Raw genomic sequence first — 57,671 nt, forward strand, 5'->3', positions numbered from 1 at the left:
TCCTTCTCCAGCTCCCTGGTCCGTTTGGACGCCTCGGCGTTCTTCTCGGACCCGTACTGGTTCAGCCACCGGTACCAAGTGGCTTCGGTGACCTGGAGCTCCTTGACGACCTCGACCATCGGGCGCCCGTCATTGAGCATCTTCTGGCCCTGCCGGACCTTGGCGATGACCTGCTCGGGGGTGTGTCTGCGTGCCATGATTCGTGAATTTCCTCCTGCGTCCATTCTCGGACACGAAACTCACACAAACACTGGACTCCTACTCGGGGACCCAACCAGAGTGTCATGAGTGGCGCTTCCGATGCTCAGGCCGTGGTGGCACGTCGTCGCTGTGCCACCACGACGGATAGCGTGGCTCTGATTTACCTGCATTCAACGAACACAGAGACGGCACTCGAAGGCTAGGTCTCGCAAACCCCGTCTAGGTGTAGTCCGGCAAAAAATGAGTGTGAGGAATCATGAAAATAGGTGCAAAATCGGCCTTCACCTAGCCTTTCGGGGCCCTTTTGGACACGGCCTAGGTGTGTTCCGCAAAAAATCACGGCGAAAGAGTGCGGCAGTTATGCGCCGTCCCCTCGGCCCACCAACTCATCCGTGTACTGCAGCGCGATCCAAAGTTCTGCGCGCACCTGGGCCTGGTTCAAGTCGGTATCAAGAAGCTCGGCGAGCAGACCAATCTGACGGCGCACACTGTTGCGGTGCAGGCCCAACAGTTTGGCAGAGGCGTCCCAGCTGCCGTTCTCGCCTAGCCAGCCCCGGAGCACGGCCAACAGCGGATCCCGTCGTTCGGGCTCCAAGGCGAGTACCGGTTCAAGCAGCCGCGCGGCCAACATGGACCCGGCCTCACGCCCGAGGAGTCCGGTCACGGACCAGGTAACCTCGTCGACCCGGGCGCTCTTGCCACTCGATTGCACGCGGCTGCGGAGCGACGTCACCCGCTGGTGCGCTGTGGCGAGCCCGGTCAGTTCCGTCGGGTCTCCGATGACGAGGCGCCAACCGAGCTTTTCGACGTCCGCCAGGAGCGCGTCATCCACCTTCAAACGAGTAATCGCAGCGAATCCGTATTCGGTGACTTCAACCAGTTTGGTGTCGAAGAGGCGCCGCCACTGCAATAGCTCACGCACCGGGCTGTCGCCCGCGGGCCATTCGGGAGAGTCAACTCAATGTGGCCTACGCAAACCACAGCGGCCACGAGGACGGTTGTGATTTCCTTGGTGGAAGTGTGGTCGCCGGCCCAGACGGCTCGCTGCTGGCTGCCGCCGGTGACGGGGCCGCACTGCTGTTCGCTGAGATCTCCACGGAAAGCGTCAAGACGGCGCGGGAACAAGTGCCGTACCTGCGCGAACGCCGCCCGGAGCTTTACCGCGAGTGGGATTCGTAGCCCTATTTCTCTAGTGTTGGGGATTCGAGAGAGACGCGTCTTGCTGGGCGCCTGACGTCGGGTCCAACCTCAAAGACGGATATTTCAAAATAGAGGCTCATTGAGAAGCCCGCGTCCTCGTGAGTCTTCCTCACCCGGACGGCATGGATATCGGCATGGCAGAGACCGTTATTCCGAACCGTAGATATTCCCCGGCTGAGCGAATCTGTAATCTGCGAACCACACACCAAAGCCCGGGGACAACATGCCGGCTTTTCACGCAGCCCCATTTGGACAGGAGAGGCTTGCGGTTGGCGCGAGTTCATGACTTGGCCCTGCAGCCGGGGAACGTTGTGTTGAGATCATTTTTTACAATCGATGTTCTTAGTGGGCATGGGGTATTGACAGGGAGCCTGGTGGCGGAGGAGAGTCTGCTAACCGCGACGAGGATAGTCGTGGTTTCCAATGGATTTAGCGCATATTGGGGGAGTCATGGAACAGTGGCGTTTGAGTTTCCTAGCTAAGGGATCTCAGTCCAAATACCGTCTTGGAAGAGGACTTGATGCCGAGACAATCGGCACGGTCTCACGATGGCTAAGATCCCCGCTTCTCAGTCAGACACCCTCAATGTAAATTCTCGTCAAATCTACGTTGAGGGTGGAACGATGGCGAACATTCGCTGGTGGCAGAAGGCATTACCCATTCTGATCGCTTCTTTCGCGCTGGCGGCGTGTGGGGCAGCTCCCGGCCCGGGCACCGCTGCTCCGACCCCCTCACCGACGGAGACCTGCGCGTCGTTCCTGCCGACAGCTCCCTGCGGGACCTACGCGAGTGTTTCGGGCACGGAAGACGGCAAGGATCTTCCCTGGGCATCCTCCGGAGCTGTTACCGCGAAACTGCAGACCGTGGGCGGATCACTCCATTTGACCGTCACGACTACGTGTGGACCATTAGGCGGTCCCGCAACAAGGACAGGAACTGTTCTCACGGTCGGAGATATCGCCGTGGGTGCCGCCGCCTGCGCCGAACTCGCCGCCTCCCAGCAGCAGTGGGTCCTGGCCTTCCTTAAGAAGCCCATCGATATGGCATACAACAACGGCACTCTGACATGGACCAGCGGAACCGACTCGCTGGCCTTCAAGCCAAAGTAGCCATCCACCGCATCCCAGAGTCGAAGTCGTCCCCACGCACCGAATATTGAAGAAGGGGAAATCGTGAAGATCGCACTCGGTTCTATTCGCATGTGTTCTGCGCTGCTGTTGGCAGTCTCAAGTCTAGGAGCTGCTTCAGCTCAAGCCGACCCGAATCCGCCCACAGGTCCTGCCGGATCCAGTGAGATCGATCGCTACATGGCGGCCAAAGGGAATACATTTCTCGACACCCAGAAGGAGCTTTCGGACTTCAAACACTGGATCACCGAACAGCCCGGAATCGAACAGGCCGGTTACGTCGAGCAGGTGAACAATGCTGAGACCCGATCCTCAAAGATCCTTTGGAAAGGTCCTTCGGTCCTGCGTGACATTGTGAAAACCGAGGGCCAGGCCCGTGGGATATCAGTGACATTCTCAGAGCGCCCGTATTCGTTGCCTGAAATCCGTGCCGCCATCAAACGGATCGACGCCCAGAAGAAGGCAATAACGGCTTTGGGGTTCCAAATTGAGGGAATCGTCGGAGTTCGGGACGATGACGGAGCCATCGCAGTTGAAGGTCACGCGATTGGGGCCGCTGCCGTCGACACGGCAAGAGTAGCCGACGCCGCAAAACAAGCGGCAGGCACGGCGGTCAGATTGGTTGACGGGAAGCGAAGCACACCTGCAACACGTTCCAACGACTCCTCACCATTTAACTCGGGTGCCTACATGCAAACTGGCTCTTACTCCAAATGCACCACAGGATTCGCCCTCGCAGATGCGAATCGGACGTACACGATTACTGCCAGACACTGTGACCTCGGGCCTTGGTATGACCGCAACGATTGGGGTGTTTCCTTAGGAAGCGAATTCTGGGATTCTTCCGGGGGCCAATCATCGTTGATGACCGGGTACGGCAGCAAATGGATGTACGACGGCACGTGGGACAACAGCTGGGGCTACTCGAAGGCAACAGCCGGATTTCAAGACGTGTCTCTCGGGGATTGGATCTGCACAAGCGGCGGCAACTCCGGGGTCCACTGCGGAATCCAGGTCGAGGGCATGTGGTACTTGTGGGATGACGGCTACGGTAGCGCCTATAACATCGAGGCCTTCCAGATGACCTGGCCTCAGATCGCGGCCATTCAGGGCGACAGCGGCGGGCCCGTCCTCATGCCTTACTCAGACGGCACCGTAGGGGCCGTTGGGATGATCCAGGCCGTCCTAAATGCCCACTACGACAATTGCGGTTCAGTCCATGACCCCGGCTACCTGTGCTCGCAGGCAGTCCTCTTCACCTCAACCCGGACCATCGCAAATAACTATGGCCTGAGCCTAGTCACCTGGTAGCGTCACCGAAACCTGGCTTTACGCCCACGAAAGGCTGTGCGGGCCGGGATCCCGGCCCGCACAGCCTCTCTCGTCCGGGATGACTACCGCGGCCGCGATGGCGTGGGTCGTCGCTTTCTGGAAGCGGATGGCGAGCTGAAGATCACCGACCCTCGCCACGGCGGCCCTGGTCGCCCAATTCCAACGAACCAACCACAACGACGCCAGGATGCTGGCTAACCGCCGCCGTCCGCTCCACGCACCAACTCATCTGTGTACTGCAGCGCGATCCAAAGCTCTGCGCGCACCTGGGCCTGGTTCAAGTCGGTATCAAGAAGCTCGGCGAGCAGCCCGATCTGGCGGCGCACGCTGTTGCGGTGCAGGCCCAGCAGTTTGGCGGAGGCGTCCCAGCTGCCGTTCTCGCTCAACCAGCCCCGCAGCACGGCCAACAGCGGATCCCGTCGCTCGGGCTCCAAGGCGAGTACCGGTTCAAGTAGCCGCGCGGCCAGCATGGACCCGGCCTCGCGTCCCAGGAGTCCGGTGACGGACCAGGTAACCTCGTCGACCCGGGCGCTTCGTCCGCTGGACTGGACCCGTGAACGGAGCGACGTCACCCGCTGGTGCGCTGTGGCGAGCCCGGTCAGTTCCGTCGGGTCTCCGATGACGAGCCGCCAACCGAGCTTTTCGACGTCCGCCAGGAGCGCGTCATCCACCTTCAAACGGGTAATCGCAGCGAATCCGTAATCGGTGACTTCAACCAGTTTGGTGTCGAAGAGGCGCCGCCACTGCAATAGCTCACGCACCGGGCTGTCGCCGGCCGGCCATTCGGGAGAGTCCATTTTGATGCCCTGGACCACCCGCAGGGGAGCGGAGCGCGTGGAGGACAAGCTTTGCGCGAGGAGGTCCTTGAACCCGTTGATGTGCCGCGTACCGCCAGTAGCAAGGCTCTCCGGGTGCAGCAGCAATGCGGTGGCCAGCTGGCTCGGCGCGAGCGAACCGCTGGTCCGTTGCCGGACCAGCAACTCCAGCAGCCCCACCACGGACTGCACCACGCTGTTTTGGGCGGGAGCCAGCGCAACGTCCGAACCCAGAATCAGGGCGCCCAGGTTGGCATCCTTGGTGCTCCGCAGCGGGTGGCCGAAAACCATCGCGGAGCCCGGCTGCTCAAAGCCGTCCACCTCAACGCGCGGCCCTCTGCCCGAAAGGAGCCGCTCCAGCATTGGCTCCAGCAGTGAAAGCTCGACGCCGGTGCTGCCGCCGGCGGCGTGGGCGCGTGCACGGATCCGCCCGTCCGCGCCGACCAGCAGGGCCCAGACAGGCGCCTTTTGGACCAGCGCGGCGAGCAGTTCGTGTTCAGGTCGAGGCGAGAGGACAGCCCGCATGAGCTGCCTGTTGGTGTCCGCGAGTTGGCGGAAAACCTTCGCGTTGTCCGATTCCAGAAGCTGGGAGAACTCCAGTCCGATCGCGGCGAACGGGATGGATTCCGGGATCTCAATCAGAGTGAGTTTGTGCCGGCGGCAAGCCTTCAGCAGCTCGGACGGGACGGCGTCGAAATACGGCCTGATGCCGAACCCCAGCGCCGCCACCTTGGCCCCCACCAGCCGCTTCACGTAAGCGTCAACGTTCTCCTGGGAAGCGCCGTCGCCCAGGAAGGGGAGCCCTGCGGTCAGCAGGAACTCTCCCTCCGGGAGGTAGGGGGTGGGATCGTCCAGTTCGCTGGGCTCAACCCAACGCAGCAGTTCCTCGCCGCTGCCGCCGTCGTGGAGTATTTCCAACTCGGGCGGCAGCTGCTTGAGGAACTGATCGAGCGTGACAAAACTCAGGCGGCCCTGGCTCGGATCAGGCGACATCGCTCGGTGCCTTCCTGGCTGCGGGATCCTGGTAATCGGGGCACTCGTAAGCGCGGGACTCATACACGCGGGGGAGGCGCGGCGCAATCCGGTTGATGATCTCGTCCCCGTGGCTTCCGATTGCGGCGCCCCAATCGTCTGCGCTCGCAGCTCCTCCGGCCGGATCGCCGAACAGAACCGCCGTATCTCCGACCTCGATCCCGGATGCATCGGGACCCAGGTCCACCATGAACTGGTCCATGCATACCTTGCCGATCACGGGGACTTTTCGTCCGGCGATCTGGACCAGGCTGCGGCCGCTGATTCCCTTGGGGATGCCGTCGGCGTAGCCCAAGGGAATGAGACCGAGATGGCGCGGCTCATGCGTGATGGCTTGGTGTTCGTAGCTGACTCCGGTTCCCGCGGGGACTTTCTTGACCATGACCAGCGGTGCGGTGACGCTCAGTGCGGGGCGCAGTCCGAAGTCGGCGGGATTCAGGTGATCCGCGGGCGCCAGCCCGTAGATAGCCAGGCCTGCACGGACCATGTCGAAGTGGAATTCGGGCCGGTCCAGGATGTTGGCCGAGCTGGATACGTGCCGTAGTTGCGGGTCCAGTCCGGCGGCCCGCGCTTCGCGCACGGCATCCTCGAATTCCGCCACGGCGGCCGCGTTGCCCGGGTGCGCGGGAACATCGGCCCAGGCCAGATGGGTCCAGATGCCGCGGACCAGCACCGTGCCGTCTTGTTCGGCCTTGCGCGCGTGGGCCACCAGTTCTGGCCAGTCTTCCTTTCGTGCGCCGCCGCGGCTGAGGCCGCTGTCCAGTTCCAGGTGTACGACGGCGGGGCGCCCCAACTGCCTCGCGATACCCGCCAGGACCTCAAGCTGGCTGACGCTCCCAAGCGAAACGTCGACGTCGTACTCGAGTGCCTCTCGGATTGTTGCGCTGGTCTGGGATGCCAGATAAAGCCAGGACAAGACGGGCACGGTGATGCCCGCCTTGCGGAGCGCGATGGCTTCGCTGAGCTGCGCTGTTCCCAGCCAGTCAGCTCCTGCCTCCACTGCCGTGCGAGCTACATCCACCAGACCGTGCCCGTAGCCGTTACCTTTGACGACGGCCATGAAATACGGCGCGGCGGTGCGCTCCTTCAAGGCTTTGATGTTGTCTGAAATCGCAGACAGATCAACGCTGACCTGCCCGGAAAGCGCCGCTTCCGGCGTCGGTTCTGATTGTGCAATACGTCTCATGGTTGATCACTATAGGTCATTTTGCACCTCTATGAGAGCTGGCTCACAGGCTTACGGTGGACACGGGAAACCGCAAACTACTCTGAAGGGACGTCAACGGTGACTGTGCCTACCTCCACCCAGACCGAGCCAAGACAATCCACGAATACACAAGCCGGCACGGCCGCCCGCCGTCCGGGGCTCGGTGCGCAACTGCTGCGCCGGAAGCCCATCGGGCAGATGGTCAGCGAAGCCGGAAGCAGCGAAAGCGGAACGCCGCTGGTCCGCAGCTTCGGTGTCCTCCAGTTGACGATGATCAGTGTCGGCGCCACCCTGGGCACCGGGATCCTGGTGATCCTGGGCGAGTCCGTGCCGCTGGCCGGCCCCGCGGTCTGGATTTCCTTCGTGGTGGCCGGCCTTGCTGCCTTATTCTCCGCAGTGTCCTACGCGGAAATGGCGGGCCTGGTGCCCGTTGCCGGCTCCAGCTACTCCTACTCCTACGCCACCATGGGCGAAGGCATGGCCTGGATCTGTGGTTGGTGCCTCGTCCTCGAATACGCCGTCTCCGTGGCGGCCGTGGCCGTCGGCGCAGGGCAATACGTGAACGAAACCCTGGCAGCGTTCGGGCAATTCCTGCCGGACGCCATGTCCCAGCCGCCGGGCAGCGGCGGCGTGGTCAACGTCCCCGCCATGGCGATTGTGGTCCTCGCGATGATCCTGCTGGTGCGCGGCGCCAAGGAGAGCGCCTGGATCAACACTGTGATCGTGGCCATCAAGATTGTCATCCTGCTGTTCTTCTGCGCCGTTGCTTTCACGGCGTTCAATGCCGGGAACTTCGAACCCCTCATGCCGATGGGAGCCGCAGGCGTCTCGGCCGCCGCATCCCGAGTCTTCTTCTCCTATATCGGCTTCGACGCCGCTTCCACCGCCGGCGAAGAAGCCCGCAACCCCAAGCGCGACCTGCCCCGGGCAATCCTGCTTTCCATGGTGATCGTGACCAGCATTTACGTTCTGGTTGCCGTGGCCGCCATCGGCGCCCGCCCCTGGGAGTGGTTCGGCGGCACCGAGGCAGCCCTCGTCCAGATCCTCGAGGAAACCACCCACCAGCCATGGATCGCGCTCGTCTTCTCCATTGGAGCCGTGCTCGCGATCGCCAGCATTGTGCTGACGGTGCTCTATGGCCAGACCCGCATCCTGCTCTCCATGTCCCGCGACGGACTGGTCCCCGAAGTCTTCGGCCGCATCTCCCCGCGCACCGGCACCCCGGTGGCCGGAACGCTCATCGTAGGCACCGCCGTCGCACTCACCGCAGGGCTTGTCCCGCTCGGCGCGCTGGCCGATGCCACCAGCATCGGCACTCTCTTTGCGTTCGCGCTGGTGAACGTCGCCGTCATCTACCTGCGGCGCAACCGCCCTGAGCTCAAGCGCAGCTTCCGTGTCCCGCTCTACCCGATCACCCCCGTGCTCGGCACGCTGATGTGCGCCTACCTCATGGCCAACCTGGGCGCAGACACCTGGGTGGTGTTCAGCGGCTGGATGCTCGTGGGGATCGCACTCTACTTCGGCTACGGACGCCGGAACTCCAAGGTAGCGGCGCTGACCGAACAGGAATACCGTGAACTATCCGCAAGGGTCCCCGACCCGGAAACTGTGAAGGCAGAACTTTCATGACCACCGCCACCGAATTGCCCACGGAACCCACACCCCGCACGGGGAACACCGGGATTTCCCAAGCAACGCCGGCCGACGCTCCGATCACCATGCTGAACCCAGACTTCCCCTTCAGCTACGACCACTACCTGGCCCACCCCGACGGCCTGGCGGTTGTTCCGCCGGAACTGTACGGCACGCAGGTCGCCGTGATCGGCGCCGGCCTCTCGGGACTCGTCACGGCCTACGAGCTCATGAAACTCGGGCTGCGCCCCGTGGTCTACGAGGCTGACCAGATCGGCGGGCGGCTCCGCACCGCAAGCTTCCCCTCGGCTCCGGGAGTGGTGGCAGATCTCGGCGGCATGCGGTTCCCGGTGTCCGGCAAAGCGTTCTACCACTACATTGACCTCCTCGGCCTGGACACCCAGGAATTCCCCAACCCGCTCGCGCCCGCAACATCGAGCACGGTGATCGAGTTGGCCGGGCAGAAGCATTATGCGGCCACGTCCGCGGACCTGCCGGAGTTCTTCCACGAAGTTGCCGCAGCCTGGAAGACCGCAGTGAATGACGGTGCTGCCTTCCAGAAAATGCAGGAGGCCATCCGTGCCCGCGACACCAAGCGCATCAAGGAGCTATGGAACGAACTGCTGCCGCTCCTGGACGAACAGACCTTCTACGGCTTCATCGCCGCAAGCAAGTCGTTCAAGGAGGCCGGATTTGCGCACCGCGAGGCGTTCGGGCAGGTAGGTTTCGGCACGGGAGGCTGGGACACCGACTTCCCCAACTCCATCCTCGAGATCCTGCGCGTTGTCTACACCGACGCCGATGACCAGCACCGGCTCATCACTGGGGGAGCGCAGCGGCTCCCCGAGGCACTGTGGCACCACGCGCCGTCGGGCATGGCCCACTGGCCCGAGGGCAGCTCGCTGGCATCCTTGCACTCCGGTTCCCCGCGCGGAGCCGTAGACCGCATTGAGCGCGGCGGGAACGGCGATCTGTTGGTGCGCGAACGTTGGGGCCGCGAAACCGGCTACCCCGCCGTTGTGACCACGTGCCAGTCCTGGTTGCTGTCCACGCGCATCCACACCCAGGAATCGTTGTTTCCCTCGGAGCTGTGGACCGCGATAGAGCGTTCGCACTACATGCAGTCGTCCAAGACGTTCGTTATGGTGGACCGACCGTTCTGGAAGGACATCGACCCGGAAACGGGCCGCGAAGTATTGTCCATGACCCTGACCGACCGGCTCAACCGGGCAACGTACCTGCTCGACGACGGCCCGGACAAGCCTGCCGTCATCCTGCTTTCCTACACGTGGAACGACGACGCCTTGAAGTGGCTTTCGCTGAGCGCCGAGGAACGCGTCAAGCTCATGCTGCACTCGCTTGAGCAGATCTACCCGGGTGTGGACATCGCGAGCCACATTGTGGGCCAGCCCATCACGGTCTCCTGGGAGGCCGACCCCAACTTCATGGGTGCCTTCAAGGCGAACCTGCCCGGGCACTACCGCTACCAGCAGCGCCTGTTCACGCACTTCAAGCAGGACAAGCTGCCGGAGAGCCAGCGAGGCATCTTCCTGGCCGGCGACGACGTCTCGTTCACCGCTGGCTGGGCAGAGGGTGCGGTCACCACAGGCCTGAACGCTGTGTGGGGAGTGGTGAACCATCTGGGCGGTTCGTCCGTGGCTGGCAACCCCGGTCCCGGTGAACTGTTGGACGAACTGGGTCCGATCAGCCTGGACTAGCCCTCCGCGTGCATCTCGCGGTGCGCCGCGGCCAGCTCCCGGTAGTGGGCGGCGTTGCGCTTCACGCCGTCGAGTTCTTCCTCGCTCAGTTCGCGGCGCACTTTGGCGGGCACTCCGGCAACCAAGGAACGCGGCGGAATGACAGTTCCTTCGAGCACGACGGCGCCAGCGGCCACGAGCGAACCGGTACCGATCACGGCGCCGTTCAGGATGGTGGCGCTCATGCCGATGAGGCAGTCGTCCTCCACCGTGCAACCGTGCACGACTGCGCTGTGCCCGACGCTGACGCGCTCGCCTACGGTGCAGGGGAAACCGGGGTCGGCATGCAGGACCACGTTGTCCTGCAGGTTCGAGCCGGCACCGACGCTTATTGCGGCGGTGTCTGCCCGGACGGACACACCGTAGAAGGCGCTGGAGTCCTCGCCGAGGGTGGCCTTGCCGATGATCGACGCCGTGGGTGCCACGAAGGCGGTGTCATGGATGACCGGGGTGTCCCCGGCAAAGGTGTAAATGGGAGCCATGGGCCAAGCCTAGAACACGCCGTCTGGCCCGCCCATCCCAACTGACTCGCATTAGGTGTCGTTATGAGCCAGGAGAACGACAACAAATGCGACTCAGTTGGGTGAGGCCGCCGGCGTTCGGAGGACCAAGAACTGGTAGTGCTGAGTCCATTTCCCAGCGCCCGGCCCGGACTCGGCTCCCGTGCCCTCGGGCCAGGTCTCAAAGTGCTCCACGTCGCCGTGCGCCCCGAAGATCCGGCGCACGGCGTCGTCGCTCCGCCGGCTGAAGAACCGCCGCGGCTCGTCTTCGTCCTCGGGGTTTAGGACTTCTTCATCGTCACCGGACCAGAGTCCGACGGCGATTGGCGCGCCGGGTGCGGCGACCCGCACGAGTTCACCGACGACGTCGTGGATTCGAGTGTTGGGGACATGCAGGAGGGTACTCATGGTCCACACTGCGGGGAACGCGGCGTCGGCGAATGGCAAGTTGCGGCCGCTGGCCACACTCGCGTCCAAGCCCTTGGCCCGTGCCAGGTGGATGCTTTCCTCGGACAGGTCGACGCCGGTGTAGTGCAGGCCTGCTCGCACGAACTCCAGTCCTTCGACGCCGGTCCCGCAGCCCAGTTCGAACAGCGAATGCCTGTGTTCATCCTTGAGTAGACGGATGAACCAATCGCGGCATTCCGCCCGATGCGGCGTCAGGGCCCGGGTGTTCCCGGTGGGGGCCTGCCGGTCGTAATAAACGGCGAGGTCCGCCTCGTGGTCGACGCTTTCGTCGCTGGATGCCGTCGGGGTCCCGTCCATGCACCCAGCGTAGGACACCCAACTGACTAGCAGTAGGTGTCGCTATGAGGCGTCAAAACGACATTAAGTGCGAGTTAGTTGGGCGGGGAACGCTAGTTGAAGACCACCGTGCGGGTTCCGTCCAGAAGGACGCGGTGTTCGGCATGCCACTGCACCGCCTGCGCGAGGGTGCGGCCCTCGACGTCGCGGCCCATCTGCACGAATTGCTCTGCGGTGCGGGCGTGATCCACGCGGATGACTTCCTGCTCGATGATGGGACCCTCATCGAGGTCCGCCGTGACGTAGTGGGCAGTGGCGCCGATGATCTTCACTCCCCGTGCATGCGCCTGGTGATAAGGCTTGGCACCCTTGAAGGACGGCAAGAAGGAGTGGTGGATGTTGATGGCCTTGCCGCTGAGCTCGGTGCAGAGTTCGTTGGAGAGGACCTGCATGTAGCGCGCCAGGACAGTCAGCTCGATGCCGTGCTCATGAATGAGCGCAAGGAGTTTCGCCTCGGCTTGGGGCTTGGTGTCCGCGGTGACGGGGATGTGATGGAAGGGAATGCCATAGAACTCCGCCAGGCCTTCGAGATCCCGGTGGTTGGACACGATGGCCGGCACCTCGATGGGGAGCGTCCCGGAACGCTGTTGGAAGAGCAGATCGTTAAGGCAATGTGCGTCCTTTGAACCCAGGATCAAGGTCCGGACCTTCTGGCCCACAGGGTTGATCTGCCACTTCATCCCGAATGCCTCGGCCACCGGGGCAAGCGCCGAACTCAGTTCAGATTGGGTCGAGGACGTGGTGGCTTCCACCCGCATGAAGAAATTTCCCGTGCTGGGGCTGCCGTATTGCTGGGAATCGGCGATGTTGCAGCCAGCCTCTAACAATGCGCCTGCAACGGCGTGCACAATTCCGGGCCGGTCCGGGCAGGACAGGGTTACAACAAAAGACGTGGGCAGGGTGGATTCAGTCACACAGTCAAGCCTACCGTTGCGCACCTGTTGTACTGTTTAAGTCGTCGCGACTGGCGTTGGGTGGTGTACCACCAGGGAGCGGCATTGATGAAGACCACGGATCGTACGCCTGGGCCGAGGGTCACGTTTTACTGTCGCTGTGCCATGCCCCGTAATCAAACGGCATGGAAAAAACCCAGCCGGTAGCCTGACCTGTAGAAATACCCGTTGCCTATCCAGGAGATCTTCGTGACCACCACCATCACCTCCGCGACCATCAGCAACCAGCCGCTTTCCGAACTCGACCCCGAGATCGCAGCGGTTCTGGAACAGGAACTCGGCCGCCAGCGCGGCACCCTGGAAATGATCGCTTCCGAGAACTTTGCGCCCCGCGCCGTCATGGAGGCCCAGGGTTCTGTCCTGACCAACAAATACGCCGAAGGCTACCCGGGCAAGCGCTACTACGGTGGCTGCGAATACGTGGACATCGCCGAGCAACTGGCCATCGACCGCGTGAAGGCCCTCTTCGATGCAGAGTACGCCAACGTGCAGCCGCACTCGGGTGCGCAGGCCAACGCCGCTGCCCTCTCCGCCCTGATCAACCCGGGCGACAAGATCCTGGGCCTGTCCCTCGCCCACGGTGGCCACCTGACCCACGGCATGAAGCTGAACTTCTCCGGCAAGCTGTACAAGGTTGCCGCCTACCAGGTTGAAGCAGACACCTTCCGCGTGGACATGGACAAGCTCCGCGAGCAGGCCATTGCCGAGAAGCCGCAGGTGATCATCGCGGGTTGGTCCGCTTACCCGCGCCACCTCGACTTTGAGGCCTTCCGCTCCATCGCCGACGAGGTTGGCGCGCTTCTCTGGACGGACATGGCCCACTTCGCCGGCCTTGTGGCAGCAGGCCTGCACCCGAGCCCGGTGCCGCACTCCGACGTCGTCACCTCCACGGTGCACAAGACGCTGTCCGGTCCCCGTTCCGGGGTGATCCTCGCCAAGGAAGAATGGGCGAAGAAGCTCAACTCCAACGTTTTCCCGGGCCAGCAGGGCGGTCCGCTCATGCACGTGATCGCCGCCAAGGCCGTTGCCTTCAAGATCGCCGCGGGCGAGGAATTCAAGGAGCGCCAGGAACGAGTCATCGAAGGCGCCAAGATCATCGCGGACCGCCTGAACCAGGCCGATGTTGCCGGAGCCGGCATTTCCGTCCTGACTGGCGGCACCGATGTCCACTTGGTCCTCGTGGACCTGCGCAACTCGCAGCTGGACGGCCAGCAGGCCGAGGACCTCCTGCACTCGGTGGGCATCACCGTCAACCGCAACGCCGTTCCGTTCGACCCCCGCCCGCCGATGGTCACGTCCGGCCTGCGGATCGGTACTCCGGCTTTGGCCACCCGCGGATTCGGTGCTGCTGAGTTCACCGAGGTTGCCGAGATCATCGCTTCGGCGTTGAAGGCCGGTTCCGCCACCGACGTTGAAGCCCTGCAGGCCCGGGTCGACAAGCTCGCCGCCGACTTCCCGCTGTACCCGCAGCACGAGCAGTGGTGAACCCGTCCATGGCGCAGACCGCGAAGATCCTCGACGGCAGGGCCGCCGCCGCCGCCATCAAATCTGAGCTCACTGAGCGCGTCGCTGCCCTGAAGGCCCACGGCGTAACTCCGGGCATTGCCACTGTGCTCGTTGGCGCGGACCCTGCTTCGCAGCTTTACGTGTCCATGAAGCACAAGCAGTCTGTGGAGATCGGGATGAACTCGATCCAGCGTGAGCTTCCGGCGGATGCCACCCAGGCCCAGGTTGAGGCCCTCATTGACGAACTCAATGCGGACCCCGCCTGCCACGGCTACATCGTGCAGCTGCCGCTGCCCAAGCACCTAGACACCGACGCGATCCTCGAGCGGATCGACCCCGCCAAGGATGCTGACGGCCTGCACCCGACCAACCTGGGCCGGCTGGTGCTCAACGTCAACGGAGAGATCACCTCGCCGCTGCCGTGCACGCCCCGCGGCGTCATCGAGCTCCTGGAGCGCAACGGCTACAGCCTCGCCGGCAAGCACGTTGTGGTGGTCGGCCGCGGCGTCACGATCGGCCGCTCGATCGGCCTGCTGCTCACCCGGCGGGCCGTGAACGCCACCGTGACGCTGACGCACACCGGAACCAAGAACCTCTCGGAGCTGCTGCGGCAGGCGGACGTGATTGTGGGCGCGGCGGGTGCCAAGCACATCGTCAAGGCTGCGGACGTGAAGCCGGGTGCGGCGGTGCTCGACGTCGGTGTAACCCGTGAAACCGACCCCGAGACGGGCAAGAGCAAGGTCCACGGCGACATCGATCCCGCCGTTGCCGATGTAGCCGGCTGGATTTCGCCGAACCCCGGCGGCGTCGGTCCCATGACCGTGGCGCTGCTCATGACCAACGTGGTCGAAGCCGCGGAACGCCAATTGGCAGCGGGAAGCGTCTCCGGCGTCGTCTGATTTTGCTCCCCACCGCCATGTAGGACGCCTACTCCCTCGGGAGTAGGCGTCCTACACCGTTAACCCGACGACGCCGGAGCCCACCGCGGCTAGGCTCGGAGCATGCAGCGGCGTTTCCAGGGTCCCCCTACGAGTTTCATCGTGATCGCGGTGGCCTTGATCCAAGTCCTGGGGACCGTCTTTTCGGCGGGACACCAGGCTGCGCTGCGCCCCTTGGACCCCCTGGCATTCATCCTGTTGCTGGCGGGACCCGCGGCCCTGGCTTTCCGGTCCAGCAGGCCCGTGGTTATGCTTCCGGTCACCTTGGCGGCCACTTTCAGCTATGTGATCCTTGGTTACGCCTGGGGCCCGATCGTGCTGTCCCTGGCGTTGTCGATCATCCTGACCGCGGCCGCGGGGCTGCGCTGGCAGGCCTGGCTTGGGGCAGGGATCTGCGCCGTCGCCGTCGTCTTGTTCTCCGTCCTGACGGGAGGTGAGACCGGGCTTGTCCGGGCATCCGCCGGCATCGCGTGGGTGGCGATCCTTGTCCTGATCGGTGAAGGCTTCAGGCGGCGGGGCGAGCGGATGGCAGAATACCGACGCCGGCGCGAAGCCGCGAAACAGGCCGAACGTGATGAATACCGGCTCACGCTTGCCCGCGATATCCACGATGTTGTGGCCCACTCCCTGTCGATGATCAACGTCCAGGCCTCCGTGGCGCTTCACCTGGGCACCAACGATCCCGAGAAGCTCCGCCCGGCACTGGAGGCCATCAAAGCGGCGAGCAAGGAGTCTTTGGCCGAGGTCCGTCAGCTCCTTGGCGTACTGCGCGACGACGCTCCGTTGAGTCCTGCCGCACCGCCAAGTTTGGCGCGGATCCCGGAACTCGTGGAGGACGCCCGGCGCGGCGGCCTGGAGGTGCGATTCGAGAACTCCGTAGACCCGGAGCGAGTGGGCCCGGAACACCTGGGCGCGGTACACCTGGGCGCGGCACAGCAGGAAACGGCCTACCGGATTGTCCAGGAAGCGCTGAGCAACGTCCGCAGGCACTCAGGGGCTGCGTCCGCCGTCGTACTTCTGGAATTGGCGGGGAACGCACTCAAGGTGAGGATCGACGACGACGGTGCAGGCATGCGGGGAGCGGCAGCCGGCAACGGGCTGACAGGTATGCACGAGCGTGTCCAGGCTCTGGGCGGCACGCTTGGCTTGACGTCGCTGGAACCGGGGTTGCGCGTTGAAGCGATGCTCCCGCTGAACCTTACCCAAGGAGAACACCGGCCATGATCCGCTTGCTGCTTGCCGACGACCAGACCCTCATCCGGGCGGGATTCCGGGCGCTCCTGGATGCTGAACCGGATATGGAAGTGGTGGCGGAAGCGGGTACCGGCAAGGACACGGTCAGGCTGGCCGAGCGTGAGGCGCCCGACGTCATCCTCATGGACATCCGCATGCCCGATGGCGACGGGCTGGCCGCCACCCGGCAGATCCTGGCTGACCCTCGCCTCGCGCACACCCGCATCATCATCCTCACCACGTTCGAACTGGACGAATACATCGCCGAGGCTGTGCGCGCCGGTGCGGCCGGCTTCCTCGTCAAGGACACCGAACCGGAGGAGCTGATCCGCGCTGTGCGGGTGGTCCACGACGGCGATGCCCTCCTTTCGCCGTCGGTTACCCGCCGCATCATGGCCCAGCTGGCCCTGCACAGCAAGGCGGCGTCCAAGACAGTTCCCTTGGACCAGATCACTGAGCGCGAAAGGGAAGTCCTTGCGCTGGTCGGCGAAGGCTTGAACAACGCCGAGATCGCCGAGCGGCTGTTCATCACCCCTCTGACGGCCAAGACGCACGTTTCCCGCATCATGACGAAATTGCTGGTGCGGGACCGGGCGCAATTGGTGGTTCTGGCGTACGAATCCGGTTTGGTCCGGCCCGGCTGGAGCAGCTAGCCGTTCCGCGCAGTCTCCCGGGGGAGTAGGCGGCCGGACGCAAGTGACTCCCGGTGGCCGACGCATTTGGGTGGGCCGAAAACCCAGACTGGAAACAGAGCCGAGATACGGCCTGTTGAGAGTTTGGACTGGACATGTTGACATCACTGAGCACCACCATCGGCGCGGCGGCCGCGCAGCTTCCCGCCGACGTCGTCCATGGACCGGGGGACGGATTCGTCTTCTGGCCGTTTTTCCTGCTGATCCCGCTGTTTTGGTTCCTGGTTATCGGATTCTTCATCTTCTTTGGCCGCCGCATGTGGCGGCGGAACCACTACTGGGCCGCAACCCAGGGCGCCGAAAGCGTGCTGAGGGAGCGCTACGCACGCGGCGAAATCGATGAGACCGAGTACCGCCAACGCCTGGAAGTGCTGCGGACGCATCCGACGAAGTGAGGGACTGGCGGATTCTGCTGGATCAGCCGCATTGATAGACCATCAGGCCCTGGAATCATGCGATTCCAGGGCCTGATGCTTGGAGTGATCCAGCAGAATGTCGCGCAGGCTGGCTTCCGCGGCGAGTTGGGCCCCGGGTTAATCCAGAAAATTGCGGAATACCTCTTTCACGTATTCCTTGGCTCTACTAGTCTGCTGGGGTGCACAATGAAGCCACCCGCTCTTTCTCCACGTCAGCCAGCTTCCAGATGAACCCACCCGCAGTCATCACAGCCGAGAATCTCACCAAGAGCTACGGCGAGCTCACAGCCGTCGACGGTATCTCCTTCGAAGTTTCGGCAGGGGAGTCCTTCGGCCTGCTTGGCCCGAACGGCGCCGGCAAATCGACCACCATGAAAATGATTGGCGGAGTCTCCCATCGCACGTCCGGGAAGCTCAGCATCATGGGCCTGGACCCGGAAACCCACGGGCCGGAAGTCCGCGCGCACCTGGGCGTGGTGCCCCAGCAGGACAACCTGGACGAGGAACTGAAGGTCCGCGAAAACCTGATTGTCTATGGACGCTACTTCGGCCTGCCTTTGAGCTACTTGCGTCCCAAGGCCGATGAGCTGCTCGAGTTCGCCCAACTGACAGACAAAGCCAAGTCCAGGGTCGATGCCCTCTCGGGCGGCATGAAACGGCGCCTCACGATCGCCCGCTCACTGATCAACGAGCCCAAGATCCTGCTCTTGGATGAGCCCACCACGGGACTGGATCCCCAGGCCCGGCACATCCTCTGGGACCGGCTGTTCAGGCTCAAGGAACAAGGAGTCACGTTGATCCTCACCACGCATTACATGGATGAGGCCGAACAGCTTTGCGACCGGCTGATCGTGGTGGACAAAGGCAGGATCATGGCCGAAGGCTCGCCGGCCAGCCTGATCCGCGAATATTCCACTCGCGAGGTCGTTGAACTCCGCTTCGGCTCGGAACGCAATACTACGATCGGCGTCGAACTCGAAGGCGTCGGAGAACGGGTGGAGACGCTGCCGGATCGTGTGCTCATCTACGCGGACGACGGCGAATCGGCCTTGGAGCAGGTCTCGGCGCGCCGGCTCCGTCCGCTGACCTCGCTGGTGCGGCGTTCTTCGCTGGAGGACGTCTTCCTCCGCCTGACCGGGCGGAGTCTTGTTGATTAGAGGACAGTTGACTAGCGGACAGCAGTTGAGTGGGAGGACGCATGACTGACGCGCAGCTCCCGACGGCGGACCATCCCTTGCGCGCTCACTCGCCGGCCGTCTCGGCCAGCCGCGCGCGGCGCTGGGGATCGTTCTTCTACGCCGAGCAGGTCCTTCGTGTGATGCGTGGTTACGGCTGGTCCGTGTTCCTCTACAGCGTGGGGCAGCCGGTGGCATACCTGTTCGCCATGGGCATCGGGCTCGCCAGCCTGGTGAATGCGAACAGTACGTCGGTGTTCGGCGGTGTGAACTACCTGACCTTCATCGCGCCGGCACTGCTGGTCTCATCCGCGGTCATGACGGCGTCGGGGGACTTCTCCTACCCGATCATGGACGGCTTCAAATGGCGCCGCGTGTTCTATGGCCCGCACGCCTCGCCGCTCGTACCGCAGCAGATCGCCGCGGGCCACATCATGGCCAGTGCCTTGAAGTTCCTCGTGCAATCGGTGGTCTACTTCGTCATCGTGGCCATGTTCGGCGCCTCGCCGAGCCCGTGGGGCTGGGTGTCGGCGATAGTTGCCACGGTGGCCGGACTGTCCTTCGGGCTGCCGCTCATGGCTTATGCCTCGACCATCACCAAAGACTCCGGCCAGTTCGCCTTGGTGCAGCGGTTCATCGTTGTGCCGTTGTTCCTGTTTTCGGGGACCTTCTTCCCGCTGGACTCGCTGCCGCTGGGGGTGCGCTGGATCGGCTGGATCTCGCCGGTGTGGCACGGTACGCAGTTGGGACGCGTCTTCACCTACGGACTTGAGGAGAGCCCTGTGCTGACACTGACCCACGTCGTGTTCCTTGTGGGCGCGGCCGCTGCAGGTTGGACGCTGACGCGGCGCCAGTTCGTCAGGAGGATGGGGGCATGAGCGTTCTGACTGGGGGCCATAGCGCCACTGAGGCAGCCCGCGAACGTACGTTCGGCCCGCTGTACTCCCGGAACGCGCTCGCCGTTGTGGCCCGGGGCCTCATGGCGGCGAAAAGCAGTACCTGGCTGATCCTGGTGTCCGGGTTCTTCGAGCCGGTGCTGTACCTGATCTCCATGGGAGTGGGGCTGGGCCCGATTGTAGGCACCGTGGCCGGACCTGGTGGCCAGGAAATCAGTTACGCGGCCTACATTGCGCCGGCGCTCCTAGCCGTGTCCGCCATGAACGGCGCAGTCTACGACTCCACGTGGAACGTCTTCTTCAAGATGAACTTCGCCAAGCTGTACCAAGGCATGCTCTACACCTCCCTTGGGCCTTTGGATGTGGCCATCGGGGAGATTTTCCTCGCTTTGCTTCGTGGGCTCCTGTACGCGACGGGCTTCACCGCGGTCATGGCCGTCATGGGCCTCATCACGACGCCGTGGGCCATCCTGGTCATCCCGGCGTCCGTGCTGATTGCTTTCGGCTTTGCAAGCTTCGGCATGGGCATCACGAGCTTCATGAAGACTTTCCAGCAGATGGACTGGATCAACTTCTTCATGCTGCCCATGTTCCTGTTCAGCGCGACGTTCTACCCGATAACCGTCTATCCGCAGTACATTCAATGGCTCATACAGGCCATGCCCTTGTGGCATGGCGTGGAACTCCTGCGGCAGATCAGCATTGGCTCCTTCAGTCCGGCCACGGCAGTCCATATCGCCTACTACCTTGTGATGATCGCCCTCGGCATCATGCTCACCACGGGACGGCTGCGCAAGCTCTTCCTCAAATAGCAACCACGCTGTTCGCCGGGGGTGGAAGCGGCTGGCTCGTCCTGCGGAGTTTGCGACAATGGGTGCATGCAATCTCTCGGCGACGCCCCGTCATCTGTTCCCCCGTCCGCTTCCGCCAAGAGCCCTTTCAAGGGCTTCCGCATCGGTGGACTGGGGATGACGGTGGTGCTCATCGCTTTCCTGGTGGCCGTGATCTTCGCGGCAAACCAGAACGACGTGGTCGGTTGGATCGTCGCCGTTGTTTCTTTCGGCTGGCTCGCCTTGGCCGCTTTCGTGGTCTTCAGCATCCAGAGGGCTGCCAAGCGGGCTGGAGAAAAACTCACCGAAGCACAGAACGCGTTCAACGCGGCAACCGGCCGGGCGCCGTCGTCGTCGAGCGCCGACCACGGCGGCACACGCGTGGTCGCGGAACGCAGCGAAGCGGATGAAATCCGCGACCTCAAACTGGACCACTCGTTCAAGATTGTGCAGGTGCAGGTTCGCGTGGTGGAGGCTGAGCGCGCCAAGGGCGATTCTGCCGATCAAGACACCATCAACCGTGCGTTGGAGACCATCGCCATCACGTCAAGCAACGCCCGGGACATGATCAAGTCCTCCGGTGGCGGCGACGAGCCCGTCTCGGGCACCATCATCGACTAGAGTAGGCGGGGTGAGCTCGGCATTGAAGAAGGACTTCCTTCGCATCGCAACGGTCAACGTCAACGGCATTCGCGCCGCCTACAAGAAGGGCATGGCGGAGTGGCTGGAACCGCGCGACGTCGACATCCTGTGTTTGCAGGAAGTCCGCGCGCCTGATGAGGTGGTTCACCAGCTAATCGGCGAAGGCTGGCACATCCTCCACGCCGAAGCCGAGGCCAAGGGCCGCGCGGGCGTGGCGATTGCTTCCCGGCAGGAACCTACTGCCACTCGTGTGGGTATCGGCGACGATTACTTTGCCACCACCGGACGTTGGGTCGAGGCCGACTACGTCGTTCGGGACGGAAGCGGCGAGGATACTACCCTGACGGTCGTCAGCGCCTATGTGCACTCCGGCGAAGTAGACACCCCCAAGCAGGTGGACAAATACCGCTTCCTGGACGTCATGACCACGAGGCTTCCGGAGCTCGCCAAGCACAGTGACCACGCCCTGGTGGTCGGCGACCTCAACGTGGGCCACACGGAGCTCGACATCAAGAATTGGAAGGGCAACACCAAGCGTGCCGGTTTCCTTCCTGAAGAGCGTGCGTACTTCGACCGCTTCTTCGGCGACGAGATCGGATGGAGGGATGTCCACAGGGGCCTGGCAGGAAATGTCGATGGCCCCTACACCTGGTGGTCCCAGCGCGGTAAGGCCTTTGACACTGACACAGGCTGGCGCATCGACTACCACATGGCCACTCCTGGACTCGCGGCAGCCGCTCTTTCGGCCGTCGTTGACCGGGCGCCGTCGTGGGACACCCGTTTCTCCGACCACGCACCGCTGGTAGTCGACTACCAGCTCTAAGCTTTCGAAAGTTTCCTCATGACCAGTTCCACCACGACTAAACCCGCTGCGGCCGCAACCATGGCAACATCCACAAAACTGGCTGCCGGAGCCAAGCACCGTGTGCTGTCCGGCATGCAGCCGTCCGCTGACTCCCTCCACCTGGGCAACTACCTCGGTGCCTTAGTCAACTGGGTCCGTATGCAGGACGAGTACGACGCCATCTTCTTCATCCCGGACCTGCACGCCATCACGGTGCCGCAGGATCCTGCTGAGCTTGCCCGCCGTACACGTGTCACTGCTGCTCAGTACATCGCCGGCGGAGTAGACGTCAACAAGTGCACATTGTTCGTCCAGTCCCAGGTTCCTGAACACGCACAGCTCGCTTGGGTCCTGGGCTGCATTACGGGCTTCGGTGAAGCCTCGCGCATGATCCAGTTCAAGGACAAGTCCTTGCAACACGGTTCGGATCACGCCAGCGTCGGGCTCTTCACGTACCCGATCCTGCAGGCAGCCGACATCCTGCTGTACCAGCCGCACGGCGTACCCGTGGGCGAGGACCAGCGGCAGCACATTGAGCTCAGCCGCGATCTCGCCCAGCGTTTCAACAGCCGCTACGGCGAGACGTTCCAAGTCCCACAGGCCTTCATCCAGAAGGAAACGGCCAAGATCTACGATCTCCAGAACCCCAGGGCCAAGATGTCCAAGTCCGCAGAGTCGCCGGCTGGTTTGATCAACCTGCTGGATGACCCGAAGATCACGGCCAAGCGCATCAAGTCGGCGGTCACCGACACCGAGACGGAAATCCGTTTCGACCGTGAAGCCAAGCCCGGTGTGTCCAACCTGCTGAGCATCTACTCATCCATCAGCGGGCAGACTGTGGAAAAGATCGTCGCGGATTACGAGGGCAAGATGTACGGCCACCTGAAGGTCGATCTCGCCGAACTCGTCGCCGGGCACCTTGGACCTATCCGGGACCGCGCCAACGAGCTGCTGGCGGACCCGGCGGAGCTCGATCGGCTCCTGGCCCATGGGGCGGACAAAGCCCGCGAGATCGCCTCCGCCACTCTTGCCGACGTCTACGCCAAGGTGGGCTTCCTGCCTTACGGCGGAGCACCAGGAATCCGCTAAAACCATGTGCGCAGCTGGCAAGCTCAGCGTCCAGGTCGGCTCTCTTTCAAGGGGAGCCGGCCAGGCCACTGATGCCCGCCCGGACGCGGATGCAAACCAGTCTGCCAGCGCGTGCGGCGACAGCATGTGCGTGGGCGTCATCCTGGGCTTTCCCTTGGATGTGGCGCAGGAGCTGCAGCAATGGCGTGCCTCCTTCGGTGATCCCATGGCCGAGGCCATCCCTGCCCACATCACGCTGGTCACCACCACGCCTGCGCGGGATTGGGAAGCCACGCGGGAGCATGTTCGGGAGGTCGCCCGGCGCCAGGCGCCGTTCAAAATCACGATTTCCGGCACGGGCTCCTTCCGTCCGGTATCCCCGGTGGTGTTCCTGAAGGTCGAAGACGGTTTCACGGAGTGTGTGGGCCTGCATGAACAACTGCAGACCGGGCCACTCGAACGGGATCTTCCTTTCCCTTACCACCCCCACGTGACGGTAGCCCACGACGTCGCTCCCGAAAGCCTGGATGAGGCCGAAACGGTGCTCAAGAACTACACCGCCACCTTCCCTGTGGTTAGCATGGGACTTTACGAGCACGACGACAATGGCATTTGGCAGCTACGGGAAGAGCTCGACTTTGGCGGGGACGCAGACCAATCACGGAAAAGCACAGCACAACGACCGGCGGCAGGCAGAGAGGCCACCACTGCCGACTGAAGGGGCGCAGCTGAAGCTGCAGCTCATTCACCGTCAGGTCGAATGGGGTAAAGCCCGGCGCTCAGGCAATAGAGGCGCCAGAATACCAGCGTTCATCAACCTGGCCCTCGCCCGGCTGAGCAACTTCCGGCCCATGCGCACCTTTAGCCTCTACAACCTGCGCCATGGTCCCCTGTTGAGCGCCGGCATAGGCTTCACCATGTTCTTCTCCATCACAGGCCTGCTGGCCACGGGATTCGCCGTGACCGGATTGGTCCTCAAGGGGCAGCCCCAACTGGTTGATTCAATCGTCTCGAGCGTCGCCACGGCGGCCCCGGGACTCCTGAAAACCAACGGAGGCAGCGGCCTGGTGGATCCGCATGATCTCCTGAATCCCACAGGCCTTGGCTGGACGGCTGCCATAGCCGCCGTCGTCACGGTATTTACCGCGCTCGGCTGGATCGCGGGGATTCGGGAGGGTCTTCGCGGAGTCTGCGGGCTGGAGCCCGTGCAAGAGAACCCGCTGCTGATGAAGGCCCGCGACGCCGGTACCCTCCTGCTGCTGGGCGCAGCCTTGGTGGTCAGCGCCGGTGTTTCGCTGGTGTTCGGGACAGCAGCCGGATGGATCATCGAACGGCTCGGGTTGGCCGACGCCGTGGCCGGCCCCGTCACCTGGCTCGTTCGCACGGCCGTTCCACTGGTCCTCAACTGGGCGACGGCGGTGATCATGTTCCGCTTCGCAAGCCGCCTGAAGCTTCACCGCCAAGGGTTCCTGGAAGGAACAGTGCTGGCCGGTATCGGGACCACCATCCTCCAGATCTTCAGCACGGAGTTGCTGGCGAATGCCGGACGGAATCCCATTCTGGCCTCATTCGCCATCATCATTGGGCTTCTCATCTGGTTCAACCTGGTCAGCCAGGTCTACTTGATCTCCGCCGCGTGGGCAGCCATTAGGGAAGCGGATACCGCCGCGCACGAGCACCCCAAGCCGGCCCTCGGATCACGGCACCCTTCGCCCCATTCCTTCCCGGCGAAAGCATTCCCTGAGAAAGCCAAGTAGGCGCTAGTCGCCGAGGTACTGCCCGGCCCAGGCTGAGATGATCCGGGCAACCCGGGCTGCCTGTCCCTTGCCCGTCAGCAGGTGGTCGCTGCCTTCGAGCGAAACAAAGCTTCGCGGGTGCCGTGCCGTTTGGAAGATCTCACTGGCATTGTCGATGCCCACGGTGTTGTCCGTGGGGGAGTGCAGGACCATGAGGGGTCTGTGCAGGGTACGGATGCAGTCCCTAAGGTCGGCCTGCTCCACGTCTTCCACAAAGTGGCGACGAACCTCCATCCACCTGCCGCCCAGGTTGACCTCTGCGCTGCCTTCGCTGAGGATCGTGCTCACCTCGGCGTCGAACATGTGCTCCACGTGCTTGGGCTCGAAGGGAGCGCCGACAGTCGCCAAGGCCCGTACTTCGGGGAGGCTGAGGGCGGCAGCCAACACAGCCGCCCCTCCGAAGGAGTGGCCCACGAGCAGGGAGATTTCCTTGCCATCAGCACGCATGAACTCGGCGGCGCGGATGGTGTCTGCCACTTTCACGCTGAACGATCCTGCGGACCAATCGCCGGCGGAGTCGCCCAGTCCAAGGTTGTCGAAGCGAAGCATGCCGACGCCGAGATCCGCCAAGCCCTTGCAGATACGCGAGGCTGACGGGCTGTCCTTGCCGAGGGTCAAGCCATGGGAGAACACACCCCAACCCCGGACCGGGCCCTCAGGCACATCCACGATTCCTGCCAGGAGATCTCCGGTGCTGCCTTCGAAGCTGATCTTCATGGATTTGGACACCCCGTCCGCCTTTCACTCTGCGAGTCGCCCGGCTTTTCCTGAACGGCTCTTAAACAACGACGACGGCGTACCCCGCAAAGGGGGACACCGTCGTCGTACTCTAACTTCGGAAACTAGATCTTGCGTGCCAGGATGGCCTGTTTGACCTCGGCGATTGCCTGGGTCACCTGGATGCCACGGGGGCAAGCCTCCGAGCAGTTGAAGGTGGTGCGGCAGCGCCACACGCCTTCCTTGTCGTTGAGGATCTCCAGGCGCATGTCGCCTGCGTCGTCACGGGAATCGAAGATGAAGCGGTGCGCGTTCACGATCGCGGCCGGGCCGAAGTACTGGCCGTCCGTCCAGAATACGGGGCAGGACGACGTGCAGGCAGCGCACAGGATGCACTTGGTGGTGTCGTCGAACCGTTCACGGTCCTCGACGGACTGCAGGCGTTCCTTGGTGGGCTCGTGGCCCTTGTTGATCAAGAACGGCATGACCTCGCGGAAGGACTGGAAGAACGGCTCCATGTCCACGATCAGGTCCTTCTCCACCGGGAGGCCCTTGATCGGTTCAACGGTGATGGGCTTGGAGGTGTCCAGGTCCTTCAGCAAGGTCTTGCACGCGAGGCGGTTACGGCCGTTGATGCGCATGGCGTCGGAGCCACAAACGCCGTGTGCACAGGAACGGCGGAAGGACAGCGAGCCATCGATCTCCCACTTGATCTTGTGCAGGGCGTCCAGCACGCGGTCGGTGCCGTACATCGTCAGCTGGTGGTCTTCCCATACGGGCTCTTCCGAGATCTCGGGGTTGTAGCGTCGCACTCGCAGCGTGATGTTGAAGGTGGGAATTTCTCCACCGCCACCAATGTGCGCGGGCAGTTCGATCTTGGATGCTGGCTCAGCAAGTTCAGCAGACATCTTAGTACTTCCTCACCATCGGCTCGTAGCGCGTAAAGACAACAGGCTTGGTGCCGAGTCGGATACCCGCGATTGCTTCCGCAGATCCGTCCGCAGGGGCGTGCTCGTCCTTATACGCCATGGAGTGCTTCATGAATTTTTCGTCGTCGCGCTCCGGGAAGTCCTCCCGGAAGTGGCCTCCACGGGACTCTTCGCGGTGGAGGGCAGCAACTGTCATGACTTTGGCCAGCTCCAGTAGGAAGCCCAGTTCCACCGCTTCGAGCAAGTCAAGGTTGAAACGCTTTCCCTTGTCTTGGACGCTGATGCGCTGGTAGCGCTCTTCGAGGGACGCAATGTCCTTGAGCACCTGGTTTAGGGTGCCCGCAGTACGGAACACCTGCATGTTGGCATCCATGGTGTCCTGCAGTTCCTTGCGGATCGCGGCAACCCTTTCGCCGCCATCGGCAGTACGGACGTGGTTCAGCAGATCCAGCGTGTATGCCTCCGGGTCTTCCGGGAGCTCCACGAAGTCAGCCGTCTTGGCGTATTCGGCGGCGGCAATGCCCGCGCGTTTGCCGAAGACGTTGATGTCCAGCAGCGAGTTGGTACCCAAGCGGTTGGAACCGTGCACGGAGACACAAGCAACTTCGCCGGCTGCGTACAGGCCGGGCACGATCGTGTCGTTGTCCTGCAGGACCTCGGTGGTGATGTTGGTGGGGATGCCGCCCATGGCGTAGTGCGCCGTCGGGAACACGGGAACCGGTTCCGTGTACGGCTCGACACCGAGGTAAGTGCGTGCGAATTCGGTGATGTCCGGAAGCTTCGCGTCAATGTGGGCCGGCTCAAGGTGCGTGAGGTCAAGGAGGACGTAGTCCTTGTTCGGACCGCAGCCGCGTCCTTCACGGACTTCGTTTGCCATGGAACGGGCCACAATGTCGCGGGGCGCAAGGTCCTTGATAGTGGGGGCGTAGCGTTCCATAAAGCGCTCGCCCTCGGAGTTGCGAAGGATCGCGCCCTCGCCGCGGGCAGCTTCCGAGAGGAGGATGCCCAATCCTGCAAGACCGGTCGGGTGGAACTGGAAGAACTCCATGTCCTCCAGCGGGATTCCGCGGCGGAAGGCGATGCCCATGCCGTCACCAGTGAGGGTGTGGGCGTTGGAGGTGGTCTTGAAGACCTTACCTGCGCCGCCCGAGGCGAACACCACGGACTTCGCTTGGAATACATGCAATTCGCCGGAGGCGAGGTCGTAGGACACGACGCCGGCAACGCGCTTCTGCTTGTACGGCGTTCCGTCCTCGCGGACGGCGTCTTCCTCGACGGTCAGCAGGTCCAGGACGTAGTACTCGTTGTAGAACTCAACGTTGTGCTTGACGCAGTTTTGGTACAGCGTCTGCAGGATCATGTGGCCCGTGCGGTCTGCTGCGTAGCAGGCGCGGCGGACCGGAGCCTTGCCGTGGTCGCGGGTGTGCCCGCCGAAACGGCGCTGGTCAATGCGGCCTTCAGGGGTGCGGTTGAACGGCAGGCCCATCTTTTCCAGGTCCAGCACGGCGTCGATGGCTTCCTTCGCCATGACCTCGGCTGCGTCCTGGTCAACCAGGTAGTCGCCGCCCTTGATGGTGTCGAATGTGTGCCACTCCCAGTTGTCCTCTTCGACGTTGGCCAGAGCTGCACACATGCCGCCCTGGGCTGCGCCGGTGTGGGAACGGGTGGGGTAGAGCTTGGTCAGTACTGCGGTGCGTGCGCGCTGACCGGATTCGATCGCGGCGCGCATGCCGGCGCCGCCGGCACCGACAATAACGACGTCGTACTTGTGGACCTGCATACCAGATGCTCTTTCTCTCTAAGTCAGATGGTCGGCGGAGCCTGCTCCGCGTGGTGTGCACCGACCGGACGTTGCCGGCGGTGCAGCGGAGCCGCTACGGCGCCGGGCAGAACCCGCCCGGCAGCTGAACGCCGTTGACGACGGGGCACGGGTTGAACGTGAAGATCACCAGGGTGCCCAGAACGATGATGACGAAGCTGGCCGCGTACAGGACCACCTTGAGCCAGAAGCGCGTGGCGTCCTTTTCGGCGTAGTCGTTGATGATGGTGCGGACACCGTTGGTGCCGTGAAGCATCGCGAGCCACAGCATGGCCAGGTCCCAGAACTGCCAGAACGGGTCTGCCCACTTGCCCGCCACGAAACCGAAGTCGATGGCGTGGATGCCTTCTCCCACCAGCAGGTTCACGAAGAGGTGGCCGAAGATCAGCACTACGAGCACGACGCCGGAGAGCCGCATGAACAACCATGCGAACATCTCGAAGTTCCCCTTGGAACCGGTGCCGCGACGGTACTGCGGAGCAATCTTTCCGCTACCGATCTTTCCGCTGCTGTTTTGTCCACTGCGGGGATTCTGAATATCAGTACTCATGGCTTAGTGGCCTCCCAGAGCGAGGGACAGGTGGCGGATAGCGAAGGCCGCGAAAGTAACCAGCCAGAGTGCCAGGACGACCCACAGCATCTGGCGCTGGTACTTGGCGCCCTTCTTCCAGAAGTCAACGGCGATGATGCGCAAGCCATTGAAGGCGTGGAAAACGATCGCTGCGACGAGGCCCGTTTCGCCGAGGGCCATGAGGGGGTTCTTGTAGGCGCCGATGACGGCCGTATAGGCCTCCGGGGACACACGCACCAATGAGGTGTCCAGCACATGGACCAACAAGAAGAAAAAGATCACAACACCGGTAATGCGATGTCCAACCCAGGACCACATGCCTTCACGGCCGCGGTACAAGGTGCCAGCTGGTTTTGTCGGCACTGAATAAACCTTCCTGCAACACAGCGGCGCTGGCACGGGATCCATGCGGGGGGAACGCCAGCTGCGAGAGCACTCGTAGCTCAGCCTAAATCTAGGCTTCGCTCACAGCTTATTCAATTTAGGGGCCCCTTCTTGTAACGAGATTGCGGGTGTTCGCCTGAATTCCGGTCTTTTCGCCGCGAGGGTGAGACGAAGACCACAAAGTGGGACTTGCGCGGGTGTCGGATAAGGTGTTGCGGTGAGTATAGAAAACGCTGCGAGCCTTGAATCGCCATTGCGCCACTTCCATGCGGTTATTCCGGCCGGCGGAGTGGGCACGCGCCTGTGGCCGCTTTCGCGTGCTGCTGCGCCAAAATTCCTGCACGACCTCACAGGTTCGGGAAGCACCCTGCTGCGGGCTACATACGACCGACTCGAACCACTGGCCGGCAACCGGGTCCTGGTTGTTACGGGCGTGGCACACCGGACGGCTGTCTGCCGCCAGCTTCCCGAAGTGGGAGACGACGAGTTGGTGCTGGAAAGTGAACCGAAGGACTCTGGAGCTGCAATCGGCCTCGCCGCCGCCATCCTGTACCGTCGCGATCCGGACACCATCATGGGTTCGTTCGCCGCCGACCATGTCATCAGCCCGGACAACCTCTTCCAGGAAACTGTGCGCGAGGCCATCCACACTGCTGCTGCCGGAAAAATCGTCACTATTGGCATTAAGCCCACGCATCCCTCAACCGGGTTCGGCTACATCCGCACCGGTGACTTGCTCAATATCGACGACGCGCCGAACGCGCATGCGGTGATCGAATTCGTCGAGAAGCCGAGCGAAGACATTGCGAAGAAGTACCTCGAGACCGGCGATTACGTCTGGAACGCCGGAATGTTCGTCGCCCCGGTGGCGCTCATGCTCAAGCATCTTGAAGCAAACCAGCCGGTCCTGTTTGCCGGTCTGCAGGAAATTGCGGAAGCCTGGGACACTCCTGAGCGCGATGAAGTGACGGCTCGCGTGTGGCCCACGCTGCCCAAGATCGCCATTGACTACGCCGTGGCAGAGCCTGCCGCAGCGGCGGGGGATGTCGCCGTAGTGCCCGGTACCTTCCGTTGGGACGACGTCGGAGACTTTGCGGCGATCGGCCGCCTCAACAATGCGGGCGACGTCGACGAAGTGACGGTCCTCGGCGAAGGCGCGCGTGTCTTCACCGAGAACGCCAGCGGCGTGGTTGTCTCCGACACCAAGCGTGTGATCGCGCTTATCGGCATCAAGGATGTGGTGATCGTGGACACGCCGGACGCCCTGCTTGTCACCACCAAGGAGCACGCTCAGCGGGTCAAGGGAGCGGTGGACGCGCTGAAGGCCAGCGGGGATACCGACGTACTCTAAGCAAAGTGCTTGAGGCGCAGTCCGTAACCAAGAGACCCCTTTCGTTATTAGAGGGGCGCGGATGGCTAGAGTTGTGAGGTGCGCAATTTCACTACTGAAACCGAGCCGACCCCCGTGGTGAGGCCGTGGCTTGACGATCTTTTGCCGGAACTCCTTGAATTCCGGAGGGATTTGCATGCACATCCGGAGCTGTCCTTCAAGGAGTTCCGCACCACGGACAAGCTCGTGGAGCGGCTTGAAGCCGCGGGATTGGAGCCACGCCGGCTCGAAGGCTCGGGCCTGACGGTCGACGTCGGCGAAGGGCCCATCGCTACGGCGTTGCGCGGTGATATCGATGCACTCCCCATCATCGAAGAAACCGGGCTTCCGTTCGCGTCGAAGAACCATGGAGTGACCCACGCCTGCGGGCATGACGTCCACACCACCAGCATGCTCGGGATTGCCTTGGTGCTGCATGCCATGCACCAGGAATCGCCGCTGGGCGGCACGGTGCGCATCATCTTCCAACCGGCCGAGGAAACAATGCCCGGCGGTGCATTGTCCTGCATCGAGCAGGGCGTCCTTCAGGGAGTCCCGCGGATTCTGGCGCTGCACTGTGATCCGCGCATCAACGTTGGCCAGATCGGCACGCGGATCGGGGCGATCACCTCAGCCTCGGACACCATCAAAATCGAACTGACCGGACGTGGCGGCCATACTTCCCGGCCGCATCTGACCGAGGACCTGGTCTTCGCACTGGCCCAGATCGCCATCAACGTCCCGGCCGTGCTTTCCCGTCGCGTGGATGTCCGCAGCGGAGTCTCTGTGGTGTGGGGCCAGATCACGGCAGGATCCGCGCCCAACGCCATCCCCGCCAGCGGTTACATGGCCGGCACCATGCGCTGCCTTGACCGCGATGCATGGCATAGCGCGGGGGAGTTGTTGGACGACGTCGTCCAGCAAGTTGCCGCGCCGTACGGGGTGGACGTCCACCTCGAGCACACGCGGGGGGTCCCTCCCGTGGTCAACTCGGAACACGAAACTGCCCTCATCGAGGCCGCGGCCAGGGCTGAACTCGGTGAGCACGCCGTTGTCCTGACCCCCCAGTCCATGGGGGGCGAGGACTTCGCCTGGTTCCTGGCCGACCTGCCCGGTGCCATGATGCGGCTCGGCACCCACACGCCGGGCGGCGAAGAATACGATCTCCACCGGGGTGACTTCATCGTGGACGAACGGGCCCTTGGCTTCGCCATCCAAGTCCTGGCTGCCGCGGCATTGCGCACCATCCGGGATCTCTAAAACTGCGACGCTCGCTCACTTTTGGTCGAAAGGCCGGGGATCCTCCTGCAGATCATCTGCAGGAGGATCCCGTCGTTTGGGCTTATTTGGGAGTGAGCGTTGTTGCCCATTGAGTTGTGCACAATCTAATTGTGGGCTATTGTTATTTCCATGAGTGAAGCCCCCCGTCTCAACCACCAGGTCTGTTTTGCCCTCTACTCCGCATCGAAGGCGGCGACGGCGGTCTACAGGCCGGTGCTGGATGAGCTTGGGCTGACGTATCCGCAATACCTCGTGATGCTGGTTCTTTGGGAAAACGAGCCGCGAAGCGTACGGGAACTGGGTGCTGAGCTGGGACTCGACTCGGGCACCTTGTCGCCGCTGCTCAAGAGGCTTGAAGCCTTGGGCCTGGTGGAGCGCCGGCGTTCGGCCGAAGATGAGCGCCGTGTCGAAATCCACCTGACGGACTCGGGGCTTGCCCTCAGTGCCCGGGCCGGCGCTGTGCCACAGCGGCTGGCCGACGCCGCAGGGTTGAGTGCCGCCGAGCTTTCACAGCTTCACGACACCCTGGGCCGGCTTACCGCAGCCCTCCATTCAGCCATCTGATCGTCTATCCCCTCCGAAGGAAAAGGAACCACAGTGAAGACTTTGTACACAGCCGAGGCGCTTGCGTCCGGTGAAGGCCGTGACGGCAACGCACGCACCAACGACGGCAAGCTGGACGTAGCACTCGCCAGCCCGGTGGAACTGGGTGGAAATGGCCTGGGAACCAACCCTGAGCAGCTTTTCGCCGCCGGTTACGCGGCGTGCTTCCACTCAGCGCTCAGGCTGGTGGGACGCAAGGCCCGGGTGGATCTCAGCGATTCCGCGGTAGCCGCCAAGATCCACTTCGGCGCCCTGGATGGCGGCGAAGGATATGGACTTGCCGCCGAGCTTGAGATCGCCTTACCTGCCCTCGACCGGGAAACCGCCGAGCAGCTCGTGGCCAAGGCCCACCAGATATGCCCCTACTCCAACGCGACCCGCGGCAACATCGCCGTTGACATCAAGCTTGTGGAGGTGGCCGCATGAGCGCCGCACTTCCCAACCGCACCCGCGAAATCCAGCTGGCATCCCGCCCGCAGGGGCGTCCTGTGGAGGAGAATTTCCGGCTGGCGGAGACCGATCTGCCGGAGCTGCAGGACGGCCAGATCCTGGTCCGCAACGAGTTCATGTCGGTCGATCCTTATATGCGGGGCCGCATGAACGACGCGAAGTCCTATTCGGCACCTTTCCGCCTTGATGAAGCGCTCGACGGCGGCGCGGTTGGTGAGGTGATCGCGTCCCGCTCCGAAGCGCACAAGGTGGGCGACGTCGTCGTGCACCAGCTCGGCTGGCGCGAGTTCTCCGTGGTGGACGGCACACGTGTGACGCCCGTCCCGGCCGGCCTCGCGCCGACCTCGGCGTTCCTTGGAGCCCTCGGCATGACGGGACTGACAGCGTATGCCGGGCTGCTCAAAGTGGCCGAGTTCAAAACGGGCGACGTCGTCTTCGTTTCCGGCGCGGCAGGAGCCGTCGGCTCGATCGTGGGCCAGATCGCCAAGGCCATGGGTGCCTCCAAAGTGATCGGCAGTGCCGGTTCCTCCGAGAAGGTGGCGCGCTTGCTGGAACTCGGCTTCGATGCTGCCTTCGATTACCACGACGGTCCGGTGGTGGCTCAACTCCGTGAGGCGGCGGGGGAGCGCGGCATCGACGTCTACTTCGACAACGTTGGCGGCGAGCACCTTGAGGCTGCCCTAGCGGTCCTCACGGTGGGCGGCAGCGTGGCGATGTGCGGTGCGATCTCGCAGTACAACTCCGAGGCGCCCGCAGCTGCCCCCCGCAACCTGGCTGTGGCCATTGGAAAGCAACTGACCCTCCGCGGCTTCCTGGTGAGTGGGCAGCGCCAGCACGCCGCCGAGTTTGCCGGGAAGATGGCCGGATGGCTCGCCGACGGAACCGTCCGCTACGACGAGACGATCGTGGACGGGCTGGAAAACGCGCCGCAGGCCTTCATTGACCTCCTGGACGGGGCCAACACCGGCAAAATGCTGGTCCGCCTGCACTGAGCGCCGGCCACGGTCGGCGGGCATCCTAGGACCGTTGGCTGGGAGTTCCGCTACTGCTTGGTAACAAAAGCTCAACAATCTTAGGGTTGTTGGGCTTTTGTGTTACCCGGGTGTGTTCCATCCCACTAAAGTTGTGGCATCAGTGCGCCCCAGGCGCAGTGCTGCGAAGCATCAGTGAAAACAGAATTTCAGCCTCGAGTTTTCGAAACGGACACTCATTGACCAACTGTCGTAGCATCAATCACTTTCTTCCTGGAGGAAAATTGAAGCAATCACTGCGTGCCACCCTGAAGCGCGGTTCATTTGCGGGCGTCGCAACTGCGGGCGCCGCTGCTCTTTTGCTGGCAGGCTGCGGTAGCGCACCGTCTGCGTCGAGCTCGGGCAGTGCCACGAAGTCGGACTACACCGCCTGCATGGTGTCCGACTCCGGTGGATTCGACGACAAGTCGTTCAACCAATCAGGCTATGAAGGCCTTCAGGCAGCAGCCAAGGATCTTGCCGTCCAGGAGAAGCACGTCCAGTCCAAGGCCGACACGGACTACGACCCCAACCTTCGTTCCATGGTCCAGCAGGGCTGCAAGCTGACGGTTACCGTCGGCTTCCTCCTGGGCGATGCAACCAAGTCGATTGCCACGGCAAACCCGAACAGCCACTTCGCCATCATCGACTACTCGGACCCCACCTTCCCGAAGAACGTCAAGCCGATTGTCTATGACACTGCCCAGGCCTCATTCTTGGCCGGCTACCTGGCGGCAGGTACCTCCAAGACGGGCAAGGTTGCCACCTTCGGTGGTCTCAACATTCCCACCGTGAGCATCTTCATGGACGGCTTCGCTGACGGCGTGAAGTACTACAACCAGAAGAAGGGTAAGTCCGTCCAGCTGCTTGGCTGGGACAAGGACAAGCAGGACGGAACGTTCGTAGGCGACTTCAAGCAGGTCGACAAGGGCAAGGTCCTCACCCAGGGATTCCTGGACCAGGGCGCCGACGTCGTCCTTCCCGTCGCTGGTCCCGTTGGCGCGGGCGCCGGCAGTGCCATCCTTGACGCCAAGGCAAAGGGCACGGACGCCAAGCTGATCTGGGTCGACTCGGACGGCTACCTGACGGCACCCGCCTACAAGTCGGTCATCCTGACCTCGGTCCAGAAGACCATGGCCACGGCTGTCGAAACGGTCATCAAGGCGGACAAGGACGGCAAGTTCGATCCGAGCCCCTACGTTGGCACGCTCGACAACGGGGGCGTGGCACTTGCCCCGTTCCACGATTTAGACTCCGCGGTGCCGGCTGACATGAAGAGCGATCTTGACCAGCTGAAGAAGGACATTATCTCCGGCGCAGTGAAGGTCCAATCAAAGTCCAGCCCTAAGTAATAGTCCGGGCTAAACCACGCCGCGCTGCCCTTCAGCCGAGTTTTGGCAGAAGGGCAGCGCGTTCTGCGTTGCCTTCAATTTGCTCTTCGACACTCCTTTGCCGAGCACTATGCTGGGAGCACGGTGATGACGAGGGGCCATCCTTTATAGATGGGTTGGAGTTTTGAAACTCGAACTGAAAGGGATCACGAAGCGCTTCGGATCCCTCGTAGCCAATGACCACATCGACCTCGTGGTTGAACCCGGCCAAGTCCATTGCCTTTTGGGCGAAAACGGTGCCGGTAAATCCACCCTGATGAATGTCCTTTACGGACTTTACGACCCCAGTGACGGTGAAATCCTGGTCGACGGCAAGCCGGTGGTCTTCAAGGGTCCCGGCGACGCCATGGCAGCCGGAATCGGCATGGTCCACCAGCACTTCATGCTGATTCCGGTCTTCACGGTGGCCGAAAATGTCGCATTGGGAAACGAAGCCACCAAGGCAGCCGGTTTCCTGAACCTGGATGAAACCCGCCGCAAGATTTCCGAGATTTCCAAGCAATACGGTTTCCATGTCGACCCCGATGCCCTCGTGGAAGACCTTCCCGTGGGAGTGCAGCAGCGGGTCGAAATCATCAAGGCGCTCGTGCGCGACGCAGAAGTCCTGATTCTGGATGAACCGACTGCCGTTCTCACTCCGCAGGAAACCGACGAGCTTCTGGATATCATCCGACAGCTCAAGGCTGCCGGAAAATCCATTGTCTTTATTTCGCACAAACTGCGTGAGGTCAAGGAAATTTCGGACATCATTACAGTGATCCGGCGGGGGAAAGTGGTCGGCTCGGCTGATCCCTCGGCGTCCCCGACAGAACTCGCCTCGGCGATGGTGGGCCGCGCGGTCAGCCTGACCTTGGAAAAGAAGCCTGCCCAACCGGGTGAGGCGACCTTCAAGGTCCGGGACCTCACCGTTGTTGACCACAATGGCCAGCACGTCGTGGACGGGCTGAGTTTCGACATCGCCAAGGGTGAAGTGCTTGCCATTGCTGGAGTCCAAGGCAACGGCCAGACCGAGCTCACCGAGGCCATCCTAGGCGTCCAGCCCCACGTCACCGGATCCATCACCCTCGACGGCGTCGAACTGCTCGGCAAGAGCGTCAAGCAAGTCCTGTCCGCCGGCGTCGGGTTCGTCCCCGAGGACCGCAAGATCGACGGTCTGGTAGGGACGTTCTCCATTTCCGAGAACATGATCCTGGACCTGTACGACAAGCCGCCTTTCGCCCAGGGCATTGGCATGAAACCGGCCTTGATTGCTACCCATGCGGAGAAAAAGGTCGCAGAGTTCGATGTGCGGACGCCGTCGATCGACGTCGCAGTAGGTACGCTCTCCGGTGGAAACCAGCAAAAGGTGGTGCTGGCAAGGGAGCTGTCCAGACCATTGAGACTCTTCATCGCCTCACAGCCCACCCGGGGACTCGACGTCGGCTCCATCGAATTCGTGCACAAACGGGTCATTGCCGAACGGGACAACGGAACTCCGGTGATGATCGTCTCCACAGAGCTCGATGAGGTGCTTGAGCTCGCTGACAGGATCGCCGTTCTCTACCGTGGAAGGCTCGTAGGGATTGTCCCCGCCGGTACCTCCCGCGATGTGCTGGGCTTGATGATGGCAGGCGTTCCGGAACACGAGGCAGAACTGACTGCGCACAAAACCCTCGAGGGAGGAACAAATGTCTGAGTCCAACACCCCTCGACACAAACACGGGGTCAAGCCGGTGCTCCCGGATACATCGATTGGCGACGACGTCGTTGCGGACGTCGCACTGGACACTGCGGACGGTGCGATGGCCCCGTCAGCGGTTCCGGCTACGAGCCAAGGCGGACAGATCCCGCACGCCGCCGGTGGTTCGGTCTTCCGGCAGATCGTGACCGGAAACGCCATGGTGTCGGTGCTGTCAGTGCTCCTCGCGATTGTGCTCGGCGGAATCCTCATGGCCGTGACCAACCCCAAAGTGGCCGAAACGGCAGGATATTTCTTCGCGCAGCCGGGGGACATGCTCACCGAGGTGTTCAGACCTTACGTAGCGCTGGTCCAGGGCTCGCTGTTCAACTGGGCCGGGGCCGACGCCGCAGCCCAGCTGTACCCGATTACTGAAACACTGACGGTGTCCACGCCGTTGATTTGTGCCGGACTTGGCGTGGCGTTGGCGTTCCGTGCGGGATTGTTCAACATCGGCGCGCAAGGTCAAATTATCTTTGGTGCCCTGTTCGGCGCCTACGTTGGCTTCACGTGGCACTTGCCGTTCCTGGTTCACCTCCTGGTGGTCATCGTTGCCGGACTCGTCGGCGGCGCGGTGTGGGGCGCCGTCGTCGGTCTCCTCAAGGCGAGGACCGGCGCGCATGAGGTCATCGTGACCATCATGCTGAACTACATCGCCAACTTCCTGCTCCTTTTTCTCCTGACCACGCCGGCTTTCCAGCGAAAAGGCTCGACCAACCCGATCTCGCCCTTCTTGGACCAGTCGGCGCTGTTTCCGGAGTTGCTCGGTCCGCAGTTCAGGCTCCACGCCGGCTTCCTCTTGGCCGTGCTGGCAACGGTCTTCGTCTGGTGGCTCCTGAACCGCTCCACCCTTGGCTTCGAATTCCGGGCCGTCGGCGCCAACCAGAGCGCCGCACGCACCGCTGGGATCAATGTTCCACGGGCCGTGATCCTGGTCATGGCGATTGCGGGTGCGCTTGCGGGCCTGGCTGGCATTGCGCAGGTATCAGGGACGGAGAAATACCTCTCGGGAGGCGTCGCGGCTTCCATCGGATTCGATGCCATCACAGTTGCCCTGCTGGGCCGTTCGACGCCGTGGGGAACCTTCTTCGCCGGTCTCCTGTTCGGTGCGTTCAGGGCGGGAGGGGTCGCAATGCAGGCACAGACCCAGACGCCGATCGACATCGTTTTGGTCATCCAGTCGCTGATCGTCCTGTTCATTGCGGCGCCGCCGCTGGTGCGTGCGATCTTCGGGCTGAATCCCCGGAAAAAGAAGAAGGCCCCGGGCGGCCCTGGCTCCGGAACGATCCCCTCCGGAAAAATTGAGAGCGGAGCGGCAACAGCATGAGCACCACAACAACAACATCCGGCAGTGGCACCCCCGCCGGCAACGCCCCTGCGCGCTCCGGAAAACCGGGTGTCAGCGAACTGGTGAGCTGGAAGGCCGGAATCGGGCTGTCCCTGCTTGCAATCCTGGGAACCGTGCTGTTCGGATTCATGTCCAATTCGAAGTCGGCAGGCTTCGGCATCGCCGAGGCGGCCAATGAAGCAGCCTCGAATGTAGCTGCGTGGGTCACGCTGGTCCTGGCCCTTCTGCTTTCAGCGTGGCTCGGATACCTATGGTTCGTCCGCCGTCGTTCAGGCCTCGCGTCGGGTTCAGGCCAGGTCCCGGGCTGGCTGCCCGCAGCCACGGTCGCCGCTGTGGTGGTCCTGGGCCTTGCCGCGCTCGGAGTCGCGAAGGTTGTCCGGATCACGGTTCCTTCCGCGGCCATAGGCTGGATCTGCGCAGTCGTTTTGCTGGGCCTGGCGGGCTACACGGTGTACCTCACGCAAGCAAAGCGGACCATTCCCCGGTGGGTGGGAGGTACTTTCGCCGCCCTTTTCCTGATCGGCTTCATGGTCTGGATCGTGGCCCACGGAAATGACGCAGAGCCGTCCATCTCCCTCGCCGGCCTGATCGCAGGATCCGTAACCTTGGCCGTGCCGCTGGTGTTCGGTTCCCTTTCCGGGGTTCTGTGCGAACGCGTCGGCGTGGTCAACATCGCCATTGAAGGACAGCTCCTTTTGGGTGCGTTTTCCGCTGCCGTTGTCGCCACGGTGACACACAACGTCTACGCCGGGCTGGTCGCCGCGGCGGTGGCCGGGGCGCTTGTTTCCCTGGTTCTGGCAGTGGTCAGCATCAAGTACCTCGTCAACCAGATTATCGTGGGCGTCGTCCTCAACGTTCTCATCAGTGGACTGACGAGCTTCCTGTTCTCGACGCTGTTGACAGCCGACCCGGAAGGCCTCAACAAGCCGGGCCGCCTGCCCCCGGTGGATATCCCCTTCCTGTCCGATATCCCCATCATTGGCCCGATCCTGTTCCACCAGTCCCTCGTGGGCTATTTGATGTACATCGCCGTGATCGTGGTCTACCTCGGCCTATTCCACACGAAATGGGGCCTCCGTGTGAGGGCGGTCGGCGAGCACCCTCAGGCCGCTGACACCGTGGGCATCAATGTCAACCGGACCCGTTTTTGGAACGTGCTCATGGGCGGCGCGATCGCAGGCATTGGCGGCTCCTTCTTCACGCTGGTATCCGTGGACGCCTTCAGCAAGGACATGTCCGGAGGCCGCGGGTACATCGCGCTGGCAGCGTTGATCTTCGGGCGGTGGAACCCGATCGGCGCGTTCCTGGCCGCGTTGCTGTTCGGCTTCGCGGACAACCTCCAGAGCGTCATCACGATCATCGGATCGCCCGTGCCGAGCCAGTTCATGGCGATGCTGCCCTACGCCTTGACGGTCTTCGCCGTCGCTGGATTGGTAGGCAGGTCCCGGCCGCCGGCGGCAAGCGGCATACCGTACGTGAAGGGTTGACCGTGACGGTCACGGATACCCAAGGCGTGGACTGGGCGGCCCTGGAGGCTGCTGCGGTCGCTGCCATGGGGAAGGCCTACGCTCCGTACTCGAAGTTCCCGGTGGGGGCCGCTGCCCTCACCGAGGACGGGCGGATCGTTAGCGGCTGCAACGTCGAGAACGCCAGCTATGGCCTCACCTTGTGTGCCGAGTGCGCCCTGGTGGGTGACCTCCACATGGGTGGCGGCGGCAGATTGCGGGCGTTCTATTGCGTCGATGCGAAGGGGAACGTCCTCATGCCGTGCGGCCGCTGCAGGCAGTTGTTGTATGAATTCCGTGCACCCGGCATGCAGCTCATGACAACACAGGGCATCAAGACCATGGACCAAGTGCTGCCCGATGCCTTCGGTCCCGACAACCTCGAGGAGAACCGGTGACACAGACTGAAGCGTTTGATGCCGTGCAGATCATCAGCATCAAGCGGGACAAGGGCACCCTGAGCCCGGAACAGATCGACTGGACCATCGACGCCTACACTCGGGGCGTCATCGCCGACGAGCAGATGGCCGCCCTGAATATGGCAATCCTGCTCAACGGGATGGACCGCGCCGAGATCTCGCGCTGGACCGCGGCGATGATCGCCTCGGGCGAGCGAATGGACTTCTCCAGCCTTCGGCGTCCCGACGGCGGCACGAAGGCCACCACCGACAAGCACTCCACCGGGGGAGTCGGGGACAAGATCACCCTTCCGCTGGCGCCTTTGGTGGCGGTCTTCGGAGTGGCGGTTCCCCAGCTTTCGGGCAGGGGACTGGGCCACACCGGCGGCACCTTGGACAAGCTGGAAGCAATTCCCGGGTGGCGTGCGGATCTGAGCAACGAAGAAATCCTGGCCCAACTACAGGACGTCGGAGCGGTCATTTGCGCTGCCGGCACGGGATTGGCACCGGCAGACAAGAAGCTCTACGCCCTCCGGGACGTTACGGGCACGGTGGAAGCCATCCCACTGATTGCCTCGTCCATCATGAGCAAGAAGATCGCCGAGGGCACCGGTTCCCTGGTGCTTGACGTGAAGGTGGGCTCGGGGGCTTTCATGAAGGACGAAGCACGCGCCCGTGAGCTGGCCGAGACCATGGTGGCGCTGGGCAAGGATGCCGGGGTCAACACCGTAGCCCTCCTGACCAACATGAGCACTCCGCTGGGCCTGACTGCGGGAAATGCCATCGAGGTGGAGGAATCGGTGGAGGTGCTTGCAGGCGGCGGTCCGGAGGACGTCGTCGAGCTGACCATCAGGCTCGCCGAAGAGATGCTCGCCTGTGCAGGTGTGTACGACGCCGACCCCGCGGCCGCGCTCAAGGACGGCCGGGCAATGGACGTCTGGAACCGCATGATCGAAGCGCAGGGCGGCGATCCGCGTGCGGCGTTGCCCGTGGCCAAGGAATCCGAGGTCATCCCGGCTCCGGCCGACGGAGTCCTGGTGGAACTGGACGCATTGTCGGTGGGCGTGGCTGCGTGGCGCCTGGGCGCCGGACGTGCCCGGAAGGAAGACATCGTCCAGGCCGGCGCAGGGGTGCGGATGCATGCCAAGCCGGGCGCCCTGGTGCGGGCGGGGGAGCCGCTGATGACCCTCCTGACCGACACCCCTGAAAAGTTCGAAAGAGCCAAGGAAGCCTTGGAAGGAGCCGTGCTGATCGCGCCGGAAGGCTCACGGCCGGCACAACGGCTCATCATCGACCGGATCTCCTAGGCTGGCCTCCCGGGCATTTTCGGATGGCCGGGAGACAATCCTTACGGCCATTCGTTAGGAAGACCGTGCAGGCAATCAACGATTTCATCCTCGCTGCCGCAGGGCAGCCTTGGGTCCTGCTTCTGGTCTTTGCCTGCTGTGTGATCGACGGATTTTTCCCACCTATTCCCAGCGAGTCGGTAGTGGTTGGACTGGCTGCCGTCTCCGCTACGGCCGGAGTGCCCAACGCGTGGTTGCTGATTCTGGTGGGCGCGCTCGGGGCATTCTCTGGCGACAACATCGCCTACTTGATCGGCCGCAAAATAGGTGTTCGCCGCTGGCGGTGGATGCGTTCCCAAAGGATGCAGGGTGCGTTCCGTTGGGCTGGACGGGAACTTCGACGCCGGGCCGCGTCGCTGATCATGGTGGCCCGGTTCATCCCCGTCGGCCGGGTGGCGGTCAACCTCACCGCTGGAGCCACGCGCTTCTCGCACGGCATGTTTGTGGCGCTTACAGCCGTGTCTGCCGTTCTGTGGGCCAGCTACTCGGTGGCGATCGGTTTGTTCTTCGGGCAGTGGTTCGAACACAACCACTTGCTCGGGGCGATCATCGCGATCGTCGCGGCAGTCATCCTCGGAATCATCGTGGACCGGGTCATCAGCACAGTCCGTGGCTCCACGCCCTCGCCAGAAGAGGTCAAAGCGGTCGAAGATGCCGGGGAGACCGAAGACGAACCCGTCACCTAGCCAAGTTTCGAGCTAGCGTTAAGTTGTGTCCTTCTCTGGCCGGGACGTAGCGAACGACGTTCCGGCCGTGGGACACTGGATAGCGATCTGTGTCACGCAACCGCGTGACTTTCATTGAGGAGCAATGCCTGCGTGGAATTCATGAACCACATGCTCGAGCACGCCGCCGGGCAACCGTGGATCTACCCGGTGCTCCTGGTTTTCTTTTTCATCGACGGCTTTGCCACGATCCTTCCCAGTGAGACCGCGATCGTAGGACTGTCGGCGCTTGCAATGCACCGCGGCGAGCCCAACCTATGGCTCCTCGGCGCTACTGCGCTTGTCGGGGCCATGGCCGGCGACAACACGGCCTACATGCTTGGCCGCAAGATCGGCTTGGACCGCTGGAAATGGATGCGCAAGCCGAAGGTCCAGAAGATGTTCGCCTGGGCACACTACGAGCTGGACAAACGCGGCGCCGTGCTCATCTTCACCGCCCGGTATATTCCGTGGGGCCGTGTGGCAGTGAACTACGTCGCTGGACAAACCGGGTTCCGCCACAAGACCTTCTTCTGGCTGGATGCCTTCGCCTGCTTCACCTGGGTAGGTTATTCGATCGGGATTGGATCGCTGGCAGGCCACTGGGTGCACAACAACCCGCTCCTCGGCGTGGGGATTGCCGTGGCATTCGCCGTGGTGCTCGGCGTCATTGTGGACCACACCCTCCGTTGGTGGCACAAGCACCTTGAGAAGAAGGATGCTGAGAAGAAGGAAGCAGCTTTCGCGGAAGCAGCCGCAGCAGATGCAGGTACCGCAGTCAAGGCGACTGCCGGCGTCGAGCGCTCAAACCCTGCTGGCTAAGCTCCTTCCGTCCCCCTAGAGTTGGACACGTGACTGAGCCTATTGTTGATGCCGCCCCTGCCCTTGACTTCGATCTGAAGAGCCTCCCGAAGGTTTCCCTTCACGACCATTTGGACGGGGGACTACGCCCGGCCACCATCATCGAGTTGGCGGAGGCCGCCGGCCACACCCTGCCTTCCACGGATCCCGTAGCTCTTGGCCAGTGGTTCCGTGAGTCCGCAGATTCCGGTTCCTTGGTCCGTTATCTCGAAACCTTTGACCACACGATTGCCGTCATGCAGACCAAGGAAGGCCTGGCGCGCGTCGCCAAGGAATTCGTGGAGGACCTGGCGGACGACGGCGTTGTGTACGGCGAGATCCGATGGGCACCTGAGCAGCACCTGCAGAAGGGCCTCACCTTGGATGAGGTTGTGGACGCCGTCCAAGAAGGGCTCGACGCCGGTGTGGATGCCGTAGAGGAGTCCGGCCGCCAGATCCAGGTGGGCCAGCTCATCACGGCGATGCGCCACGCGGACCGCGGCCAGGAAATCGCCGAGCTCGCCGTGCGCCACCGGTACAACGGCGCGGTCGGTTTCGACATCGCCGGAGCCGAGGATGGCTTCCTGCCTTCCCGTTTCAAGGACGCTTTCACCTACCTCGCAGAGCACAACTTCCCGGCTACCGTGCACGCCGGCGAAGCAGCAGGCCTGGAGAGCATCCAGTCCGCGCTGGTGGACGGCCGTGCCCTGCGCTTGGGCCACGGCGTGCGCATCGCCGAGGACATCACCGTTGAATACGAAGATGCCGAGGGCGAAGAAGCCGACGACGACGCTGAGGACACCGTTGGCATGGTCACCTTGGGTGAGGTGGCCGGCTGGGTCCGCGACCGCGGAATCGCGCTGGAAATCTGCCCCTCGTCCAACCTGCAGACCGGAGCGATCGCGAACTTCGGCGAAGGCATCGAGAACCACCCGTTGGACATGCTCTACCAGTTGGGCTTCAACGTCACCATCAACACTGACAACCGGCTCATGAGCGGCGTCACGCTCACCGACGAGTTCGAGCTTCTCGTGGAGACCTTCGACTACGATCTCGACGACCTTCTGGAACTGACCCTCAACGCGGCCGAGTCGTCGTTCCTGCCCTTGGACGAAAAAGAAGCGTTGGTGGAGTACATCAACGACGCCTACGCCAACCTTGCCTGAGCAAACTGCTGCAGGCGTCCCCTCCGGGAGTACCATAACGGTGCTCGTGCAAAAGATCGCCTCTTTGCGCGAGCACTGTCCCTGGATGGGGGCGCTGACCCACGAATCCCTGATCGAGTACTTGATCGAGGAAGCGTATGAGGTGGTCGACTCGATCGAGGCAGGGGCCTCCGGTTCCGATACTTCCGATGAGCTTCGCGGCGAGCTGGGCGATGTGCTGCTTCAAGTGGTGCTCCACGCCCGGCTCGCCGAGGAGCAAGGACGGTTCACGTTTGACGACGTCGCCCGCAGTATTACGGAGAAGATGGTGCGGCGCAACCCGCACGTCTTCAAACCGGACGGGTCCTTGCAGGAATCCTTCCCGGCCACCGTGGAGGAGATCGTCGAAAAATGGGATGCGGTGAAGAAAGCCGAAAAGCCCGAGCGCTCGGATCCCTTCGAAGGCATTCCGCCCCACCTCCCCGCCCTCGCCTTAGCGCAGAAGTCCCTTGACCGTGCCGAGCGCGCGGCTCGCTCAGGGGGTCCGGAAAGCGTTGGCCACGCTGTTGCGGCAACGGAGGTTCCCGACTCCGAAGCCGCACTTGGAGACTTCCTGCTTGGCGTCGTCGCGGGCTCGAAAGAAAGGGGATTCGACGCCGAACGGGCCTTGCGTGCCGCTGTCCGCCGCTACCAAGGACGCGACGGCGAAGCCACATAACGTGAGCGGTCCGACGTCATTCCGTAACGTTGGCCGCTCTCGACTAGGCTAGTGGCGACGAGGACGTCGAGAATTTCCCTCTAGATTCCCAGTAAATCGCTTCACCATAAGGAGCAGTCCATGGCGCTTATCGATGCCATCCACGCCCGCGAGATCCTTGATTCCCGCGGAAACCCGACAGTAGAAGTTGAAGTTCTGCTTTCCGATGGCCAGATCGGCCGCGCGGCAGTTCCCTCCGGTGCTTCCACCGGCGAGCACGAAGCCGTTGAACTGCGCGACGGCGACAAGGGCCGTTACCTCGGCAAGGGTGTCCAGAAGGCCGTTGACGCGGTCATCGACGAAATCGCCCCGGCCCTCATCGGCTTCGACGCGACGGATCAGCGCAGCATCGACCAGGCCATGATCGACCTCGACGGCACCCCGAACAAGGGCAAGCTCGGCGCCAACGCCATCCTCGGCGTTTCCCTCGCCGTGGCCAGCGCCGCCGCCGCATCCGCAGACCTGCCTCTGTACAAGTACCTGGGCGGCCCGAACGCCCACGTGCTTCCCGTCCCGCTGATGAACATCCTCAACGGTGGCTCCCACGCCGACTCCGACGTCGACATCCAGGAATTCATGATCGTCCCGATCGGTGCCGAGACCTTCTCCGAAGGCCTGCGCTGGGGCGTTGAGGTCTACCACAACCTCAAGTCCGTCCTGCAGGCCAAGGGCCTCTCCACCGGCCTCGGTGACGAAGGCGGCTTCGCGCCGAACCTCCCGTCCAACCGCGCGGCGCTGGACCTGATCCAGGAAGCCATCAAGAACGCCGGCTACACCCCGGGCAAGGACATCGCCCTCGCGCTGGACGTCGCCTCCTCCGAGTTCTACAAGGATGGTGCCTACCAGTTCGAAGGCAGGGCCCTCTCGGCCACCGAGATGAGCGCTTACTACGCCGAGCTCGTTGCAGACTACCCGCTGGTCTCCATCGAGGACCCGCTGGACGAGAACGACTGGGAAGGCTGGAAGACCCTCACCGACACCATCGGTGACAAGGTCCAGCTGGTTGGCGACGACCTCTTCGTGACCAACCCTGTCCGCCTGCAGCAGGGCATCGACGCCGCCACAGCGAACTCGCTGCTCGTCAAGGTCAACCAGATTGGCTCCCTGACCGAAACCCTGGACGCCGTTTCCCTGGCCCAGCGTGCCGGCTACACCACCATCACCTCGCACCGTTCCGGCGAAACCGAGGACACCACCATTGCTGACATCGCCGTTGCCACCAACGCGGGCCAGATCAAGACCGGTGCCCCGGCCCGCTCCGAGCGCGTCGCGAAGTACAACCAGCTGCTGCGCATCGAAGAAGAACTCGATGACGCCGCACGCTACGCCGGCCGCAGCGCTTTCCCGCGTTTCAAGGGCTAGTATCCGTTGAAACAGCTGACCGGTGGCTATGGTGGAAAGACCGTAGCCACCGGTTCTGTTTAACGAAATGTGAGAGCACTTCGGCAAGACCGAAGGCTCCATGAGGCACACAAAGCGCAGCAACCCGCCAGGCAAGCACCAGGCATTACAGGAGTGTCATGGCCACCCGCCGTCCCAAGGTCCCCCGAGCCGACGCACTGGGGCGGTCGTCCCAAAAGAAGCCCGACGGCGGCCATGTCATCCGTGCCGACTTCGGCGAGTCCCGTAAGGCAACGCTTGCGCAGCAGGAGGCCCCGGCACACGCGCGGTCCAAGACGTCGTCCACCGCCAGACCCGAAGGCAGCGCCCAAAGCAAGCCCCAGTCTGCCTCAAAGGTCCACCCCGGCAAGGACAAAGCGACCGGCCCCGTGCCCGCAAAGGCCTTCTCAGGGCGCATGCTTGCACTCGCCGTGGTGATGGTCGCGATCACCATCATGCTCGCGCCCACGGTCAAGATTTTCCTGGAGAAAAAAGCGGAAATCTCCGCCCTGGAGGCCGACATCGCGAGCAAGCAGGCCGAGCAAGCAGGCCTCAAGAAGCAGATCACCCGCTGGCAGGACCCCAACTACGTGAAACAACAGGCCCGCGACCGCATTAACATGGTTATGCCGGGTGAAGCAGGCTACTGGGTGTTTGGCGGCGGAGTTCCCGCCGGGACACCGGGCGGACGCACCGGCTCAGGAGCTTCCGGAAGCCCCGCCAATCTGCCATGGGTGGATGGGCTGTGGGAATCCATCAGACGTTCGGCAACAGACTAGACGCGGTGCCCGCCGCCGTCGTGCCCTGATAGGCACGGCCAAAACAGGGCAGGAAGGATGGCAACGCCAGTGGAAGATAACTCGGCACCTGCATCGCAGGAGTCCCGCAAGCCATCAGCTCACGATCTGGAAATCCTCAGCCGCCAGCTCGGACGGCCCGTCCGCGACGTCGTCGAAATCCCCGCACGCTGCGTGTGCGGCAACCCGTTGGTCGCGGCAACTGCTCCGCGTTTGAGCAACGGCACACCGTTTCCCACCACGTTTTACCTGACGCACCCCGTTATCACCGCCGCAGTGTCGCGGCTGGAAGCGAGCGGGGTCATGAATGAAATGAATGAACGGCTCGCGGCAGACGAGCCTTTGGCAACGGCCTACCGGAGCGCCCACGAGGCCTATCTTCACGCCCGCGACGAAATCGCCGGACGTGCCGGGACGGGACCTGTCCCGGAGATCGCGGGGGTCTCTGCCGGCGGAATGCCCACGCGCGTCAAATGCCTCCACGTCTTGGTTGGCCACTCCCTGGCGGCAGGGCCCGGAGTTAATCCGCTCGGCGACGAGGCCATTGGAGCGATCAGCGAATGGTGGACCGCGCACCGCTGCTACTGCGACGGCGCTTGGGACAGCGCGGGGGCGGCCCCGTCCAAGGACCTCAGCCGCCACGGCCCGCAGGGGCTTCCGGACATCGTGGGCCGTCCCGCGCCTGTCCGCAAGTCCTCGTCCTCCCAAACAACAGACGCATTTTCGGGCGAGCCGTTTGCAGGGGAGCACGACGCATGAGCCGCGTAGCCGCCATCGATTGTGGCACTAATTCGATTCGCCTCCTCATCGCGGACGCCAGCGGTGCCGATGCGGGGTCTCCGCTGCGCGACATTGTCCGTGAGATGCGCGTGGTTCGCCTCGGCCAAGGAGTAGACGCCACCGGCGAACTTGCCCCGGAGGCGCTCGAGCGCACCTTTGCGGCAACGGGCGATTACGCCGAACTGATCCGCCATCACGGTGCCGGGAGTGTCCGCTTCGTGGCGACGTCCGCGAGCCGTGACGCGCGCAACCGGGACGTCTTCGTTGACGGGATCCGGGACCTGCTGGGGGTCGAACCCGAGGTCATCTCAGGCGATGAAGAAGCCGCCCTGTCCTTCGCAGGGGCAAGCAGTGTGCTTCCTTCGCGTGGCAAGTCTCCGCTGCTCGTGGTGGACCTCGGGGGTGGAAGCACCGAGTTCGTCCTTGGAAACTCCGACGGCGTCATCGCCGCCAAATCCGTTGATATCGGCTGCGTGCGACTGACCGAACGCCACCTCCGCAACGACCCCCCGACGCTGGAGCAGATCGCCGCAGCCGAAGCCGACGTCGATGCAGCCATTGACCTCGCCGGCCGCACGGTCCCGCTGGGCCGCGCCACCGCCGTCGTGGGCGTTGCGGGTTCCATCACCACCATCACGGCACATGCCCTGGGCCTGAGTGAGTACGATCCCGCACAGATCCACGGCGCCAGCCTGGATCTGGGGACCATCAGCGACGCCGCCACGAGCCTGCTCGAAATGAGCCGCGAAGAGCGCGCCAGGCTGCCCTACATGCACCCTGGACGCGTCGACGTCATCGGAGCCGGAGCACTCGTATGGCGCCGCATACTCCAGCGCTTGGCTGAGATCGGGGATGGATCCATCAGCGTGGCCACCTCCAGCGAGCATGACATCCTCGACGGCATCGCGCTGAGTATTCTGAGTATTCGTTAAGGGTGGGTATTCGCTGATGACGTTGCCGCACAGTTGGCGCCGCCGAACCGCATCGGCCGCGCTGGCCGCCATGTTGGCCGGGGGAAGCCTGGCAGGGGCCCTGCTGACTGCACCCGCTGCGTTCGCCGACTCCTGGCGGGACAAGGAATACTGGCTCAACGAATACGGCATCTCCGCAGCCTGGCAGGTATCCAAGGGCGCGGGCGTGAAAGTCGCCATCATAGACAGCGGGGTAGACGGGCAACACCCCGATCTCAAGGGAGCCGTGGTCGGCGGAACTGACGTTTCCGGATCGGGCGATCCGAACGGGCAGAAGAGCATCGGCGCCAAACCTGAGCACGGGACCCTCGTCGCTACGCTCCTCGCTGGCCGTGGACACGCTTCAGCCAGCCCTTCGGCGTCTCCGTCGTCCACACCCTCCTCCGGATCCGTCGGCACGGACGGAATCGTCGGCGTCGCGCCTGAGGCCGAGATCCTGTCTGTCTCCGCTTGGCTCGGTTCGCCGAACCCTGCCGGAAAGACGGACCAGGAGCAGATTCCGCAGGCGGTGCGATGGGCAGTGGATAACGGGGCCAAAGTCATCAACATTTCCCTCGGGAGTACCTCGCCGGATTGGCCCCAGAGTTGGGATGCGGCTTTCCTCTATGCCGAACAGAAGGACGTGGTGATCGTGGCCGCGGCGGGCAACCGGATTGGCGGGAACGTCCAGGTGGGTGCGCCTGCCACTATTCCCGGCGTATTGACCGTGGCAGGCCTTGACCGGAACCGCATGGCCAGCGTCGATGCTTCTTCGCAGGGGATCAGCATCGGTGTCTCGGCGCCCGCGGAAAAGCTGGTGGGCGGCCTGCCCGGGGGGAGCTATGAAGACTGGGCCGGAACCTCCGGCTCCGCGCCCCTAGTCTCCGGTGTCGCGGCCCTGATTCGTTCGAAATGGCCGGATATGAGCGCCAAGCAGGTCATCAACCGGATTGTTTCCACGGCAGAGGACGCTGGTGCGCCTGGCAAGGACCCCATCTATGGCTACGGCATCCTCAACGCCGAAGCAGCATTGAAAGCCGATGTGCCCGAGGCCAAGAGCAATCCGGTGGGTTCCATCGTGGACTGGATCCGGGTCCATCGGCGCGGGGACCTCAGTAGCCCTACACCTGAGCCGACGTCCAAGCCCAGCAGCCCCGCAGCCACCTTGGCGGATCCCACGGTTCCCGTGGCGAAGGCGCCCTCCCAAGCCGACACGGCCGTTCCCGCTGCGGTGGTCATCGGCTTTGGATCGCTCTTCGTGGCCATCGTTGCCGGCGCCTCGATCCAATTGAGGCGCGCCTACCGGAGTTCTCCGGAACTGCCCGAAGAACCAGCCACTGGCGTGGTAGGCGTCGTGGACCCGAGTACCCCGAAATAGCCCGTGGCGCTGGGTCGGCGGCGCCGGGAAATAGTTAGTGAAGATTTTCACAAGGTGCTGTACTCTATTCTTATGGCAACCACCCCTGAGCTCATTGACCGTCCCCGTGTTCTCGTTGTCGGCGGCGGATACGTCGGCCTGTACGTAGCACTCAAGCTGCAGAAGAAGATCGCGAATGCCGGCGGAATCGTCACCGTCGTTGATCCGCTTCCCTACATGACTTACCAGCCCTTCCTTCCTGAAGTGGCCGGCGGAAACATCGAGGCACGCCACGCCGTTGTCTCCCACCGCCAGCACCTCAAGCAGACGGAACTCATCCAGGGCCGCGTCACCGGCATCGACCACCAGAACCGCACCGCAGTTGTTGCCCCGGCTGACGGTGGCGAGCCTTTCGAGATTCCTTACTTCGACGTCGTGGTTGCCGCCGGCGCCATCACCCGCACCTTCCCGATCAAGGGCCTTGCCGATGAGGGCATCGGCCTGAAGACCATTGAAGAAGCAGTAGCCCTGCGCAACAAGGTGCTCGAGAGCATCGAGGTCGCCTCCACTATGACGGACGCTGCCGAGCGCGCCAAGGCCCTGACCTTCGTGGTTGTGGGTGGCGGCTTCGCCGGTATCGAGTGCATCACCGAGATGGAAGACCTCGCCCGCGCCGCTGTCAAGAACAACTCCCGCATCCGCCAGGAAGAAATCCGCTTCGTTCTCGTCGAAGCCATGGGCCGCATCATGCCCGAGGTCACCGCTGCCCAGGCCGAATGGGTAGTTGAACACCTGCGCAGCCGCGGTATCGAGGTCCTGCTCAACACCTCCCTCGACAATGCCGAGGGTAGCCTCAAGCTCATCAACCTGCCGGACAAGACCCCCGCCCAGGAATTCGAAGCCGACACCCTCGTGTGGACGGCAGGCGTGCAGGCCAACCCGATGATCCGTTCCACCGACTTCCCGCTGGAGCCCCGCGGACGAGTCCGTGTCCTGCCGGACCTCCGCATCGCGGGCGACGAAGGCATCATCGACAACGCCTGGGCCGCTGGCGACATCGCCGCCGTCCCGGACCTCACTGGCAGTGGCCTGCCGGACGGTACATGCGTTCCGAACGCCCAGCACGCACTCCGCCAGGCCAAGCGCCTGGCCAAGAACTTGTGGGCCTCCCGTTGGGACAAGCCCATGGGCGACTACAAGCACAAGAACCTCGGTGCGGTTGCTGGCTTCGGCGAATGGAAAGGCGTTGCCAACATCAACCTCCTGGGCCGGATCGGCCTCAAGGGCGGCCTCGCCTGGCTGGCCCACCGCGGCTACCACGGCTTGGCCATCCCCACCGGTGAGCGCAAGGTCCGTGTGATCTTCAACTGGCTCCTGGGCATGATCATGGGCCGCGACACCACCCAGCTGATGGACCTCGACAACCCGCGCGGTGCCTTCGTGTCCGCAGCGACCCCGGCCCCCAAGCCGGCTGCTGCGCCGGCTCCCGCTCCTGCGGCTGAGCCCGCCGAGGCAAAGACCCCGGTTACGGCTGACGCCAAGTAGCGATACCGAAGCAGTCCTGTCGACGGCGGCCGCCTCCCACGCGGGAGGCGGCCGCCGTCGAAGTCTAACTCCCGGCCCGGCTGTGACGGCGGGCCGGTTCTGTCCGCGACCCCGGGTCCTAGACTTGTCAGCATGGCTGGCGAAAGCGATCTGACAACCCTTCTGACATCCATGCACCCCGTGGTTCGCGACGGCGACTATGTGTATGCGTTGTGGCCGCATGGCAAACCCCTTGAGGGCAATATCGAAGCCGCTGTCCGCGAAGCGGAGGGCCTCACCGTGGTGCTGCGCCGCGAGGAAGCCGAGCGTCTCGGACTGTCTTACGATTTCGAGGCCGCGTGGATCACCCTTCAGATTCACTCCGCGCTGGAAGCGGTGGGCCTGACGGCGGCCGTCAGTTCCGCCCTGACCGCAGCCGGTATAAGCTGCAACGTCCTGGCCGGGTTCCATCACGACCACCTGCTGGTTCCTTCCGCCGAACGCGGGCACGCCATGGAGGTGCTGCAGCGGCTGGCACAGGGACTGGTGCTGCGGACGGAGATGCCAGCCGACCGCGGGGGAGTGCTGGACCTGATAGCCAGCGCGTTCTCGATCAGCCCGGTCACAGGCCTGCCGGTCGAAGGAATCCCGGCGGAGGTGAAGCTGTTGCGCGAACTGTTCGACTGCGACGAGTATCTTCCGGAGTTCAGCATCGTGGCCGAGATCGGCGGGGAGATCGTGGGGCACATCATCAGCACCCGCGCCCGGCTCGGAAATCTTGAACTCTTGGGACTCGGCCCCATCAGCGTCCAGCCGCACCTGCAGCGGCGCGGCATCGGGTCTGCGCTCTTGGGGGAGACCGCCCGACGGGCCGAGGACGCGGGCGAACCGGGCATCGCCTTGTTGGGCAGCACTGATTTCTATCCGCGCTTCGGATATCTTCCGGCCAGCCAACTGGGCGTGACGGCGCCCGACCCCGCGTGGGGAGACCATTTTCAGCTGTTGCCTCTTAAGACATGGCCCGACGGCGTCGGTGGCACCTTCCGCTATGCCGCGCCGTTCGAGGCGCTCCAGGGGCGCCCGACTCCTGGCCTTTGACGCGTGCCCGGCCGCGGGCTGGGTTACCATTATCCGGGCGCCCCAGTAGCCCAATCGGCAGAGGCAGCGGACTTAAAATCCGCTCAGTCCGGGTTCGAGTCCCGGCTGGGGCACGTTCGCCATCCTTGTCTCCCCGTCGAGGGGGGAACTCGCCGCAAAGGTCCGGGGATACTCCCAGCTGACCATAAGATTTCCCCCATGCAACGAGTGTTATAGGGCTGTGACCTGAATCACTTATGTTCCCGGTCCAATTGCATTAGTTTGAGTCTTATTCAGGAACACCTGATCAATCGCATCAATGGCAGATCGCACCTCTCGATCGAGGAGACAATCCATGTTTGATCTTTCCCAAGCGGCGCCCCGTGCGGCCAAACTCACCGCGCTTGGCATCGGCGTCGCTCTTCTAGCCACGGCCTGTGGTGGAACATCCACCCCAAGCTCCACTGGAAGCAGTTCCGCCGCGCCTGCAGGCGTCTCTTGTCCCGCACCCAGCGCGGGAGCAGGCGCTGGCGCAAGCCAGACTGCAACAACTACCGGTCCTGTGCCTCCCGCGACCACCACTTCCGCCGCGCCTTTGAAGATCGGTTCGCTTCTGCCTACAACCGGCTCGCTGGCCTTCCTCGGCCCGCCCGAAATCGCGGGCGTGAACCTTGCCATCAAGCAGATCAACGACGCAGGCGGGGTCCTCGGCCACCCGGTCGAGGTGATCCACCGTGATTCCGGTGACACGAAGACGGATATCGCTACCCAATCGACCACGGCCCTCCTCGGCCAGGGAGTCAGCGCAATCGTCGGTGCAGCGTCTTCGGGCGTTTCCAAGACCGTGATCAACCAGATCACGGGCGCCGGCGTCATCCAGTTCTCCCCGGCAAACACCTCGCCGGACTTCAGTACCTGGGACGACAAGGGCCTCTACTGGCGCACCGCCCCCTCTGACGTCCTGCAGGGCAAGGTCCTCGGAAACTACATGGCATCCTGTGGTGCCCAGACCCTGGGCATGATCGTCCTGAACGACGCCTACGGCACAGGCCTGCAGAAGAACGTGAAGTCAGCGTTCGAAGCAGCCGGTGGAAAGGTTGTTGCGGAGGAACTCTTCAATGAAGGCGACTCCCAGTTCAGCAGCCAGGTGGACAAGGTAATTGCAGCCAAGCCGGACGCGATTGCCCTGATTTCCTTCGACCAAGCCAAAAGCATCGTTCCGCTGCTGACAGGCAAGGGCATCAAGCCAACGCAGTTGTTCATGGTCGACGGCAACACCTCCGACTACAGCAAGGACTTCAAGCCAGGCACGATGACCGGAGCCCAGGGCACCATCCCCGGTACTTTCGCGAAGGATGATTTCAAGAAGCAGCTTCTTGCCATCGACCCGAGCCTGAAGGACTACAGCTACGCCGGTGAATCCTGGGACGCGGTCAACCTGATCGCCCTGGCAACGGAAGAAGCGAAGAGCACGAAGGGTGTGGACATTGCCAAGCACCTCCAGGACGTCTCCAAGGACGGCGTGAAGTGCTATGACTTCCCAAGCTGCGTGACGTTGCTTCGCCAAGGCAAGGACATCGACTACGACGGCAAGTCCGGTCCCGTGACCTTTGCTGCCAACGGTGACCCGACCGAGGCCTACATCGGTATCTACAAGTACCAGGACGACAACACCTACCAGCCGGTCCGCGAAGAATTCGGCAAGCTCTAAGCCGCAGGCTGAAGCAGACTGAACAATAACGAAGCGAAGTAAGCAGGACCCCCGGAGAACCTCCGGGGGTCTTTGCTTTGCCCTCTTCGCTGCCGGAGCGCCAAAGTGGGCTGCCGGAGGACGCGCCAAAGCGGGCAGCAAAAAGCCCGGCACTGCAGTGCCGGGCTTTGAGCTCAGTGTCCCTCGCCCTCCACGGTGTCGGCCAAGGTGCCGAGGTAAAGCTGGATGACCTTGGGGTCCTTCATGAGCTCCCTGCCTGTGCCGGTGTACGCGTCCTTGCCCTGGTCCAGGACGTAGCCGCGATCGCAGATCTGCAGGCAGCGGCGGGCGTTCTGTTCCACCATGATCACCGAGACACCTGCCCGGTTGATCTCGTGGACGCGCAGGAAGGTCTCATCCTGTTTGACCGGGGAGAGGCCTGCGGACGGCTCGTCCAGCAACAGGACGGCCGGATCCATCATGAGTGCCCGTCCCATGGCCACCATCTGGCGTTCACCGCCGGAGAGGGAGCCCGCGCGCTGGGCCCGGCGCTTGCCCAGCTCCGGGAAGAGCTCGGTCACGAAATCGAAGCGCTCGGCAAAAGCCTTGGGCTTCTGGAACATGCCCATCTGCAGGTTCTCTTCGATGGTCAGCGTGGCAAAAACGTTGTTGTTCTGGGGGACGAAACCTACGCCCTGGGTCACCAGCTTGTTGGCTTTCAGCCCGGTAAGGTCCTGCCCGCGAACCACCACCGAGCCGGAATGCACCTTCACCAGCCCGAACATCGCCTTCAGGAGGGTGGACTTACCTGCTCCGTTAGGCCCGATGATGCCGATCAGTTCACCCTTGCGGGCTTCGATGCTGCAACCATTGAGGATGTTGACGCCGGGCAGGTACCCGGCCACCAGGTTCTTGACGCTCACCACGGCCTCGTCGGCCGGTGTGCTGCCGGCTGCCGGCATCGCGCTGGGTGCACTCATCTGCCATCCTCCTCTTCCAATCGGGCGACGGCTTCGGGGGCGATCATGCCTGCATTTTCCGTGCCCACGATCGATTCCTCGTCTGCCTCAAGTTCGGCCTCGAGTTCCTTGATGCCCTCGGCGTCGCCGAGATCGACGTCGTGGTGGGCGCCCAGGTAGGCATCGATCACGGCCGGATTCTTCATGACTTCCCCTGGTGGGCCTTCCGCGACGAGCCGGCCTTCGGCCATGACCACCACCCAGTCGGCGATGTGCCGCACCATGTTCATGTCGTGCTCCACGAAGAGCACGGTCATGCCTTCGGCCTTCAGGTTCTTGATGTGGTCAAGAAGGGACTGGGTCAGTGCCGGGTTGACGCCTGCCATGGGCTCGTCGAGCATGACGAGCTTCGGCCGGACCATGAGCGAACGGGCCATCTCGAGGAGCTTGCGCTGGCCACCGGAGAGGGATGCTGCGTAGTCGTCCTTCTTGGCGTCCAGCTTGAACTTCTCCAGCAGGACATCTGCCTGGGCAGTGATCTCCCTTTCCCGGCCGCCCCAGATGCCTTTGAAGAGAGCTTTCGAGAGACGCTCGCCAGGCTGGTTTGCGGCACCGAGCCGCATGTTTTCCATGACGGTGAGCTTGCCCATGACCTTTGTCAGCTGGAACGTGCGGACCATCCCCATGCGGGCCACCTTGTAGGAGGACACTCCCGCGATGTTGCTTCCTTCGAATTTCCACTCGCCGGAATTGGGCGTGTCAAAACCCGTGAGCAGGTTGAACAAGGTGGTCTTGCCGGCGCCGTTGGGGCCGATAAGTGCGGTGATCTTGTGCCGCGGGATCTCGAGGTACTCGACGTCGACGGCGTTGATACCGCCAAAGCTGCGGGTGACGTTTTCCGCCACCACGATCGGGTCCCTCTTCTTGCAGCCCGGTAGGTTCTCGCCTATGGCGATCGGCCGGGAATCGGTCATGTAGTTGACTTCTTCTGTTTTCACATTATGCGAATCGTCGCGAGGCTCAGTCATGCGAATGCGAGCTCCTTCTTGTTGCCGAAGACGCCCTGCGGGCGGAAGATCATCAGGAGCATGAGGGCCACGCCCACCAGGATGTAGCGCAGCTGGCCGGCCTGGACCGTAGTGAGCCATGTCACCGCTCCGGACTCGATCAGGCCATACAGGATGCTCTGTGTCAGGGACAGAACCACCCAGAAGATCATGGCGCCGATCACGGGCCCGAGGACCGTGGCCATTCCGCCCAAGAGCAGGCAGGTCCACAGGAAGAAGGTCAACTCCGTACCGTAGTTGGACGGCTGGACCGCGCCTCGGGGAAGGGTGAAGATCATGCCTGACAGGGCGCCAAGCACGCCGCCGATCATCAGGGCCTGCATCTTGTAGGAGTAAACGTTCTTGCCGAGCGAACGGACGGCGTTCTCGTCCTCACGGATTCCCTTCAGGACGCGCCCCCAAGGGCTGCGCATGAGGAGCCACACCAAGATGCAGCAGACGACCACCAGGCCCCAGCCGACAACCCTGATGAAGAAGTCACGGTTGTTCATGCCCAGGTATGTACCGGGCGGGAACGGATTCATCACAAAGAAATCGCCTTCGAAGGCCGCCAGGCCGTTAGCCGAACCCGTAAGGCCGGTCAGCTGGTTGGTGGTGACGATATACCGCAGGATTTCGGCGGAGGCGATAGTCACGATGGCGAGGTAGTCCGCGCGAAGGCGCAATGTGGGAATACCCAGGATGAACGCAAATGCCACCGAACAGATGATCGCGATGAGCAAACCGACAAAGAACGGAACCTTGAAGGTCAGGGTCGATATGGCGAAGCCGTACGCGCCGACCGCCATGAATCCTGCCTGGCCGAAGTTCAGCAGGCCCGAGTAGCCGAAGTGCACGGCGAGGCCGAGCGCGGCCAGGGCGTATGCCGCCGTCGTCGGGCTGATCAATTCGCCCGCAGCGCTGGAGAAAATAAATCCAAAGTCCATGGCCGTTTCCTAACCCACACGCTCACGCCGGCCGAGGATACCCTGCGGTCGGAACAAGAGGACAACAATCATGATGAACAAGGCACCGACGTATTTGAGGTCGGCGGCGAGACCGAACACAGTAGTCAGCTCCACGAAGATTCCGACGACGATCGAACCGATCAGTGCGCCGAAAACGGTTCCAAGACCGCCGAGGGTCACGCCGGCGAAGATGAGCAGCAGGATTTGCGAACCCATGTCGAAGGTGACGCCTGGCCGGTAGTAGGCCCAGAGGATGCCACCGA

General features: G+C 63.1%; 55 protein-coding genes, 1 tRNA gene, 2 pseudogenes and 1 riboswitch (1 of these 59 running past the window's edge). Of the genes and pseudogenes, 42 read left to right on the forward strand and 16 right to left on the reverse strand.

The genetic code is table 11. From position 1 onward, the window contains the following. The coding region (locus OOZ51_RS06985; RefSeq protein ID WP_265978538.1) for a transposase at positions 1–197 on the reverse strand (197 nt) is incomplete at its 3' end. 362 nt (positions 198–559) lie between these two features. Beyond that, positions 560–1,138 (reverse strand): annotated as a pseudogene (locus OOZ51_RS06990) (helix-turn-helix domain-containing protein); the annotation flags it as partial. Here OOZ51_RS06990 and OOZ51_RS06995 point away from each other — a divergent pair. The 3 genes and pseudogenes from OOZ51_RS06995 to OOZ51_RS07005 form a co-directional block, all read left to right on the forward strand. Continuing rightward, a pseudogene (locus tag OOZ51_RS06995) lies at positions 1,132–1,380 on the forward strand (nitrilase-related carbon-nitrogen hydrolase); the annotation flags it as partial. The pseudogenes OOZ51_RS06990 and OOZ51_RS06995 sit on opposite strands and share 7 nt — an antisense overlap. A gap of 644 nt (positions 1,381–2,024) precedes the next feature. Further along, positions 2,025–2,510, forward strand: a complete 486-nt coding sequence (locus tag OOZ51_RS07000) for an META domain-containing protein (RefSeq protein WP_265978539.1) — start codon at positions 2,025–2,027, stop codon at positions 2,508–2,510. Positions 2,511–2,573: 63 nt separating this feature from the next. Further along, the gene (locus OOZ51_RS07005) at positions 2,574–3,839 is read left to right on the forward strand and encodes a chymotrypsin family serine protease (protein WP_265978540.1); all 1,266 of its coding nucleotides are present in this window, start codon (positions 2,574–2,576) and stop codon (positions 3,837–3,839) included. A 215-nt stretch (positions 3,840–4,054) separates the two neighbouring features. Here the strand turns inward: OOZ51_RS07005 and OOZ51_RS07010 are convergent, their stop codons facing one another. Beyond that, positions 4,055–5,668 carry a PucR family transcriptional regulator gene (locus tag OOZ51_RS07010; RefSeq protein WP_265978541.1) on the reverse strand — a complete coding sequence of 538 codons (1,614 nt, stop codon included), beginning with the start codon at positions 5,666–5,668 and terminating at the stop codon, positions 4,055–4,057. Then, entirely contained in the window at positions 5,658–6,893 is a 1,236-nt protein-coding gene (gene alr / locus OOZ51_RS07015) for an alanine racemase (protein ID WP_265978542.1), read from the reverse strand. The genes OOZ51_RS07010 and alr overlap by 11 nt, the downstream gene beginning before the upstream one ends. A 219-nt stretch (positions 6,894–7,112) precedes the next feature. Between alr and OOZ51_RS07020 the strand changes: the two genes are divergently transcribed. Both OOZ51_RS07020 and OOZ51_RS07025 read left to right on the forward strand, forming a co-directional pair. Further along, complete coding sequence (locus OOZ51_RS07020) at positions 7,113–8,543, forward strand: amino acid permease (protein ID WP_265978706.1); 1,431 nt, start codon at positions 7,113–7,115, stop codon at positions 8,541–8,543. Further along, entirely contained in the window at positions 8,540–10,264 is a 1,725-nt protein-coding gene (locus OOZ51_RS07025; protein WP_265978543.1) for a flavin monoamine oxidase family protein, read from the forward strand. Before OOZ51_RS07020 ends, OOZ51_RS07025 begins: the two co-directional genes overlap by 4 nt. On the opposite strand, the gene OOZ51_RS07030 is transcribed toward OOZ51_RS07025, so the two are convergent. From OOZ51_RS07030 to purU, 3 genes are all read right to left on the reverse strand, one after another. Then, complete coding sequence (locus OOZ51_RS07030; RefSeq protein ID WP_265978544.1) at positions 10,261–10,785, reverse strand: gamma carbonic anhydrase family protein; 525 nt, start codon at positions 10,783–10,785, stop codon at positions 10,261–10,263. The genes OOZ51_RS07025 and OOZ51_RS07030 overlap by 4 nt on opposite strands. Positions 10,786–10,878: 93 nt before the next feature. Continuing rightward, positions 10,879–11,568 carry a class I SAM-dependent methyltransferase gene (locus OOZ51_RS07035; RefSeq protein ID WP_265978546.1) on the reverse strand — a complete coding sequence of 230 codons (690 nt, stop codon included), beginning with the start codon at positions 11,566–11,568 and terminating at the stop codon, positions 10,879–10,881. Positions 11,569–11,660: 92 nt separating this feature from the next. Then, a complete protein-coding gene (purU, locus tag OOZ51_RS07040) occupies positions 11,661–12,521 on the reverse strand; it encodes a formyltetrahydrofolate deformylase (protein WP_265978547.1) in 861 nt (286 codons plus the stop codon). Between the two features lie 36 nt (positions 12,522–12,557). After that, positions 12,558–12,643, forward strand: a riboswitch (ZMP/ZTP riboswitch). A gap of 106 nt (positions 12,644–12,749) precedes the next feature. On the opposite strand from purU, the gene glyA reads away from it, so the two are divergent. From glyA to OOZ51_RS07105, 13 genes are all read left to right on the forward strand, one after another. Further along, positions 12,750–14,045 carry a serine hydroxymethyltransferase gene (gene glyA, locus OOZ51_RS07045; protein ID WP_265978548.1) on the forward strand — a complete coding sequence of 432 codons (1,296 nt, stop codon included), beginning with the start codon at positions 12,750–12,752 and terminating at the stop codon, positions 14,043–14,045. An 8-nt stretch (positions 14,046–14,053) separates the two neighbouring features. After that, a complete protein-coding gene (locus tag OOZ51_RS07050) occupies positions 14,054–14,965 on the forward strand; it encodes a bifunctional methylenetetrahydrofolate dehydrogenase/methenyltetrahydrofolate cyclohydrolase (protein ID WP_265978549.1) in 912 nt (303 codons plus the stop codon). A gap of 102 nt (positions 14,966–15,067) precedes the next feature. Then, a complete protein-coding gene (locus tag OOZ51_RS07055) occupies positions 15,068–16,228 on the forward strand; it encodes a sensor histidine kinase (protein ID WP_265978550.1) in 1,161 nt (386 codons plus the stop codon). Next, positions 16,225–16,890, forward strand: coding sequence for a response regulator (locus OOZ51_RS07060; protein ID WP_265978551.1), 666 nt, complete (start codon positions 16,225–16,227; stop codon positions 16,888–16,890). The genes OOZ51_RS07055 and OOZ51_RS07060 overlap by 4 nt, the downstream gene beginning before the upstream one ends. 134 nt (positions 16,891–17,024) lie before the next feature. Beyond that, positions 17,025–17,324, forward strand: coding sequence for an SHOCT domain-containing protein (locus OOZ51_RS07065; protein WP_236816154.1), 300 nt, complete (start codon positions 17,025–17,027; stop codon positions 17,322–17,324). 248 nt (positions 17,325–17,572) lie between these two features. Continuing rightward, positions 17,573–18,502, forward strand: a complete 930-nt coding sequence (locus OOZ51_RS07070; RefSeq protein ID WP_265978708.1) for an ABC transporter ATP-binding protein — start codon at positions 17,573–17,575, stop codon at positions 18,500–18,502. A 41-nt stretch (positions 18,503–18,543) separates the two neighbouring features. Beyond that, entirely contained in the window at positions 18,544–19,398 is an 855-nt protein-coding gene (locus tag OOZ51_RS07075) for an ABC transporter permease (RefSeq protein ID WP_265978554.1), read from the forward strand. After that, complete coding sequence (locus OOZ51_RS07080) at positions 19,395–20,228, forward strand: ABC transporter permease (RefSeq protein WP_265978555.1); 834 nt, start codon at positions 19,395–19,397, stop codon at positions 20,226–20,228. The genes OOZ51_RS07075 and OOZ51_RS07080 overlap by 4 nt, the downstream gene beginning before the upstream one ends. A gap of 66 nt (positions 20,229–20,294) precedes the next feature. Further along, a complete protein-coding gene (locus OOZ51_RS07085) occupies positions 20,295–20,867 on the forward strand; it encodes a hypothetical protein (RefSeq protein WP_265978556.1) in 573 nt (190 codons plus the stop codon). Between the two features lie 10 nt (positions 20,868–20,877). Next, positions 20,878–21,711 (forward strand): exodeoxyribonuclease III, encoded by an 834-nt coding sequence (locus tag OOZ51_RS07090; protein WP_265978557.1) that lies wholly within the window; start codon positions 20,878–20,880, stop codon positions 21,709–21,711. A gap of 18 nt (positions 21,712–21,729) precedes the next feature. Continuing rightward, on the forward strand, positions 21,730–22,821 hold the full coding sequence (gene trpS / locus OOZ51_RS07095; protein WP_265978558.1) for a tryptophan--tRNA ligase: 1,092 nt from the start codon (positions 21,730–21,732) through the stop codon (positions 22,819–22,821). A gap of 4 nt (positions 22,822–22,825) precedes the next feature. Further along, positions 22,826–23,518, forward strand: coding sequence for a 2'-5' RNA ligase family protein (locus OOZ51_RS07100; RefSeq protein WP_265978560.1), 693 nt, complete (start codon positions 22,826–22,828; stop codon positions 23,516–23,518). Positions 23,519–23,651: 133 nt separating this feature from the next. Beyond that, positions 23,652–24,557 carry a YihY/virulence factor BrkB family protein gene (locus tag OOZ51_RS07105; protein WP_265978561.1) on the forward strand — a complete coding sequence of 302 codons (906 nt, stop codon included), beginning with the start codon at positions 23,652–23,654 and terminating at the stop codon, positions 24,555–24,557. 3 nt (positions 24,558–24,560) lie between these two features. On the opposite strand, the gene OOZ51_RS07110 is transcribed toward OOZ51_RS07105, so the two are convergent. The 5 genes from OOZ51_RS07110 to sdhC form a co-directional block, all read right to left on the reverse strand. Further along, complete coding sequence (locus OOZ51_RS07110; RefSeq protein ID WP_265978562.1) at positions 24,561–25,325, reverse strand: alpha/beta hydrolase family protein; 765 nt, start codon at positions 25,323–25,325, stop codon at positions 24,561–24,563. Positions 25,326–25,438: 113 nt separating this feature from the next. After that, a complete protein-coding gene (locus OOZ51_RS07115) occupies positions 25,439–26,221 on the reverse strand; it encodes a succinate dehydrogenase iron-sulfur subunit (RefSeq protein WP_265978563.1) in 783 nt (260 codons plus the stop codon). A gap of 1 nt (position 26,222) precedes the next feature. Continuing rightward, entirely contained in the window at positions 26,223–28,022 is a 1,800-nt protein-coding gene (gene sdhA, locus OOZ51_RS07120) for a succinate dehydrogenase flavoprotein subunit (protein WP_265978564.1), read from the reverse strand. A gap of 94 nt (positions 28,023–28,116) precedes the next feature. Continuing rightward, complete coding sequence (locus OOZ51_RS07125) at positions 28,117–28,611, reverse strand: succinate dehydrogenase hydrophobic membrane anchor subunit (RefSeq protein ID WP_265978565.1); 495 nt, start codon at positions 28,609–28,611, stop codon at positions 28,117–28,119. 3 nt (positions 28,612–28,614) lie between these two features. Beyond that, positions 28,615–28,995, reverse strand: coding sequence for a succinate dehydrogenase, cytochrome b556 subunit (gene sdhC / locus OOZ51_RS07130; RefSeq protein WP_265978566.1), 381 nt, complete (start codon positions 28,993–28,995; stop codon positions 28,615–28,617). Positions 28,996–29,233: 238 nt separating this feature from the next. On the opposite strand from sdhC, the gene OOZ51_RS07135 reads away from it, so the two are divergent. From OOZ51_RS07135 to OOZ51_RS07250, 24 genes are all read left to right on the forward strand, one after another. Next, positions 29,234–30,367, forward strand: coding sequence for a mannose-1-phosphate guanylyltransferase (locus tag OOZ51_RS07135; RefSeq protein WP_265978567.1), 1,134 nt, complete (start codon positions 29,234–29,236; stop codon positions 30,365–30,367). 78 nt (positions 30,368–30,445) lie between these two features. Continuing rightward, on the forward strand, positions 30,446–31,645 hold the full coding sequence (locus OOZ51_RS07140; protein ID WP_265978568.1) for an amidohydrolase: 1,200 nt from the start codon (positions 30,446–30,448) through the stop codon (positions 31,643–31,645). 150 nt (positions 31,646–31,795) lie between these two features. After that, complete coding sequence (locus tag OOZ51_RS07145) at positions 31,796–32,230, forward strand: MarR family winged helix-turn-helix transcriptional regulator (protein ID WP_265978569.1); 435 nt, start codon at positions 31,796–31,798, stop codon at positions 32,228–32,230. A 33-nt stretch (positions 32,231–32,263) separates the two neighbouring features. Then, positions 32,264–32,695 carry an organic hydroperoxide resistance protein gene (locus OOZ51_RS07150; RefSeq protein ID WP_265978570.1) on the forward strand — a complete coding sequence of 144 codons (432 nt, stop codon included), beginning with the start codon at positions 32,264–32,266 and terminating at the stop codon, positions 32,693–32,695. Then, positions 32,692–33,711, forward strand: a complete 1,020-nt coding sequence (locus tag OOZ51_RS07155; RefSeq protein ID WP_265978571.1) for an NADP-dependent oxidoreductase — start codon at positions 32,692–32,694, stop codon at positions 33,709–33,711. Before OOZ51_RS07150 ends, OOZ51_RS07155 begins: the two co-directional genes overlap by 4 nt. A 263-nt stretch (positions 33,712–33,974) precedes the next feature. Beyond that, a complete protein-coding gene (locus OOZ51_RS07160) occupies positions 33,975–35,081 on the forward strand; it encodes a BMP family lipoprotein (RefSeq protein ID WP_265978572.1) in 1,107 nt (368 codons plus the stop codon). A gap of 163 nt (positions 35,082–35,244) precedes the next feature. Beyond that, positions 35,245–36,795: an ABC transporter ATP-binding protein gene (locus OOZ51_RS07165; protein ID WP_265978573.1), complete on the forward strand. Its 1,551-nt coding sequence runs from the start codon at positions 35,245–35,247 to the stop codon at positions 36,793–36,795. After that, positions 36,788–38,164, forward strand: coding sequence for an ABC transporter permease (locus tag OOZ51_RS07170; protein WP_416346356.1), 1,377 nt, complete (start codon positions 36,788–36,790; stop codon positions 38,162–38,164). Before OOZ51_RS07165 ends, OOZ51_RS07170 begins: the two co-directional genes overlap by 8 nt. Next, positions 38,161–39,672: an ABC transporter permease gene (locus tag OOZ51_RS07175; protein WP_265978574.1), complete on the forward strand. Its 1,512-nt coding sequence runs from the start codon at positions 38,161–38,163 to the stop codon at positions 39,670–39,672. Before OOZ51_RS07170 ends, OOZ51_RS07175 begins: the two co-directional genes overlap by 4 nt. 2 nt (positions 39,673–39,674) lie before the next feature. Then, entirely contained in the window at positions 39,675–40,088 is a 414-nt protein-coding gene (locus tag OOZ51_RS07180) for a cytidine deaminase (RefSeq protein WP_265978576.1), read from the forward strand. Further along, the gene (locus OOZ51_RS07185; RefSeq protein ID WP_265978577.1) at positions 40,085–41,395 is read left to right on the forward strand and encodes a thymidine phosphorylase; all 1,311 of its coding nucleotides are present in this window, start codon (positions 40,085–40,087) and stop codon (positions 41,393–41,395) included. The genes OOZ51_RS07180 and OOZ51_RS07185 overlap by 4 nt, the downstream gene beginning before the upstream one ends. Before the next feature lie 65 nt (positions 41,396–41,460). Then, positions 41,461–42,120, forward strand: a complete 660-nt coding sequence (locus tag OOZ51_RS07190) for a DedA family protein (protein WP_265978578.1) — start codon at positions 41,461–41,463, stop codon at positions 42,118–42,120. Positions 42,121–42,270: 150 nt separating this feature from the next. Then, the gene (locus OOZ51_RS07195; protein WP_416346359.1) at positions 42,271–42,960 is read left to right on the forward strand and encodes a DedA family protein; all 690 of its coding nucleotides are present in this window, start codon (positions 42,271–42,273) and stop codon (positions 42,958–42,960) included. Positions 42,961–42,989: 29 nt separating this feature from the next. Continuing rightward, positions 42,990–44,144, forward strand: a complete 1,155-nt coding sequence (locus OOZ51_RS07200; RefSeq protein ID WP_265978581.1) for an adenosine deaminase — start codon at positions 42,990–42,992, stop codon at positions 44,142–44,144. Positions 44,145–44,229: 85 nt separating this feature from the next. After that, positions 44,230–44,841, forward strand: a complete 612-nt coding sequence (locus tag OOZ51_RS07205) for a MazG nucleotide pyrophosphohydrolase domain-containing protein (protein ID WP_265978710.1) — start codon at positions 44,230–44,232, stop codon at positions 44,839–44,841. A gap of 120 nt (positions 44,842–44,961) precedes the next feature. Continuing rightward, complete coding sequence (gene eno / locus OOZ51_RS07210; RefSeq protein WP_265978582.1) at positions 44,962–46,242, forward strand: phosphopyruvate hydratase; 1,281 nt, start codon at positions 44,962–44,964, stop codon at positions 46,240–46,242. Positions 46,243–46,400: 158 nt separating this feature from the next. Then, positions 46,401–47,039 carry an FtsB family cell division protein gene (locus tag OOZ51_RS07215; RefSeq protein WP_265978583.1) on the forward strand — a complete coding sequence of 213 codons (639 nt, stop codon included), beginning with the start codon at positions 46,401–46,403 and terminating at the stop codon, positions 47,037–47,039. Positions 47,040–47,096: 57 nt separating this feature from the next. Then, entirely contained in the window at positions 47,097–47,816 is a 720-nt protein-coding gene (locus tag OOZ51_RS07220) for a DUF501 domain-containing protein (RefSeq protein WP_416346357.1), read from the forward strand. Beyond that, on the forward strand, positions 47,813–48,769 hold the full coding sequence (locus tag OOZ51_RS07225) for a Ppx/GppA phosphatase family protein (RefSeq protein ID WP_265978585.1): 957 nt from the start codon (positions 47,813–47,815) through the stop codon (positions 48,767–48,769). The genes OOZ51_RS07220 and OOZ51_RS07225 overlap by 4 nt, the downstream gene beginning before the upstream one ends. Before the next feature lie 16 nt (positions 48,770–48,785). Continuing rightward, positions 48,786–50,165, forward strand: a complete 1,380-nt coding sequence (locus tag OOZ51_RS07230; protein WP_265978586.1) for a S8 family serine peptidase — start codon at positions 48,786–48,788, stop codon at positions 50,163–50,165. 72 nt (positions 50,166–50,237) lie between these two features. Next, positions 50,238–51,689, forward strand: coding sequence for an NAD(P)/FAD-dependent oxidoreductase (locus OOZ51_RS07235; protein ID WP_265978712.1), 1,452 nt, complete (start codon positions 50,238–50,240; stop codon positions 51,687–51,689). 132 nt (positions 51,690–51,821) lie between these two features. Then, positions 51,822–52,766: an N-acetyltransferase gene (locus OOZ51_RS07240; RefSeq protein ID WP_265978587.1), complete on the forward strand. Its 945-nt coding sequence runs from the start codon at positions 51,822–51,824 to the stop codon at positions 52,764–52,766. Between the two features lie 39 nt (positions 52,767–52,805). Then, a tRNA-Leu gene (locus tag OOZ51_RS07245) sits at positions 52,806–52,879 on the forward strand. 221 nt (positions 52,880–53,100) lie between these two features. Next, a complete protein-coding gene (locus OOZ51_RS07250; protein ID WP_265978588.1) occupies positions 53,101–54,456 on the forward strand; it encodes an ABC transporter substrate-binding protein in 1,356 nt (451 codons plus the stop codon). Positions 54,457–54,629: 173 nt separating this feature from the next. Here OOZ51_RS07250 and OOZ51_RS07255 read toward each other — a convergent pair whose 3' ends face one another. The 4 genes in view from OOZ51_RS07255 to OOZ51_RS07270 are tightly spaced (at most 9 nt apart) and all read right to left on the reverse strand, a layout consistent with a single transcriptional unit that may run on beyond the window. Beyond that, positions 54,630–55,415, reverse strand: coding sequence for an ABC transporter ATP-binding protein (locus OOZ51_RS07255; RefSeq protein ID WP_265978589.1), 786 nt, complete (start codon positions 55,413–55,415; stop codon positions 54,630–54,632). Then, positions 55,412–56,422, reverse strand: coding sequence for an ABC transporter ATP-binding protein (locus OOZ51_RS07260; RefSeq protein ID WP_265978590.1), 1,011 nt, complete (start codon positions 56,420–56,422; stop codon positions 55,412–55,414). The genes OOZ51_RS07255 and OOZ51_RS07260 overlap by 4 nt, the downstream gene beginning before the upstream one ends. Further along, entirely contained in the window at positions 56,419–57,387 is a 969-nt protein-coding gene (locus OOZ51_RS07265) for a branched-chain amino acid ABC transporter permease (RefSeq protein ID WP_265978591.1), read from the reverse strand. Before OOZ51_RS07265 ends, OOZ51_RS07260 begins: the two co-directional genes overlap by 4 nt. A 9-nt stretch (positions 57,388–57,396) precedes the next feature. Further along, on the reverse strand, positions 57,397–57,671 hold the end of the coding sequence (locus OOZ51_RS07270) for a branched-chain amino acid ABC transporter permease (RefSeq protein ID WP_265978713.1). It continues 1,000 nt past the right edge of the window; 275 of the gene's 1,275 nt are visible here — the last part of the coding sequence; the start codon falls outside the window, past its right edge — the gene reads right to left on this strand; the stop codon is at positions 57,397–57,399.

The sequence above is a fragment of the Arthrobacter rhizophilus genome (assembly GCF_026241105.1).
Taxonomy (GTDB): domain Bacteria; phylum Actinomycetota; class Actinomycetes; order Actinomycetales; family Micrococcaceae; genus Arthrobacter.

Coding starts and splice junctions, on each gene's coding strand:
- OOZ51_RS07250 (WP_265978588.1), top strand. CDS start 53,101: ATGTTTGATCTTTCCCAAGCGGCGCCCCGTGCGGCCAAACTCACCGCG.
- OOZ51_RS07065 (WP_236816154.1), top strand. CDS start 17,025: ATGTTGACATCACTGAGCACCACCATCGGCGCGGCGGCCGCGCAGCTT.
- OOZ51_RS07060 (WP_265978551.1), top strand. CDS start 16,225: ATGATCCGCTTGCTGCTTGCCGACGACCAGACCCTCATCCGGGCGGGA.
- OOZ51_RS07125 (WP_265978565.1), bottom strand. CDS start 28,611: ATGAGTACTGATATTCAGAATCCCCGCAGTGGACAAAACAGCAGCGGA.
- eno (WP_265978582.1), top strand. CDS start 44,962: ATGGCGCTTATCGATGCCATCCACGCCCGCGAGATCCTTGATTCCCGC.
- OOZ51_RS07235 (WP_265978712.1), top strand. CDS start 50,238: ATGGCAACCACCCCTGAGCTCATTGACCGTCCCCGTGTTCTCGTTGTC.
- OOZ51_RS07025 (WP_265978543.1), top strand. CDS start 8,540: ATGACCACCGCCACCGAATTGCCCACGGAACCCACACCCCGCACGGGG.
- OOZ51_RS07105 (WP_265978561.1), top strand. CDS start 23,652: ATGCGCACCTTTAGCCTCTACAACCTGCGCCATGGTCCCCTGTTGAGC.
- OOZ51_RS07225 (WP_265978585.1), top strand. CDS start 47,813: ATGAGCCGCGTAGCCGCCATCGATTGTGGCACTAATTCGATTCGCCTC.
- OOZ51_RS07265 (WP_265978591.1), bottom strand. CDS start 57,387: ATGGACTTTGGATTTATTTTCTCCAGCGCTGCGGGCGAATTGATCAGC.
- OOZ51_RS07145 (WP_265978569.1), top strand. CDS start 31,796: ATGAGTGAAGCCCCCCGTCTCAACCACCAGGTCTGTTTTGCCCTCTAC.
- alr (WP_265978542.1), bottom strand. CDS start 6,893: ATGAGACGTATTGCACAATCAGAACCGACGCCGGAAGCGGCGCTTTCC.
- OOZ51_RS07115 (WP_265978563.1), bottom strand. CDS start 26,221: ATGTCTGCTGAACTTGCTGAGCCAGCATCCAAGATCGAACTGCCCGCG.
- OOZ51_RS07195 (WP_416346359.1), top strand. CDS start 42,271: ATGCTCGAGCACGCCGCCGGGCAACCGTGGATCTACCCGGTGCTCCTG.
- OOZ51_RS07070 (WP_265978708.1), top strand. CDS start 17,573: ATGAACCCACCCGCAGTCATCACAGCCGAGAATCTCACCAAGAGCTAC.
- OOZ51_RS07255 (WP_265978589.1), bottom strand. CDS start 55,415: ATGAGTGCACCCAGCGCGATGCCGGCAGCCGGCAGCACACCGGCCGAC.
- OOZ51_RS07075 (WP_265978554.1), top strand. CDS start 18,544: ATGACTGACGCGCAGCTCCCGACGGCGGACCATCCCTTGCGCGCTCAC.
- OOZ51_RS07100 (WP_265978560.1), top strand. CDS start 22,826: ATGTGCGCAGCTGGCAAGCTCAGCGTCCAGGTCGGCTCTCTTTCAAGG.
- OOZ51_RS07000 (WP_265978539.1), top strand. CDS start 2,025: ATGGCGAACATTCGCTGGTGGCAGAAGGCATTACCCATTCTGATCGCT.
- trpS (WP_265978558.1), top strand. CDS start 21,730: ATGACCAGTTCCACCACGACTAAACCCGCTGCGGCCGCAACCATGGCA.
- OOZ51_RS07220 (WP_416346357.1), top strand. CDS start 47,097: ATGGCAACGCCAGTGGAAGATAACTCGGCACCTGCATCGCAGGAGTCC.
- sdhA (WP_265978564.1), bottom strand. CDS start 28,022: ATGCAGGTCCACAAGTACGACGTCGTTATTGTCGGTGCCGGCGGCGCC.
- OOZ51_RS07205 (WP_265978710.1), top strand. CDS start 44,230: ATGGGGGCGCTGACCCACGAATCCCTGATCGAGTACTTGATCGAGGAA.
- OOZ51_RS07260 (WP_265978590.1), bottom strand. CDS start 56,422: ATGACTGAGCCTCGCGACGATTCGCATAATGTGAAAACAGAAGAAGTC.
- OOZ51_RS07215 (WP_265978583.1), top strand. CDS start 46,401: ATGGCCACCCGCCGTCCCAAGGTCCCCCGAGCCGACGCACTGGGGCGG.
- OOZ51_RS07035 (WP_265978546.1), bottom strand. CDS start 11,568: ATGGACGGGACCCCGACGGCATCCAGCGACGAAAGCGTCGACCACGAG.
- OOZ51_RS07080 (WP_265978555.1), top strand. CDS start 19,395: ATGAGCGTTCTGACTGGGGGCCATAGCGCCACTGAGGCAGCCCGCGAA.
- OOZ51_RS07170 (WP_416346356.1), top strand. CDS start 36,788: ATGTCTGAGTCCAACACCCCTCGACACAAACACGGGGTCAAGCCGGTG.
- OOZ51_RS07010 (WP_265978541.1), bottom strand. CDS start 5,668: ATGTCGCCTGATCCGAGCCAGGGCCGCCTGAGTTTTGTCACGCTCGAT.
- OOZ51_RS07175 (WP_265978574.1), top strand. CDS start 38,161: ATGAGCACCACAACAACAACATCCGGCAGTGGCACCCCCGCCGGCAAC.
- OOZ51_RS07050 (WP_265978549.1), top strand. CDS start 14,054: ATGGCGCAGACCGCGAAGATCCTCGACGGCAGGGCCGCCGCCGCCGCC.
- OOZ51_RS07240 (WP_265978587.1), top strand. CDS start 51,822: ATGGCTGGCGAAAGCGATCTGACAACCCTTCTGACATCCATGCACCCC.
- OOZ51_RS07055 (WP_265978550.1), top strand. CDS start 15,068: ATGCAGCGGCGTTTCCAGGGTCCCCCTACGAGTTTCATCGTGATCGCG.
- OOZ51_RS07020 (WP_265978706.1), top strand. CDS start 7,113: ATGGTCAGCGAAGCCGGAAGCAGCGAAAGCGGAACGCCGCTGGTCCGC.
- OOZ51_RS07155 (WP_265978571.1), top strand. CDS start 32,692: ATGAGCGCCGCACTTCCCAACCGCACCCGCGAAATCCAGCTGGCATCC.
- OOZ51_RS07085 (WP_265978556.1), top strand. CDS start 20,295: ATGCAATCTCTCGGCGACGCCCCGTCATCTGTTCCCCCGTCCGCTTCC.
- OOZ51_RS07030 (WP_265978544.1), bottom strand. CDS start 10,785: ATGGCTCCCATTTACACCTTTGCCGGGGACACCCCGGTCATCCATGAC.
- OOZ51_RS07230 (WP_265978586.1), top strand. CDS start 48,786: ATGACGTTGCCGCACAGTTGGCGCCGCCGAACCGCATCGGCCGCGCTG.